This is a genomic window from Stenotrophomonas sp. GD04024 (assembly GCF_029837545.1).
Lineage (GTDB): Bacteria > Pseudomonadota > Gammaproteobacteria > Xanthomonadales > Xanthomonadaceae > Stenotrophomonas > Stenotrophomonas forensis.
Genome location: NZ_JAOEDV010000016.1, coordinates 1 through 56,324 on the forward strand (window position 1 = coordinate 1; position 56,324 = coordinate 56,324).

52 protein-coding genes, 4 tRNA genes and 1 pseudogene (1 of these 57 running past the window's edge) are annotated in these 56,324 nt (G+C 67.2%); 26 read left to right on the forward strand and 31 right to left on the reverse strand.

The window, feature by feature from the left end; genetic code table 11:
* The 10 genes from N7590_RS07495 to N7590_RS07540 form a co-directional block, all read right to left on the reverse strand.
* Positions 1-449: DUF6491 family protein (locus N7590_RS07495; RefSeq protein ID WP_006433036.1), on the reverse strand; the 449-nt coding region annotated here is incomplete at its 3' end.
* Positions 450-670: 221 nt separating this feature from the next.
* Positions 671-1,384 (reverse strand): lipoprotein-releasing ABC transporter ATP-binding protein LolD, encoded by a 714-nt coding sequence (lolD, locus tag N7590_RS07500; RefSeq protein ID WP_053511427.1) that lies wholly within the window; start codon positions 1,382-1,384, stop codon positions 671-673.
* Entirely contained in the window at positions 1,377-2,618 is a 1,242-nt protein-coding gene (locus tag N7590_RS07505) for a lipoprotein-releasing ABC transporter permease subunit (RefSeq protein WP_006433034.1), read from the reverse strand. Before N7590_RS07505 ends, lolD begins: the two co-directional genes overlap by 8 nt.
* Positions 2,619-2,641: 23 nt before the next feature.
* The gene (locus N7590_RS07510; RefSeq protein ID WP_053511426.1) at positions 2,642-3,091 is read right to left on the reverse strand and encodes a hypothetical protein; all 450 of its coding nucleotides are present in this window, start codon (positions 3,089-3,091) and stop codon (positions 2,642-2,644) included.
* Complete coding sequence (locus tag N7590_RS07515; protein WP_005409080.1) at positions 3,042-3,290, reverse strand: succinate dehydrogenase assembly factor 2; 249 nt, start codon at positions 3,288-3,290, stop codon at positions 3,042-3,044. Before N7590_RS07515 ends, N7590_RS07510 begins: the two co-directional genes overlap by 50 nt.
* Before the next feature lie 73 nt (positions 3,291-3,363).
* Complete coding sequence (locus N7590_RS07520; RefSeq protein WP_005409079.1) at positions 3,364-4,149, reverse strand: succinate dehydrogenase iron-sulfur subunit; 786 nt, start codon at positions 4,147-4,149, stop codon at positions 3,364-3,366.
* Positions 4,150-4,215: 66 nt separating this feature from the next.
* Complete coding sequence (gene sdhA / locus N7590_RS07525; RefSeq protein WP_053449391.1) at positions 4,216-6,006, reverse strand: succinate dehydrogenase flavoprotein subunit; 1,791 nt, start codon at positions 6,004-6,006, stop codon at positions 4,216-4,218.
* A 31-nt stretch (positions 6,007-6,037) separates the two neighbouring features.
* Positions 6,038-6,424: a succinate dehydrogenase, hydrophobic membrane anchor protein gene (gene sdhD, locus N7590_RS07530; RefSeq protein WP_006432981.1), complete on the reverse strand. Its 387-nt coding sequence runs from the start codon at positions 6,422-6,424 to the stop codon at positions 6,038-6,040.
* Entirely contained in the window at positions 6,421-6,813 is a 393-nt protein-coding gene (gene sdhC, locus N7590_RS07535) for a succinate dehydrogenase, cytochrome b556 subunit (protein WP_005409076.1), read from the reverse strand. The genes sdhD and sdhC overlap by 4 nt, the downstream gene beginning before the upstream one ends.
* Positions 6,814-6,869: 56 nt before the next feature.
* Positions 6,870-7,040 carry a DUF1674 domain-containing protein gene (locus N7590_RS07540; protein WP_005409075.1) on the reverse strand — a complete coding sequence of 57 codons (171 nt, stop codon included), beginning with the start codon at positions 7,038-7,040 and terminating at the stop codon, positions 6,870-6,872.
* Positions 7,041-7,079: 39 nt separating this feature from the next.
* Between N7590_RS07540 and N7590_RS07545 the strand changes: the two genes are divergently transcribed.
* Complete coding sequence (locus tag N7590_RS07545; protein ID WP_164241882.1) at positions 7,080-7,955, forward strand: folate-binding protein YgfZ; 876 nt, start codon at positions 7,080-7,082, stop codon at positions 7,953-7,955.
* A 127-nt stretch (positions 7,956-8,082) separates the two neighbouring features.
* Here N7590_RS07545 and ugpC read toward each other — a convergent pair whose 3' ends face one another.
* On the reverse strand, positions 8,083-9,165 hold the full coding sequence (ugpC, locus tag N7590_RS07550) for a sn-glycerol-3-phosphate ABC transporter ATP-binding protein UgpC (RefSeq protein WP_053511424.1): 1,083 nt from the start codon (positions 9,163-9,165) through the stop codon (positions 8,083-8,085).
* 353 nt (positions 9,166-9,518) lie between these two features.
* Here ugpC and zwf point away from each other — a divergent pair, with 353 nt between their 5' ends.
* From zwf to eda, 5 genes are all read left to right on the forward strand, one after another.
* Entirely contained in the window at positions 9,519-10,955 is a 1,437-nt protein-coding gene (gene zwf / locus N7590_RS07555) for a glucose-6-phosphate dehydrogenase (protein ID WP_053511423.1), read from the forward strand.
* Positions 10,952-11,959: a glucokinase gene (gene glk / locus N7590_RS07560; protein ID WP_006432897.1), complete on the forward strand. Its 1,008-nt coding sequence runs from the start codon at positions 10,952-10,954 to the stop codon at positions 11,957-11,959. Before zwf ends, glk begins: the two co-directional genes overlap by 4 nt.
* Entirely contained in the window at positions 11,956-12,678 is a 723-nt protein-coding gene (gene pgl / locus N7590_RS07565) for a 6-phosphogluconolactonase (RefSeq protein WP_053511422.1), read from the forward strand. Before glk ends, pgl begins: the two co-directional genes overlap by 4 nt.
* Before the next feature lie 58 nt (positions 12,679-12,736).
* Positions 12,737-14,653, forward strand: coding sequence for a phosphogluconate dehydratase (edd, locus tag N7590_RS07570; RefSeq protein WP_053449386.1), 1,917 nt, complete (start codon positions 12,737-12,739; stop codon positions 14,651-14,653).
* Between the two features lie 238 nt (positions 14,654-14,891).
* Positions 14,892-15,551, forward strand: a complete 660-nt coding sequence (eda, locus tag N7590_RS07575; protein WP_053449385.1) for a bifunctional 4-hydroxy-2-oxoglutarate aldolase/2-dehydro-3-deoxy-phosphogluconate aldolase — start codon at positions 14,892-14,894, stop codon at positions 15,549-15,551.
* Between the two features lie 332 nt (positions 15,552-15,883).
* Here the strand turns inward: eda and N7590_RS07580 are convergent, their stop codons facing one another.
* The 3 genes from N7590_RS07580 to ispG form a co-directional block, all read right to left on the reverse strand.
* Entirely contained in the window at positions 15,884-16,531 is a 648-nt protein-coding gene (locus tag N7590_RS07580) for a response regulator (protein ID WP_006432784.1), read from the reverse strand.
* Between the two features lie 200 nt (positions 16,532-16,731).
* Entirely contained in the window at positions 16,732-17,481 is a 750-nt protein-coding gene (locus tag N7590_RS07585; protein WP_053449384.1) for a phosphatase PAP2 family protein, read from the reverse strand.
* Positions 17,462-18,727: a flavodoxin-dependent (E)-4-hydroxy-3-methylbut-2-enyl-diphosphate synthase gene (gene ispG / locus N7590_RS07590; RefSeq protein ID WP_164241884.1), complete on the reverse strand. Its 1,266-nt coding sequence runs from the start codon at positions 18,725-18,727 to the stop codon at positions 17,462-17,464. The genes N7590_RS07585 and ispG overlap by 20 nt, the downstream gene beginning before the upstream one ends.
* 114 nt (positions 18,728-18,841) lie before the next feature.
* Between ispG and N7590_RS07595 the strand changes: the two genes are divergently transcribed.
* Both N7590_RS07595 and N7590_RS07600 read left to right on the forward strand, forming a co-directional pair.
* Complete coding sequence (locus N7590_RS07595) at positions 18,842-20,068, forward strand: ATP-binding protein (RefSeq protein WP_053449382.1); 1,227 nt, start codon at positions 18,842-18,844, stop codon at positions 20,066-20,068.
* On the forward strand, positions 20,065-20,634 hold the full coding sequence (locus tag N7590_RS07600; RefSeq protein WP_008265983.1) for a response regulator transcription factor: 570 nt from the start codon (positions 20,065-20,067) through the stop codon (positions 20,632-20,634). The genes N7590_RS07595 and N7590_RS07600 overlap by 4 nt, the downstream gene beginning before the upstream one ends.
* 21 nt (positions 20,635-20,655) lie before the next feature.
* Here N7590_RS07600 and N7590_RS07605 read toward each other — a convergent pair whose 3' ends face one another.
* The 9 genes and pseudogenes from N7590_RS07605 to pcnB form a co-directional block, all read right to left on the reverse strand.
* Complete coding sequence (locus N7590_RS07605; RefSeq protein WP_164241885.1) at positions 20,656-23,556, reverse strand: type 2 lanthipeptide synthetase LanM family protein; 2,901 nt, start codon at positions 23,554-23,556, stop codon at positions 20,656-20,658.
* 80 nt (positions 23,557-23,636) lie between these two features.
* Positions 23,637-23,843 (reverse strand): DUF6229 family protein, encoded by a 207-nt coding sequence (locus tag N7590_RS07610; protein WP_049423517.1) that lies wholly within the window; start codon positions 23,841-23,843, stop codon positions 23,637-23,639.
* Between the two features lie 281 nt (positions 23,844-24,124).
* Positions 24,125-25,639: a glucose-6-phosphate isomerase gene (gene pgi, locus N7590_RS07615; RefSeq protein WP_279935292.1), complete on the reverse strand. Its 1,515-nt coding sequence runs from the start codon at positions 25,637-25,639 to the stop codon at positions 24,125-24,127.
* A complete protein-coding gene (gene panD / locus N7590_RS07620) occupies positions 25,636-26,016 on the reverse strand; it encodes an aspartate 1-decarboxylase (protein ID WP_008268179.1) in 381 nt (126 codons plus the stop codon). The genes pgi and panD overlap by 4 nt, the downstream gene beginning before the upstream one ends.
* An 87-nt stretch (positions 26,017-26,103) precedes the next feature.
* Positions 26,104-26,603, reverse strand: a pseudogene (locus tag N7590_RS07625) (hypothetical protein).
* Positions 26,604-26,669: 66 nt separating this feature from the next.
* A complete protein-coding gene (gene panC / locus N7590_RS07630; protein WP_164241887.1) occupies positions 26,670-27,509 on the reverse strand; it encodes a pantoate--beta-alanine ligase in 840 nt (279 codons plus the stop codon).
* Positions 27,506-28,321 (reverse strand): 3-methyl-2-oxobutanoate hydroxymethyltransferase, encoded by an 816-nt coding sequence (panB, locus tag N7590_RS07635; RefSeq protein ID WP_004153072.1) that lies wholly within the window; start codon positions 28,319-28,321, stop codon positions 27,506-27,508. Before panB ends, panC begins: the two co-directional genes overlap by 4 nt.
* A 34-nt stretch (positions 28,322-28,355) precedes the next feature.
* Positions 28,356-28,841 (reverse strand): 2-amino-4-hydroxy-6-hydroxymethyldihydropteridine diphosphokinase, encoded by a 486-nt coding sequence (gene folK / locus N7590_RS07640; protein ID WP_279935294.1) that lies wholly within the window; start codon positions 28,839-28,841, stop codon positions 28,356-28,358.
* 3 nt (positions 28,842-28,844) lie between these two features.
* Positions 28,845-30,224 (reverse strand): polynucleotide adenylyltransferase PcnB, encoded by a 1,380-nt coding sequence (gene pcnB / locus N7590_RS07645; protein WP_053511257.1) that lies wholly within the window; start codon positions 30,222-30,224, stop codon positions 28,845-28,847.
* A 52-nt stretch (positions 30,225-30,276) separates the two neighbouring features.
* On the opposite strand from pcnB, the gene N7590_RS07650 reads away from it, so the two are divergent.
* A tRNA-Glu gene (locus tag N7590_RS07650) sits at positions 30,277-30,351 on the forward strand.
* A gap of 526 nt (positions 30,352-30,877) precedes the next feature.
* Here the strand turns inward: N7590_RS07650 and N7590_RS07655 are convergent.
* Positions 30,878-32,302: a sugar porter family MFS transporter gene (locus N7590_RS07655; RefSeq protein WP_164241889.1), complete on the reverse strand. Its 1,425-nt coding sequence runs from the start codon at positions 32,300-32,302 to the stop codon at positions 30,878-30,880.
* A gap of 191 nt (positions 32,303-32,493) precedes the next feature.
* On the opposite strand from N7590_RS07655, the gene fdxA reads away from it, so the two are divergent.
* Complete coding sequence (fdxA, locus tag N7590_RS07660) at positions 32,494-32,817, forward strand: ferredoxin FdxA (protein ID WP_005409054.1); 324 nt, start codon at positions 32,494-32,496, stop codon at positions 32,815-32,817.
* 174 nt (positions 32,818-32,991) lie between these two features.
* Here fdxA and N7590_RS07665 read toward each other — a convergent pair whose 3' ends face one another.
* Together N7590_RS07665 and dapA are read right to left on the reverse strand one after the other, a co-directional pair.
* On the reverse strand, positions 32,992-33,507 hold the full coding sequence (locus N7590_RS07665) for a hypothetical protein (protein WP_006432432.1): 516 nt from the start codon (positions 33,505-33,507) through the stop codon (positions 32,992-32,994).
* A gap of 32 nt (positions 33,508-33,539) precedes the next feature.
* Positions 33,540-34,433 carry a 4-hydroxy-tetrahydrodipicolinate synthase gene (dapA, locus tag N7590_RS07670; protein ID WP_133934368.1) on the reverse strand — a complete coding sequence of 298 codons (894 nt, stop codon included), beginning with the start codon at positions 34,431-34,433 and terminating at the stop codon, positions 33,540-33,542.
* Positions 34,434-34,597: 164 nt separating this feature from the next.
* Here dapA and N7590_RS07675 point away from each other — a divergent pair, with 164 nt between their 5' ends.
* The 10 genes from N7590_RS07675 to N7590_RS07720 all read left to right on the forward strand — a co-directional run bounded on the left by N7590_RS07675 (position 34,598) and on the right by N7590_RS07720 (position 40,517).
* Complete coding sequence (locus tag N7590_RS07675) at positions 34,598-35,158, forward strand: glycine cleavage system protein R (protein ID WP_005409051.1); 561 nt, start codon at positions 34,598-34,600, stop codon at positions 35,156-35,158.
* 91 nt (positions 35,159-35,249) lie between these two features.
* Entirely contained in the window at positions 35,250-35,729 is a 480-nt protein-coding gene (locus N7590_RS07680; RefSeq protein ID WP_164241890.1) for a peroxiredoxin, read from the forward strand.
* 84 nt (positions 35,730-35,813) lie between these two features.
* A complete protein-coding gene (locus N7590_RS07685; RefSeq protein WP_164241891.1) occupies positions 35,814-37,214 on the forward strand; it encodes a PhoH family protein in 1,401 nt (466 codons plus the stop codon).
* The gene (locus N7590_RS07690; RefSeq protein ID WP_164241892.1) at positions 37,211-37,717 is read left to right on the forward strand and encodes a hypothetical protein; all 507 of its coding nucleotides are present in this window, start codon (positions 37,211-37,213) and stop codon (positions 37,715-37,717) included. Before N7590_RS07685 ends, N7590_RS07690 begins: the two co-directional genes overlap by 4 nt.
* A 12-nt stretch (positions 37,718-37,729) precedes the next feature.
* Complete coding sequence (locus N7590_RS07695) at positions 37,730-38,398, forward strand: YoaK family protein (protein WP_164241893.1); 669 nt, start codon at positions 37,730-37,732, stop codon at positions 38,396-38,398.
* A gap of 64 nt (positions 38,399-38,462) precedes the next feature.
* The gene (gene thiD / locus N7590_RS07700) at positions 38,463-39,272 is read left to right on the forward strand and encodes a bifunctional hydroxymethylpyrimidine kinase/phosphomethylpyrimidine kinase (RefSeq protein WP_008264936.1); all 810 of its coding nucleotides are present in this window, start codon (positions 38,463-38,465) and stop codon (positions 39,270-39,272) included.
* Positions 39,269-40,195: an alpha/beta fold hydrolase gene (locus N7590_RS07705; protein WP_164241894.1), complete on the forward strand. Its 927-nt coding sequence runs from the start codon at positions 39,269-39,271 to the stop codon at positions 40,193-40,195. Before thiD ends, N7590_RS07705 begins: the two co-directional genes overlap by 4 nt.
* A tRNA-Arg gene (locus N7590_RS07710) sits at positions 40,186-40,262 on the forward strand. The genes N7590_RS07705 and N7590_RS07710 overlap by 10 nt, the downstream gene beginning before the upstream one ends.
* 69 nt (positions 40,263-40,331) lie before the next feature.
* Positions 40,332-40,408 (forward strand) — tRNA-Arg (locus N7590_RS07715).
* 32 nt (positions 40,409-40,440) lie between these two features.
* Positions 40,441-40,517: transfer RNA gene (locus N7590_RS07720), tRNA-Arg, on the forward strand.
* 635 nt (positions 40,518-41,152) lie between these two features.
* Here the strand turns inward: N7590_RS07720 and N7590_RS07725 are convergent.
* A complete protein-coding gene (locus N7590_RS07725) occupies positions 41,153-42,073 on the reverse strand; it encodes a LysR family transcriptional regulator (RefSeq protein WP_053449370.1) in 921 nt (306 codons plus the stop codon).
* Between the two features lie 140 nt (positions 42,074-42,213).
* Here N7590_RS07725 and N7590_RS07730 point away from each other — a divergent pair, with 140 nt between their 5' ends.
* Positions 42,214-42,915 carry a pirin family protein gene (locus tag N7590_RS07730; RefSeq protein ID WP_049457850.1) on the forward strand — a complete coding sequence of 234 codons (702 nt, stop codon included), beginning with the start codon at positions 42,214-42,216 and terminating at the stop codon, positions 42,913-42,915.
* Between the two features lie 54 nt (positions 42,916-42,969).
* Here the strand turns inward: N7590_RS07730 and N7590_RS07735 are convergent, their stop codons facing one another.
* Together N7590_RS07735 and N7590_RS07740 are read right to left on the reverse strand one after the other, a co-directional pair.
* A complete protein-coding gene (locus tag N7590_RS07735; RefSeq protein ID WP_164242199.1) occupies positions 42,970-45,174 on the reverse strand; it encodes a TonB-dependent siderophore receptor in 2,205 nt (734 codons plus the stop codon).
* A 145-nt stretch (positions 45,175-45,319) separates the two neighbouring features.
* Positions 45,320-46,015 carry an alpha/beta hydrolase gene (locus tag N7590_RS07740; RefSeq protein WP_053510112.1) on the reverse strand — a complete coding sequence of 232 codons (696 nt, stop codon included), beginning with the start codon at positions 46,013-46,015 and terminating at the stop codon, positions 45,320-45,322.
* 184 nt (positions 46,016-46,199) lie between these two features.
* Here N7590_RS07740 and N7590_RS07745 point away from each other — a divergent pair, with 184 nt between their 5' ends.
* Positions 46,200-47,339: an MFS transporter gene (locus N7590_RS07745; protein WP_053510138.1), complete on the forward strand. Its 1,140-nt coding sequence runs from the start codon at positions 46,200-46,202 to the stop codon at positions 47,337-47,339.
* A gap of 83 nt (positions 47,340-47,422) precedes the next feature.
* Here the strand turns inward: N7590_RS07745 and N7590_RS07750 are convergent, their stop codons facing one another.
* Positions 47,423-48,577, reverse strand: a complete 1,155-nt coding sequence (locus tag N7590_RS07750; protein ID WP_164242197.1) for an alpha/beta fold hydrolase — start codon at positions 48,575-48,577, stop codon at positions 47,423-47,425.
* A gap of 185 nt (positions 48,578-48,762) precedes the next feature.
* On the opposite strand from N7590_RS07750, the gene N7590_RS07755 reads away from it, so the two are divergent.
* Positions 48,763-50,109 carry a cytochrome c gene (locus tag N7590_RS07755; protein WP_164242195.1) on the forward strand — a complete coding sequence of 449 codons (1,347 nt, stop codon included), beginning with the start codon at positions 48,763-48,765 and terminating at the stop codon, positions 50,107-50,109.
* Positions 50,106-51,032 carry a c-type cytochrome gene (locus tag N7590_RS07760; protein WP_164242193.1) on the forward strand — a complete coding sequence of 309 codons (927 nt, stop codon included), beginning with the start codon at positions 50,106-50,108 and terminating at the stop codon, positions 51,030-51,032. The genes N7590_RS07755 and N7590_RS07760 overlap by 4 nt, the downstream gene beginning before the upstream one ends.
* 12 nt (positions 51,033-51,044) lie before the next feature.
* On the opposite strand, the gene N7590_RS07765 is transcribed toward N7590_RS07760, so the two are convergent.
* Complete coding sequence (locus N7590_RS07765; protein WP_239544386.1) at positions 51,045-52,664, reverse strand: OmpA family protein; 1,620 nt, start codon at positions 52,662-52,664, stop codon at positions 51,045-51,047.
* Positions 52,665-52,724: 60 nt separating this feature from the next.
* On the opposite strand from N7590_RS07765, the gene N7590_RS07770 reads away from it, so the two are divergent.
* Both N7590_RS07770 and N7590_RS07775 read left to right on the forward strand, forming a co-directional pair.
* Positions 52,725-55,103 (forward strand): TonB-dependent receptor, encoded by a 2,379-nt coding sequence (locus N7590_RS07770; protein ID WP_279935295.1) that lies wholly within the window; start codon positions 52,725-52,727, stop codon positions 55,101-55,103.
* An 8-nt stretch (positions 55,104-55,111) separates the two neighbouring features.
* Positions 55,112-56,324: the 5' portion of a phospholipase C, phosphocholine-specific gene (locus tag N7590_RS07775; protein ID WP_164242189.1), read on the forward strand. Its footprint extends 896 nt past the window's final position; only the first 1,213 of its 2,109 coding nucleotides appear in the window; it begins with the start codon at positions 55,112-55,114; its stop codon lies off the right edge, out of view.

Consider the following 56,324-nt stretch of genomic DNA (forward strand, 5'->3'; position numbering starts at 1 on the left):
TTCTTCGTGTCTTCCTCGCGCTCCTGCACCTGGGCCTGGCGCAGCTCCTGCTCGGACGCACGCAACGCCTTGACGTCCAGCTTGCGGATGCTCTTGATGAAGCACGGCATGCGTGGGCCGCCCGTGGGGTCGCGCACCAGCACCTTGTCGAAGCGCGTCGAAACGCGATTCATCTGGCTGGTCAGGCCGATGGCGGTGGCAAACGTCAGGTCCTGGCAGGGGCCGTTCAACTCCAGCAGATAGGCTTCGCTGGGGCGGGTCCATACCGCCAGCGCGCTGTCTCCCAGTTCGGTCCAGCCATTGAGGCTGCCGAAGAACTGCATGTCGTTCTGCGGCGCACCGGCATGCGCACGGTACAGGTCCAGCTTCTCGGCGCTGCTGAGCCGGCCGGTGGTCGCACAGGCGGCCAGGGCCAGGCAGAGGCCGGCCATCAGGATCGGGGTCTTCATGGCGATCTCCTCGGGGTACTGTCGCCATCATGCGCCTGCCAGAGTGGCGCCCGTGCGACGACCGGGAGCCCCATTCAGGCGGCGGTCGGCGGTCGACCAAGGTCGACCTCCACCAAGGCAGGCCCAGGACTCCGGAATCCGGTAGTCGCCAACCTTGGTTGGCGCTTGCCCCGCAGGAGCAGCCAACCAAGGTCGGCTTCCACCCAGGCGGGACCAGCGGCTCAGACGTCAGCGTGGGCCAATGCGTGCAGCCGCCCTTCGCGCAGTTCCAGCACCCGATCAAGGCGACGCGCCAGGCTGCGGTCGTGGGTGACCAGCACCAGGCTGGTGTGGCGGGCGCGGTTGAGTTCCAGCATCAGCTCGAACACGGTGCCTGCGGTGCGGTCATCCAGGTTGCCGGTCGGCTCGTCGCCAAGCACGCAGGCCGGGTGGTTGACCAGTGCACGCGCCACGGCGGCACGCTGGCGTTCGCCACCGGACAGCTCGCCCGGCTTGTGGTCCAGGCGATGGCCGAGACCGACCGCCTCCAGCAGGGCCGTTGCGCGGCTGGACGCCTCGGCCACGGCGGTATCAGCCAGCAGCACCGGCATCATCACGTTTTCCAGCGCGGTGAATTCCGGCAGCAGGTGATGGAACTGGTAGACAAAGCCCAGCGCCTGGTTGCGCAGCAGGCCGCGCGCGGTATCCGACAGCGCCGACATGCGCTGGCCGGTCACATAGACTTCGCCGGCGGTTGGAACATCCAACCCACCCAGCAGGTGCAGCAGCGTGCTCTTGCCGGCGCCGGACGCACCGATGATCGCCACCGTCTCGCCAGCGGTCACGGTCAGGTCCAGGCCATCGAACACCGGGGTCTGCATGCGCCCTTCGGCGTAGGTCTTGCCCAGTGCTTCGGCGCGGATCACTTCATCGCCGCGGTTGAAGACCTTATTCATAGCGCAGGGCCTCCGCCGGCTGGGTGCGTGCTGCCCGCCAGGCGGGATACAGGGTGGCCAGGAAGCTCATCAGCAGCGCGACCACGGTGATCGCCACCACGTCGCCGGTCTGCATGTCGGTCGGCAGGCCGGTGATGTAGTACACGTCCTCAGGCATCAGCTTGACGTTGAACACCGCCTCGATGGCACCGAGGATGCGTTCGAGGTTGAGGGTCAGGGTGATGCCGCCGATCAGCCCGGCCAGGGTGCCGAAGATGCCGATCAGCGAACCCTGCACCATGAACACCTGCATCACCCCGCCCGGGGTCAGGCCAAGGGTGCGCAGGATCGCGATATCGGCCTGCTTGTCGGTGACCAGCATCACCTGCGAAGACACCAGGTTGAACGCACCCATCGCGATGATCAGCGACAGCAGGATGCCCATCACCACCTTCTCCATGCGCAGCGAGTGGTAGAGGTTGGCGTTCTGCTGGGTCCAGTCACTCACGCGGTAGGCGCCGCCGAGGCTCTGCGCCAGGTCCACGCCCACCTCCAGCGAGCGGTCCATGTCGTGCAGCTTCAGCCGCACGCCGGTGGCACCGTCACTGCGCAGCACGCGCTCCAGGTCCTGCATGTTGGCGAAGCCGACGCCACGGTCGACCTCGTTATAGCCGGCCTCGAAGATGCCGCTGACGGTGAAGCGCTTCATCCGCGGCACTGCACCGGCAGGCGTGCCCTGCACTTCGGCGAAGGTCACCAGTACCTGGTCGCCGACGTCCACGCCCAGCCAGATCGCCAGCTCCTTGCCCAGCAGCAGGTTGAAGCTGCCCGGCTTGAGGCTGTCATAGCTGCCCTTGGTGACCTTCTTGTCGATCACCGACACCTTCGGCTCCAGCGCCGGGTCGATGCCCTGGATGATCGCGCCCTGGACGCGCGGGCCACTGATCATCGACTGGATCTCGATGTACGGCGCGGCACCCGCCACGCGCGGGTCCTTGCTGGCGATGTCGACCACACGCATCCAGTCCGGCATCGGCTCGCCGTCGCGACTGATGGTGGTGTGCGCGGTCATCTGCAGCAGGCGGCTGCGGATTTCCTTCTGGAAACCGCTCATTACCGCCAGCGTGGTGATCAGCACCGTGACGCCGAGCGCGATGCCCAGGATCGATGCCATCGAGATGAAGGAGATGAAGCCGTTGCGGCGCTTGGCGCGCAGATAGCGCAGGCCGATCGCCACGGGGATGGGTTTGAACATGCAGGCACGCCAGTCAATTCAGCTTATGGTGCCATCGTACGCGGCCGACGGGAAACGGCACGTGCGGCCACGGCCAGTCGCAGTTCACGTCGCTGCCCGGAATCGAGCACATCCGGCCAGAACAACAGGTGCCGGCGGCGTCGGCCCTCACGCCAGGACAACAACAGCCAGGCACCACGCACCACCAGCCGTGGCACATCAATGTCCTGCCCAGCCACCTGCAGCGGCTCGGGAAGCGGCGGCAGCCGCACCCGCAGGCGCGGCCTGCGCAGCCGCCAGGCCAGCTCGGCCAGGCCAAGGCCCCAGGCCAGCAGCACGGCAGGGATCAGCAGGCGCGGCGGCAGCTCCGAGGCGCGCAGCAGCCAGGGCGCGGCCAGCAGCACCGCCAGCTGGGCGGCGGCCTGCAGCCGCGAGGGACGCCACTCAAGGCTTGAGGGCGAGGATCTTCTGCATGAGAGGGATCGCGTGCGCATGCGGGCAGGCCTCATAGCCCATGAACCAGCGCCACAACTTATCGTCCTCGCAATCGAGCAGGAACAGGAAAACCTCGCGCTCTTCGGTCGGCGCAGTGCTCCATTCGTGGTCCAGGTAACGGCCGAACAACTGGTCCAGTTCGCGCATGCCGCGGCGGCAACGCCAGCGCAGCTTCTTCAGCAGAACATCTTCTTCCATCGTGCTTCTCCAGATACAGCAAAGCCACGCATGGCGTGGCTCTGCTGGGGTCATGCAACTACCCGGCGCCGTATCAGGCGCGGCGTTCCATCATCAGCTTCTTGATCTCGGCGATCGCCAGCGCCGGGTTCAGGCCCTTCGGGCAGGTCCGGGCGCAGTTCATGATGGTGTGGCAGCGGTACAGCTTGAACGGATCTTCCAGATCGTCCAGGCGCGCACCGGTGTCCTCATCGCGCGAGTCGATGATCCAGCGGTAGGCCTGCAGCAGGATCGCCGGGCCCAGGTAGCGCTCGCCGTTCCACCAGTAGCTCGGGCAGCTGGTCGAGCAGCAGGCGCACAGGATGCACTCGTACAGGCCATCCAGCTTCTTGCGGTCTTCCGGCGACTGCAGGCGCTCACGGTCCGGCGGTGCCGGGGTCTGGGTGCGGATCCACGGCTTGATCGAGGCGTACTGCGCGTAGAAGTGGGTCAGGTCCGGAACCAGATCCTTGACCACGTTCATGTGCGGCAGCGGATAGATCGGCACTTCCTTCTTGCCGCAGTCCGAGATGGCTCGGGTGCAGGCCAGGGTGTTGGTGCCGTCGATGTTCATCGCGCACGAGCCACAGATACCTTCGCGGCAGGAGCGGCGGAAGGTCAGGGTCGGGTCGATCTCGTTCTTGATCTTGATCAGGGCGTCCAGGACCATCGGGCCACAGGCGTCCAGATCAACTTCATAGGTATCGGTGCGCGGGTTGCTGTCGTCGTCCGGACTCCAGCGGTAGATCTTGAAGGTGCGCACGTTCTTGCCGCCGTTCTTGACGGGGAAGTGCTTGCCCTTCGTGATCTTGGAATTCTTGGGGAGTGAAAACTCGGCCATGGCTGCTCTCGTTGGCTCAGGCGGCCCGCGCCCGTGGGCGCGGATTGCATGGTAGGCGGGGTCGGATCAGTACACGCGCGGCTTCGGCGGCACTACGGACACGTCGTCGGTCAACGTGTACATGTGCACCGGACGGTAGTCGAAGCTGCACTTGCCCTTCTCGTCGACGCTGACCAGGGTGTGCTTCTGCCAGTTGACGTCGTCGCGGTCCGGGAAGTCCTCGTGCGCATGCGCGCCGCGGCTTTCCTTGCGCTGTTCGGCCGAGTTGATCGTCGCCACCGCGTTGAGCAGCAGGTTGTTCAGCTCGTAGGTCTCGATCAGGTCCGAGTTCCACACCAGCGAACGGTCGGAGACCTTCACGTCCTGGAACGAGTCGAAGATCTTGTCCATCTTCTCGCAGCCTTCCTTCAGCGTCTGGCTGGTGCGGAAGACGGCCGCGTCGGCCTGCATGGTGCGCTGCATGCGATCGCGGATGACCGAGGTCGGGGTATCGCCGTTGGCGTGGCGCAGCTTGTCCAGCAGGCCCAGCGCCTTGTCGCAGGCATCGGCCGGCAGCGGCTTGTGCGATGCGCCCGGCTTGATGGTCTCGGCGCAGCGGTTGGCCACCGCACGACCGAACACCACCAGGTCCAGCAGCGAGTTCGAGCCCAGGCGGTTGGCGCCATGCACGGACACGCAAGCCGCTTCGCCGATGGCGTACAGGCCCGGCACCACCGCATCGGGGTTGTCGCCGACCTTGCGCACGACTTCGCCGTGGTAGTTGGTCGGGATGCCGCCCATGTTGTAGTGCACGGTCGGGATGACCGGGATCGGCTGCTTGTGCACGTCGACGCCGGCGAAGATGCGGGCGCTCTCGGCAATACCCGGCAGCTTCTCGTCGATCACGCCCGGGCCGAGGTGGGTCAGGTCGAGCAGGATGTGGTCCTTGTGCTCGCCGACGCCGCGGCCTTCGCGGATCTCGATGGTCATCGAACGGCTGACCACGTCGCGCGAGGCCAGGTCCTTGTAGTGCGGTGCGTAGCGCTCCATGAAGCGCTCGCCGCTGCTGTTGCGCAGGATGCCGCCTTCACCGCGGACACCCTCGGTGATCAGGCAGCCGGCGCCGTAGATGCCGGTCGGATGGAACTGCACGAACTCCATGTCCTGCATGGCGATGCCGGCACGCATGGCCAGGCCGCCACCGTCGCCGGTGCAGGTGTGCGCCGAGGTGGCGCTGAAGTAGGCACGGCCGTAACCGCCGGTGGCCAGCACCACGCCCTGGGCGCGGAACAGGTGCAGGGTGCCGTCGGACATGTCCAGGGCCAGCACACCGCGGCAGGCGCCTTCTTCATCGAAGATCAGGTCGAGCGCGAAGTACTCGATCATGAAGCGCGCGTCGTGCTTCAGCGACTGCTGGTACAGGGTGTGCAGCATCGCGTGGCCGGTACGGTCGGCCGCCGCGCAGGTACGCTGCGCCGCCGGGCCTTCGCCGTACTTGGTGGTCATGCCACCGAACGGACGCTGGTAGATCTTGCCTTCGGCGGTGCGCGAGAACGGCACACCGTAGTGTTCGAGCTCGATGATGGCCGGGATGGCCTCACGGCACATGTATTCGATGGCGTCCTGGTCGCCCAGCCAGTCCGAACCCTTGATGGTGTCGAAGAAGTGGTAGCGCCAGTCGTCCTCGCCCATGTTGGCGAGTGCGGCCGAAATACCGCCCTGGGCGGCAACGGTGTGCGAACGGGTCGGGAAGACCTTGGTCAGGCACACGGTCTGCAGGCCCTTGGCGGCCAGGCCGAACGTGGCGCGCAGGCCGGCGCCGCCGGCGCCGACCACGACCATGTCGTACTTGTGTTCGGTGATCTTGTAAGCGGACATCTAATCTGGATTCCTGTGTTGGTGCCTGGGCTCAGGCAACGCCGAGGGCGATGCGGCCCACCGCAAACACACTGACGATCATGCCGAGCACGGCGACGAACTTCACCGCGGTCTGCAGCACCAGGGCCAGCAGCGATTCGTGGATGTAATCTTCCAGCACGACCTGCATGCCGAGCTGCGCGTGCCAGAACATGGCGATCAGCAGGCCGATCAGCGGCACGGCATTCCACGGCTTGGCCACGGCGGCGGCGGCGGTCGCGTAATCCGAACCCAGCAGGCTCAGCACGAAGACCAGGAACCAGATGCCCAGCACCACCAGGGCGGCGGCGGTCAGGCGCTGGTGCACGAAGTGTTCGGTGCCGGTCTTGGCCGAACCAAGGCCGCGCACGCTCTTCAACGGGGTACGGAACCTGCTCACGCGGCACCTCCGAACATCACATAGGCCCACACCAGCAGGGTGATCACCAGGCTGCCGGTGACCGACAGCCAGCTGCTGCGGATGAAGGCGGGAATGCTGAAGCCGATGGCGAAGTCCTGCACCACATGGCGGATGCCATTGCACAGGTGATAGGCGAACGACCATGTCCACGCGAACAGGAACACGCGGCCATACCAGGCCCCGGCATGGCCGGTGAAGCAGTTCCAGGACTCGGGCCCCATCATCAGGGCCAGCAGGCCCGCGGCGATGATGAGGGCACCAACAGACAGAAAGACGCCAGTGGCTCGATGCAGGATCGAGGTGGCCATCTGAATCTGCCAGCGATACACCTGAAGGTGCGGGGAAAGTGGGCGTTGTCTGGTCGCCATTCGCTGGGCTCGTTGTCTCGGCTGGGCGGCACGCGGCCGCGTTGGCTCAATGCTGATCAGAAATCGATGCAGCGTCCGTTTTTCTCCCAATCGCCGTACCGCACCGGATCAAGTCCGCCGCGGCCGCCGAATTCCTCTGCTTTTTCCTGTTCCACGGGCACGGGTGCCGCGGGGACCAGCGGGGCTTCAGATTCGTCGTCGGGAGTGGGGGTTGTTTGGCCTATCATGTTCGGTCTCGCAACGCACAAATTTTAGACCTCGTTCACGTGCCTGACAACCTGCCCCCTGCTTTCGTCGGATATCCGCGCCTTCCCGGCCACCAGCTGCTGAGCCTGCAGGGTGTCGATGCGGCCGTTTTCGCCCACGCCCAGTTCAGCAGCGATGTCACTGCCCTGCCCCTGCTGCACTGGCAGTGGAGTGCCTGGCTGAGTGCCAAGGGCCGCACCCTGGCGGTGTTCCAGCTGCTCCGGCTGGCCGAAGACCATGTGATGCTGGTGCTGGCCGACGGCGATGCCGATGCGATTGCGTCGCAACTGCAGCGCTTCGTGTTCCGCCGCAAGGTGAAGGTGCTGGTGCGCAGCGATCTGGCGGTGGCCGGCGCCTTCACCGCGCCCGAGGCCGCCAGTGGCGCCGCCATTGCGCACGCCGCAGGTGACGGCTGGGAACTGGACCTTGGCAGCGATGCCCTGCCGCGCACCCTGCGCATCGGCGCTACCGACGCCTTCGCCGCCGGCAGCGAAGCCGATGAGGCGGCCTTCGCCCTGGCCTGGCGCCAGGCCGACCTGCGCTACGGCCTGCCCCGGCTTGAGGAAAGCCAGCGCGAGGTGTGGACTCCGCAGCAACTGGGGCTGGATCGCCTGAACGGCTACAGCGTGAAGAAGGGCTGCTACCCGGGCCAGGAGATCGTCGCCCGCACCCACTTCCTCGGCAAGGCCAAGCGCGCGGTGCAGCTGCTGCATACCGCGGCGCCGGCGCAGGCCGGTGATGGCGTGCAACAGGACGGCGCGGCGCTGGGCACGATCGCCAGCGTAGCCGGCGACCTGGCGCTGGCGGTGTTGCCGTTGGAGGCCAGTGACGCCGATCTGCAGGTCGGCGATGCCGTCGCGCAGCGCATGCCGTTGCTGGACGGATTGGCGCGCTGAATCCACCCGACGCTTCGGTGGGTGCGGACCGTTGGTCCGCACGCCTTCGGCGAATGAATGGTAGTGCCGGCCGCTGGCCGGCAACCACGCCTGGTTGAGGTTGCCGGCCAGCGGCCGGCTCTACCCGTTACAGGCGCTCGCCGGTTTCCGGGTTGAAGAAATGCAGCCCCTGCGGGTGGATCGCCACGCGGATCTGCTCACCCACCGCCGGCAGTACCTGCGGCGCTACGCGCATGGTCAGCGCATGCTGGCCACTGCTCAGGTTGACGAAGATCTCGTTGCCGACCGGTTCGATGCCTTCGATGCGCGCGTTGAACGCATGCGCATCGTCGGCGGTCGCCGGCTGCAGGTGCTCGGGGCGCACGCCCACCGCGATCGGCTTCTGCAGCCACGCCGGATCGATCGTGGCCTGGCCCAGCGGCGCGCGCCATTCGCCGTCAACCACGGTCACGCCACCGGCATCGCCCTGCAGCGTGCCACGCAGCACGTTCATCGCCGGGCTGCCGAGGAAGCCGGCCACGAACAGATTGGCCGGGCGGTCGTACAGCGCCATCGGCGTGTCGATCTGCTGGATGACGCCGTCCTTCAGCACCACGATGCGCTGGCCCAGGGTCATCGCTTCGACCTGGTCATGGGTCACGTAGATCATGGTGGTGCCCAGCTTGCGGTGCAGCTGCGCGATCTCGGTGCGCACGCTGTGGCGCAGCTTGGCATCGAGGTTGGACAGCGGCTCGTCGAGCAGGAACACCGCCGGCTCGCGCACCAGCGCGCGGCCAAGCGCAACACGCTGGCGCTGGCCGCCGGACATCGCCTTGGGCAGCTTGTCCATCATCTCGGTCAGGCCCAGCGTCTGCGCCGCCTCGGCGATGCGCCTGTCGATCGTCGCCTTGTCATGGCCGCGCAGCTTCAGGCCGAAGGCCAGGTTCTCGGCCACGGTCATGTGCGGGTACAGCGCGTAGCTCTGGAACACCATCGCGATGTCGCGATCCTTCGGCGCCACGTCGTTGACCACGCGATCGCCGATGGTCAGCGTGCCGCCGCTGATCTCTTCCAGCCCAGCCACCATCCGCAGCAGGGTCGACTTGCCACAGCCGGACGGGCCGACCAGCACCATCAGCTCGCCATCGGCGACCTCGAAGCTGGCGTCCTTCACCGCGACCTGGCCGTTGTCATAGACCTTGCGCACACCCTGCAACTGCACTTTTGCCATATCACCTAATCCGGTCCGCCCGAAGCCGGGCTGTCTTTTGGGACTGCCTCGGCCCTCCCGATGGCAGTGATGATTGCGCGCCCACCGCATGGCGGCGAGCACTGCAATCGAATACAGTTGCCCATTCTGCCATGTAAACGTTTTCACGTGGCACTATCCGATGATCGGTGCGCACCGATCTGCGTCGGCGATTGAACGAAGGTTCCGCCGAGGTAGTGGTTTCGATTGGAACGGTCTTCCGGAGCCCCGGGAAACCCGCCCGACGAACCTCGGACAGGCAGTTGCGCGGATGTCCCCCGAACCCAGCCATGAAGCGATTGACAACGATGTCACCCGGATCTGAAACTCGAGCGATGCACGACACCCTCTTCCTGTTCGGTGCCACAGGTGATCTGGCCCAGCGCTACCTGTTCCCTTCGCTGCTTCGCCTGCTCGGCGACGGCCTGCTGCCGGAGGACTTCCGCATCCGCGCACTGGCCCTGTCCGGGCATGACACCGAAGCCTTCCATGACATCCTGCGGCCGCGCCTGCAGCAGGCCATGCCGATGGCTACGCAGGACGACATCGCCGGGCTGCTGCGCCGCATCGACTACCGCTCGGTGGACCTGCGCGACGTCGACTCGGTCGCCGCCGCGGTCTCCGACCTGGTGCACCGCAAGTGCGTCAGCTACCTGGCCATCCCGCCGGGCCTGTACATCTCCACCTGCGAAGGCCTGGCCAAGGGCGGCGCCCTCGCCGCGCCGGCACGGCTGATGCTGGAGAAGCCGATCGGCAGCGACAGCGAAAGCGCTGAAGAGATCATCTCCACCATCGGCCAGTGGATCGACGAGGACCGCGTGTTCCGCCTCGACCACTACCTGGGCAAGGCGGCGGTGCAGAACCTGATCGCGCTGCGCTTCGGCAACACGCTGCTGGAAGCGGTGTGGAACCGCAATTACATTGAATCGGTGCACATCCTGGTCGCCGAAAGCGAAGGCGTGGATGGCCGCGACGCCTACTACGCCCGTTCCGGTGCGCTGCGTGACATGGTCCAGAGCCACATCCTGCAGCTGCTGTGCATGGTGGCGATGGAGCCGCCGGCCTCGCTGGAAGCCGACCGCATCCGCGACGAGAAGGTCAAGGTGCTGCGCGCCCTGCGCCCGCTCGATGCCAAGCACGCCGCGCGTGACAGCATCCGTGGCCGCTACACCGCCGGCACCATCAACGGCCAGCCGGCCCAGGCCTACCAGCCGCCGGAAGGCAGCGACGTGGAAACCTTCGCCGGCGTCACCGCGCATATCGACAACTGGCGCTGGAGCGGCGTGCCGTTCCACCTGGTCACCGGCAAGCGCCTGCCCGAGCGCACCACCCGCGTGGTGGTCACGCTGAAGCCGGTCACCCACTGGCTGTTCGAGCGCCCGCAGCGTGCGCAGGCCGCACCGAACCGCCTGGTGTTCCAGCTGCAGCCGCAGGAGAACATCGAGCTGGGCCTGATGAGCAGCCTGGCCGGCCCGGAATGGGGCGCGCTGGAACTGCATCCGCTGGAACTGGAACTGTCGGTGCCGACCGGCCTGCACCGCCGCATCGCCTACGAACGCCTGTTCCTGGATGCCTTCAACGGCAACCACACGCTGTTCGTGCGCGACGACGAAGTCCGCGCGGCCTGGGCATGGATCGACAGCGTCGCCGATGCCTGGAAGGAAGCCAGGCTGCCGCTGGAACCCTACCCCGCCGGCCAGTGGGGCCCGGGCAACGCAACGGAGTTCCTGCCGCAGGGCGTGGATGCGCCGGACAGTGGAGCCTCGGCATGAGTGTCGGCTCGCAGCCGGTGCTGGTCGCCGACATCGGGGGCACCAATGCCCGTTTCGCACTGGCCGATACCTCGCTGGACGCGCCGCTGCTGAAGGACAGCATCCGCGAATACGCAGTGGCGGAGTTCCCATCGCTGGGCGACGCCGCACGTCATCACCTCGAACAGATCGGTGCCAGCGCGGGCCGTGGCGTGTTCGCGGTGGCGGGCCGTGTCGATGGTGACGAGGCACGCATCACCAACCACCCGTGGGTGATCTCGCGCAGCCGCACCGCGGCGATGCTCGGCTTCGACGAACTGCACCTGATCAACGACTTCGCCGCACAGGCGATGGCAATCTCGCTGCTGCAGCCGGAAGACGTGATCCAGGTCGGTGGCGCGGCATGGGTACCAGGCAAACCCGGACAGCCGCGCAACTACGCGGTGATCGGACCCGGCACCGGACTCGGCGTCGGCGGCCTGATCCTTCGCCATGGCCGCTGCTATCCGCTGGAAACCGAAGGCGGCCATGTCAGTTTCCCTCCGGGAACGCCGGAGGAGATCCGCATCCTGGAGATCCTGTCCGAGCAGTTTGGGCGCGTCTCCAACGAACGGCTGATCTGCGGCCCTGGCCTGGTCAACATCCATCGCGCCGTGTGCGAGATGGCCGGCATCGATCCGGGCCAGCTGCAGCCGGTGGACGTGACCGCACGTGCGCTGCATGGCGACCCGCAGGCGATGCGCACCGTGGACGTGTTCTGCGCCGTGTTCGGCGCGATCGCCGGTGACCTGGTGCTGACCCAGGGCGCCTGGGACGGCGTGTTCCTGACCGGCGGCCTGACCCCGAAGATGCTTGATTCGCTGCAGCACTCCGGGTTCCGCCAGCGCTTCGAGCACAAGGGCCGCTTCTCTTCGATCATGGCGCGGGTGCCGTCGCTGGCGGTGATGCATCCCCACGCTGGGCTGCTGGGCGCCGCCGCCTATGCCGCCGACGCCGAACGTGACGCACCAGGAGTTGCCGCATGAGCCCCACCTTCCACGACGACCGCATCGAGTTCATCCAGCACGGCGACGCCGATGGCTGGATCGAGGCGGTCGCCGCCGAGATGGCACAGACCCTCAACCACGACATCAACGAAGTGGGCCGCGCCCGCATCCTGCTGTCTGGCGGTACCACGCCGGCGCCGGTCTACCAGGCACTGGCCGAGCTGGACGTGCACTGGGACCGGGTTGAAGTCAGCCTGGCCGACGAGCGCTGGCTGTCGCCGCAGGATCGTGACAGCAACGCCTGGTTGGTGCGCGAGCACCTGCTCAAGCGCGCCGAGGGTGCGCATTTCGACCCGCTGGTGCGCGTCGGCAAGCCGCTGCCGGAATGCGTCTACACCGCCAACCTGCAGGCCCAGCACAGCCAGCCGCCGAGCCTGGTGGCGCTGGGCATGGGCAATGACGGCCACACCGCCTCGCTGTTCCCGGGCTCGAAGGACCTCGCCCGCGCGCTGGAAAGCACCCTGCCCTATGCGGCGCTGGATGCCACCGGCTGCCCCGGTGCCAACCAGTGGCCGCTGCGCATCACGCTGACCCCGCACGGCCTGCGCCAGTGCCGCCAGCGCCTGCTGCTGCTGCGCGGCAAGCAGAAGCTGCAGGTGCTGCGCCAGGCCCTGGACAGCAACGACGCCCAGCAGTACCCGATCCTCAACGCGATCAACCTGGAAGGCGCGCGCCTGCGCGTCCACTGGGCTGATTGAAGTCGGCGGCGGCGCGCTGCCGCCGCTTGCCTCTCGCCACCACGAACGCCGGTAGCCAATGAGCCTCCATCCGCAACTGCACGCCATCACTGAGCGCGTCATCCGCCGCAGCGCCGCCTCGCGCGCCGCCTACCTGGCCGCGATCGACGCCGCCCTGCGCGATGGCCCCTTCCGCAGCCGCCTGAGCTGCGGCAACCTCGCCCATGGCTTCGCCGCCTGCGGCGGTACTGACAAGAGCCGGCTGCGCGGCGGCGTGACGCCGAACCTCGGCATCATCACCGCCTACAACGACATGCTGTCGGCGCACCAGCCGTTCGAGACCTACCCCGAACAGATCCGGAAGATCGCCCGCGAGCTGGGCGCCACCGCACAGGTGGCTGGCGCGGTGCCGGCAATGTGTGACGGCGTGACCCAGGGCCGTGGCGGCATGGAACTGTCGCTGTTCTCGCGCGATGTGATCGCCCAGGCGACGGCCATCGGCCTCAGCCATGACATGTTCGACACCACCGTCCACCTTGGTGTGTGCGACAAGATCGTGCCGGGCCTGCTGATCGGTGCGCTGGCCTTCGGCCACCTGCCGGCGGTGTTCGTGCCGGCCGGCCCGATGACCCCGGGCATTCCGAACAAGCAGAAGGCCGAAGTGCGCGAGCGCTACGCCGCCGGTGAAGCCACCCGCGAGGAGCTGCTGGAGGCCGAGTCCGCCTCGTACCATGGCGCCGGCACCTGCACCTTCTATGGCACCGCCAATTCCAACCAGGTGTTGCTGGAAGCGATGGGCGTACAGCTGCCGGGTGCGTCGTTCGTCAACCCGGACACCGCCCTGCGCGATGCACTGACCCGCGAAGCCACCGAGCGCGCACTGGACATCACCGCGCTGGGCGACGATTTCCGCCCGCTGGGCCGGATCATCGACGAGCGTGCGATCATCAACGCGGTCATCGCGCTGATGGCCACGGGCGGCTCGACCAACCACACCATCCACTGGATCGCGGTGGCGCGGGCCGCCGGCATCGTGCTGACCTGGGATGATTTCGACGAACTCTCGCAGCTGATTCCGCTGCTGGCCCGTGTGTACCCGAACGGCGAAGCCGACGTGAACCGCTTCGCCGCCGCCGGTGGCCCGGCATTCGTGTTCGGCGAACTGATCAAGGCCGGCCTGATGCACGGCGATCTGGTCAGCGTGGCGCGTGGCGGCATGGCCGACTACGCCCGCGAGCCGCAGCTGCGCGAGGGCAAGCTGGTCTACCTGCCGGGCCTGGAACGCAGTGCCGATGAAGAGGTGGTGCGCAGCGTCGACAACCCGTTCGAAAGCCAGGGTGGCCTGCGCCTGCTGCGCGGCAACCTGGGCAAGTCACTGATCAAGCTGTCGGCGGTGAAGCCGCAGTACCGCAGCATCGAGGCACCGGCGGTGGTGGTCGATGCGCCGCAGGTGCTGAACAAGCTGCACGCCGGCGGTTTGCTGCCCGAGCATTTCGTGGCGGTGGTGCGTTACCAGGGCCCGCGTGCGAACGGCATGCCGGAACTGCATTCGCTGGCGCCGCTGCTGGGCCTGCTGCAGAACCAGGGCCGGCGCGTGGCGCTGGTCACCGACGGCCGCCTGTCCGGCGCCTCGGGCAAGATTCCGGCGGCCATCCACGTGACGCCGGAAGCGGCGCGCGGTGGCCCGCTGGCGAAGGTCCGCGAGGGCGACATGATCCGCCTGGATGGTGAAGCCGGCACGCTGGAAGTGCTGGTGGACGCCGCCGAATGGGCGGCGCGGTCGTTGGCGCCGAACACGGCTCCGGCAGCGCATGACCTGGGCCGCAATCTGTTCGCGATCAACCGTCGCGTGGTGGGCCCGGCCGACCAGGGCGCGATTTCGATTTCGTGCGGGCCGGCAGCGGCGGATGGTGGGCCGTGGGATTACGACGCCGAGTATGAGCTGGGGCACGATGCGGCGGCAGCGGCGGCGCCGCATGAGGCGAAGGACGCCTGAGGGTTGAAGAGCGTTGCGGGTTTGTTGCGGCGGTGAGTTTGCTGGCGGCGGCAGAGGGCAGCCCGTCGCCAGGACACGCCGTGAATACGTCCCTGTAGGCTCGGTCGCGCCATCCATGGCGCGAACGGTCCTGGCGACGGGCTGCCCTCCGCCGCATCACAGTTTCCGGCGCCGATACGCCGCGAAGTGATCACTGAAAATCAAATTCAAACGCAGAAGCAAAGGCAGAAGCAGAGCTATGGGTATCGAACAACATCAGGTGAAGGCGGCGGAGCTGTTGCATGCGGCGGGCATCCTGCCGGTGGTGACGATTCATACGCTGGACCAGGCGCGTGCGGTGAGTGCGGCGCTGCTGGAAGGGGGCTTGCCGGCGATCGAGCTGACCCTGCGTACGCCGGTGGCGATGGAAGCGCTGGCGATGCTCAAGCGCGAGCTGCCCGATGTGGTGGTGGGCGCGGGCACGGTGCTGACCGTGCAGCAGATGCAGCAGTCCATCGATGCGGGTGCGGATTTCCTGGTGACCCCGGGTACGCCGCCGGCACTGGCCGATGCGCTGGCCGCCGCCCCGCTGCCGGTGGTGCCGGGTGCCGCGACGCCGACCGAGCTGCTGTCGCTGTATGCGCGCGGCTTCCGCGTGTGCAAGCTGTTCCCGGCCACGGCCGTGGGCGGGCTGGCGATGATCAAGGGCCTGGCCGGCCCGGTCGCCGATCTCAAGCTGTGCCCGACCGGTGGCATCACCGAGAACACCGCCGCCGAATACCTCGAGCAGAAGAACGTGGTCTGCATCGGTGGTTCGTGGATGGTACCGGGCAACTGGATCGCCGACGGCGAATGGGACAAGGTCCGCGCCAGCGCCGCCGACGCGGCGAAGATCATCAAGCGCGTGCGCGGCCACTGAGCCCGACAAAGGTGTAGAGCCGAGCCCACGCTCGGCTCCGGCATCATCAGGGGTCAGAGCCCTTTCCCACCGGGAAAGGGATCCGACCCCGGGCGACGAGCGCGCACAGCGCGCGACCCGCTCCTGCTCTTCCTTCTTCATTCCGCGGTGGACGCGCACGGAACCTGTCCGTGGCCGGGCGGATGGGTTGTGCAGGGGCGTGAGCCGCATGGATGCGGCGACCGAGCTTACAGGGACGTACTTGCAGCGCCCCCTGCACAGCCCATCCGCCCGGCCCCTCAGAATTCAACCGCACCGCACACCGCGAGGGGCTCAGCCGTTGGCCGAAACCCTCACAACGGCCGTGCCGGATCCACCAGCCCGTACTGGCTCGCCATGCGCGCCAGCGCGATGTTGTCGTGGATCCCCATCTTCTCGAACAACCGCGCCTTGTGCGTGTTCACCGTCTTCGCGCTCAGGCTCAGGCGCCGCGCGATGTCTTCCTGGCGCAGGCCCTGGGTCAGCAGCAGCGCCACTTCCAGCTCGCGCGGCGACAGGCTGTCGAACGGCGAGCCGTTGCCCTCCACCGTCGACAGCGCCAGGTTCTGCGCGATGCTGGTGCCCAGGTAGCGACGACCGGCCGCCACGTCGCGCACCGCACGCAGCAGCTCCTGCGCATCGCAGCCCTTTCCGATGTAGCCGGCGGCACCGGCTTCAAGCAGGCGCTTCGGCAGCGGGCCGTCTTCCAGCACCGACACGATCACTACGCGGGTATTGCGGTGGCTGCGGACAATGCGCTCGGTCACTTCCATGCCACTGACACCCGGCAGGTGCAGATCGCACAGCACCACGTCCGGCAGCAGCTGGCGCACTTCACGCAGCGCGTCTTCGCCGGTCTCGGCTTCGCCCACCACCTCGATGTCGGTTTCCCCCGACAGAATCATCTTCATCCCGGTGCGGACCAGTGCGTGGTCATCCACCAGGTAGACTCGAATCGTCATTCACGTACCTCTTCGAATGCGGCCATTGCAGGTCAAGCTAGGCAGGGTGCCGTAACCCTGCAAGCGCGTTCGTAATGCGGCAATGGCAATCTGCCTTGCGCATCACAGTACCGCGCCTGGTGCTTGCCCCCTGTCTTGCAGAACCTGCTGCAACGAAACAACTGATCTATCACGTAGACGTCCCCGAAGGGTCATCCACGTCAAACCCCCTGTGATGATGCTTCGCTGGCCTTCGCTGGCGGCGAGCCGTGACGTCGCCATGGGTGCCGGCGACTGAACATGACCAGATAGCACCCTACCACCCAAACCAGCGCGGCACACCATCCGGCCAGGATATCGGAGGGGTAATGCACCCCCAGATAGACCCGGGACACGCTGACCAGCAGGCTGAACGCCGGGGCCAGCAGCAGCACCGGCCAGCGCCAGCGGGTGTTCCAGGCCAGCAGTACCAGGGTCACCGCCAGGGTCATCGACCCCATCGCATGGCCACTGGGGAAACTGAACGTCGATTCCGGCGCGATCGATTCCCACAGGCTGGGGCGCTGGCGCTGGAAGAAGTGCTTGCTGCCCATGTTCAGCAGCGCCGAGCCGACGAAGCTGACGCCGACGAAGGTGGCCTCGCGCCAGCGCCGGTAGCCCAGCAGCACGCCGATGATCAGCACATCGGCCGGGATCAGGAACCACTCGTAGCCCAGCCTGGAGATGAGCACGAAGAAGCGGTCCAGCAGCGGCGAATGCAGGCCATGCATCTGCCACAGCAGGGGGGCATCGAAATGGAACGATTCAAATTCGTGCACTTCATCGGCCAGCGCGACGAAACCGGCCAACGGCAGCAGCACGCCACCGAACAGCAGCAGCAGGCGCCAGGCGTTGCGCGCCATCCAGTGGCGGAAACCGGAGGCTGACTCCGGTGCAGCGAGGATCGCAGGCTTATCCGGCGCTTCGGACATAGTTGTGTTCGACGTAATCGTCGATCAGGGCGACGAACTCCTGGGCAATGTTGTCGCCACGCAGGGTCACCTTCTTCTCGCCATCGACGAAGACCGGCGCCGCCGGCGTCTCACCGGTACCCGGCAGGGAGATGCCGATGTTGGCGTGGCGCGACTCACCGGGCCCGTTGACGATGCAGCCCATCACCGCCAGGGTCATGTTCTCCGCCCCCGGGTGGTGGATCTTCCACAGCGGCATCTTCTCGCGCACGTGGTTCTGCACCACCTTGGCCAGTTCCTGGAAGAATTCGGACGTGGTGCGACCGCAGCCCGGGCAGGCCGTGACCAGCGGGGTGAAGGCGCGCTGGCCGGTGGTCTGCAGCAGTTCCTGGGCGACGATCACTTCCTGCGTACGCGACTGGCCCGGTTCCGGGGTCAGCGAAATGCGGATGGTGTCACCGATACCTTCCTGCAGCAGCACGCCCAGCGCCGCCGACGACGCGACGATGCCCTTGCTGCCGATGCCGGCCTCGGTCAGGCCCAGGTGCAGGGCGAAGTCGGAACGCTGGGCCAGGTCGCGGTACACCGCGATCAGCTCCTGCACGCCACTGACCTTGGCCGACAACACGATGCGATCGCGCGGCAGGCCGAGTTCCACCGCCTGCTCGGCCGAATCCAGCGCCGAACGGATCAGCGCCTCGCGCAGCACGCGGCCGGCATCCCAGGGCTGTTCGCGCAGGTTGTTCTCGTCCATCAGCTTCGCCGCCAGGGCCTGGTCCAGCGAGCCCCAGTTGGCGCCGATGCGCACCGGCTTGTTGTAGCGGATCGCAAACTCGATCAGCTGGGCGAACTGCAGGTCCTTCTTCTTGCCGAAGCCGACGTTGCCCGGGTTGATACGGTACTTGGCCAGTGCTTCGGCACAGGCGGGCTCGGCAGTCAGCAGCTGGTGGCCGTTGTAATGGAAGTCACCGATCAGCGGTACGTCGATGCCCATCATCGCCAGCTTGTCGACGATGCGCGGAATCGCCGCAGCGGCTTCAACGGTGTTGACGGTCAACCGCACCATTTCCGAACCGGCACGCCACAACTCGGCCACCTGCTTGACGCTGGAGGCCACGTCGGCAGTGTCGGTGTTGGTCATCGACTGCACCACCACTGGCTTGCCTCCGCCTACGGTGACCCCGCCGATCTGCACGGCATGGGTCTGGCGGCGCGGCCAGGAGGTGGCATCGGAGGGCGGAGTCGGGCGGGTGACGGCGTCGTGCATGGGCGCATTCTACCGCCCGCCCCCGCATTCCGGGTGACTCGCATTCAGCCGGCGGCACGGCTGCGGCCTATTGTCGCAGGCACGCCCGCCCGCGAACGCATACGATGGGCATGAATGACCGGTCCCGACGCTCCGTTTCTCCGTACCCTGTGCAGCCTGCGCTGGCTTGCCGTGGGCGGCCAGGCCGCGACCATCCTGGTGGCCACCTGGGTGCTGGGCCTGCCGTTGCCGCAGCTGCCGTTGTGGGCCGGCGTGGCGGTGCTGGCCCTGTTCAACGTCTACACCCAGTTGCGCCCGGAGGCAGCTGACACCGCGCCGCTGACCGCCTTCGGCCACATCCTGGTGGACGTGATCATCCTGACCTGGATGGTGGGCTGGAGCGGCGGCATGGCCAACCCGTTCAGCTCGCTGTTCCTGATCCTGATCGCACTGGCCGCATTCGCCCTTCCCCTGCGCTGGGCGCTGGCGGTCGCACTGGCCTGCCTGCTCGGCTACGCCAGCAGCGGCATCTTCGGGCAGCCCCTGCCGGACGGCTACTTCCGCGCACAGGACCTCAACCGCTGGGGCGTGGTGGCCAACTTCCTGATCTCCGCCGCGGTGGTGCTGGCGTTCTCGACCCGGCTGGCATTGGCACTGCGCCAGCGCGAGCTGGAGCTGTCGGCGCTGCGCGAGCGCTTCGCGCGCAACGAAGGCATCGTCGCGCTGGCCACCCATGCCGCCTCGGTGGCGCATGAACTGAATACCCCGTTGGCGACGATGACCCTGCTCGCCGACGACGTCGCCGAGCGCAGCGAAGAGCCGGAAGTACGCGAGGACATGGAAACCCTGCGCGAGCTGCTGGTGCAGTGCCGTGAGCGGGTGCTGGCACTGGCCGCACCAGCGTCGGCCGACGCGCCGGGCCGCAGTCACTCCAGCGCCCAGCAGGTGCTGGAGCAATGGCGACTGGTGCGGCCGACCATCGACCTGCACCGCAACGACGATGCGCCACTGCGGCTGCCGCTGGACCCGGGCGTGGGCCACCTGCTGATGGTCCTGCTCAACAACGCCGCCGATGCCGGCGAGAAGGCCGGCCGGCCGCGCGTGGACCTGGACCTGCGCATCGAAGGCGACGACCTGATCGGCGAAGTCCGCGACTACGGCCACGGCTTCGATGCCCGCGCCGCCGTGCTGCCGGGCAAGCTGTTCGGCAGCAGCAAGAGCGAGGGCATGGGCGTCGGCCTGGCCCTGTCCCATGCCACCATCGAACGCCTCGACGGCGAGATGTGGATGCGCCCGGCCCAGGGGGCCGGCAGCCGCGTCGGCTTCCGCCTGCCGCTGGCCCCACGCGAGGACACCCCATGAGCCTTCACCACTCCACCCTGGGCCTGCTGGTCGACGACGACGAGCTGTACCTGCGCACCCTGCAGCGCAGCCTGGCCCGCAAGGGGCTTGAAACGCAGACCGCACAGGATGCCGCCAGCGCGCTGGCACTGGCCCGCCAGCATCCGCCAGCGTTCGCGCTGATCGACCTGAAGCTGGGCAGCGATTCGGGCCTGGCCCTGATCCAGCCGCTGCGCGCCCTGCGTGCCGACATGCGGATCCTGCTGGTGACCGGCTACGCCAGCATCGCTACCGCGGTGGAAGCCATCAAGCTCGGTGCCGACGACTACCTGCCCAAGCCGGCGACCGTACCGATGATCCTGCGCGCATTGGGCGAGGAAGACGACGGCCCGGCCGACGATGGCGAAATGGAAGTGCCCGACGCGATGACGCCGATCAGCCGCCTGCAGTGGGAACACATCCAGCAGGCGATGCACGAGACCGGTGGCAATGTCTCGGCAGCCGCGCGCCTGCTCGGCATGCACCGGCGCTCGCTGCAGCGCAAGCTGGCCAAGCGGCCGAGCCCGGAACGCGACCCGACCCGTTGACCGCCGCGGGACGTTCCCGGCTCAGGCCTCCGCCAGCGCCGCCGGCACGGCCTGCCCGCTGCTGAATCGTGGCTCCATTGCGCCCGCCCGCGCCGACGCCGTCTCCTGCAGCAGCGGCGACGGCAGCACGCAGGCCGGATGCATGCGCAGGAATCCATAGATCGCGCCGGCCAGCCCGATCATCAGGCCCGGGGTGAAGGCCGCACGGGTCAACCCGCCGACCATGCCCTGGTGCTCCTCGATCGAAGACACGATCTCGATGGCTGCATCATCCCGCGCATAGGGGCAGCCCTCCGGGTCCAGCGCGGCGGCCAGCACCAGCAGCTCGCGGGTCGACACGTCGCCGTGGCACAGGGTATGGCTGAAACCCCATTTGCCGCGTGCATCGGCCACCGCCCGGCGCATGTCGCGCAACTGCGCCGGGTCGCCGGTACGCGCATACAGGTCGGCGGCCGCCAGTCCGATGCCGACGCTGCCATGGCACCAGGTGGGGAAGTTCTTCTGCCCGTCCTGCAGATGGATGTCGCGCCAGTGCCCGGTATGCGGCTCGAACAATGCCGCCTGGAACGCGAAGGCCTCTTCTGCCAGTTGCCGCCAGGCGGCGCGCTCTGCCGCACTGCCCGCCTGCGAACGTGCCAGCCGTGCCAGCGCCCACCCCATGCCCATCGCACCATGGCCGAAGCCACCGATCGGCTCCCGGAACTGCGGCGTCGGCCAGCGCGCACCGTCGGCATCGACGATCGCCGCATCCTGCATCCGTCGTCCCGCTGCAGCCGCCAGATCCAGCCAGCGCGCGCTGCCGGTGGCCTCGGCCAGCGCCAGCAGCGGCAGGATCATGCCGGACACGCCATCAATCAGTTCGAACTTCACCGGCCCCTGGAAACCACGGCGTTCGGCGGCTTCCGCACAGTGCTCTGCCAGCGCCAGCAGTGCCGGCCGCTGCAACAGATCGTGCAACGCCAGCAGGGTCCAGATCTGCGAACCGGTGCCGACGAATCCACCGTCGATCTCGGCAGGATGGCGCTCGCACATGGTCTGGAACACCGCAATGGCGCCGTCGATGGCCGGTTCCAGGCCGGCCACCGGATCTGCACGCCCCTGCGCCACTTCACGGCGGTAAGCCGCCAGCGCGAAGGCAATGCCACCCAGGCCGAAGTACAGGTCGGGCTGCACTGGTTGAACCGTCCAGCCGCTGCGGGTCACCTCGGGCGTGATCCAGGTCATCGAGCCGTCTTCACCGTGCACGGCCAGTCGCAGCAGGTTCTCCACCGCGCGCGCTGCGAGTGCGCGTCGACGCGCATCCAGTTCGTCGGCGTGCGGCTGCCGTGCCGCGTAGCTGTAGCCGGAGCGGGCCTCTGCACGTGCCAGCGCATGCTGGTTCAGGTCGGTGGCCACCAGCGTGCTGCGGATGGTCACTTCTTCCAGATCGATGCGCATCGCGCGCCAGTTGGCAACGATCGAATGGATGCGTGGCGCATCCAGCAGCGATGCGAAGATCGGAATGTCTCCGTAGCGCAGGTCATCCACCTCGCCGCGCACGGTGTCCAGATCCGAAGGTGCAGCCGGCGATACCGCCGCGTTCCTCACCAGCAGGTCGACGGCACGTTCGACTGCCTGGGCTTCATTGTGCAGGGACGCCGGATGCCAGAGCATCCGCCCGAGCTCGGCATAGGCCATGGTCGGCCGCCGCACGTCCCGCACCTGGCACCCTTCGAACCCCGCCAGCAACGGCATCAGCTCGCCCTTCGCATCCAGCGCGCGCAGGCGCCCACTGGCATCGACGAAACCCTCGCTGATGTGGTCCCAGTACAACGAGACATCCGGCTGCGGGCTCGGATGGTTCTGTGCGATGGCGACTTCCGCCTCGACCAGGCCCAGCCGCGCCGACGCGGTCCCGTCTTCGATGATCACCGGCACTTGCACCCGTGGCTGCTCGCCCGGCAGCGCGCCGGCGGCGGACAGGTCCACTCCTTCCATGCCGAGGCCGGTGGTGCGGAACGGCACGATACCGGTGCGCAGCACGGAATTGCGCATCAGTTTGACGGCCGTGTCGTAGGCATCGCCCAAGCCTGAGGGTTCGACGTCGATGACGCGCGAAAACACACTTTCGGCGTCGACCACCACCGGCACCGGCCCGACTGCAATCAGGTTCTCAAGATGGATGTCGGTACCCCCGACCAGGCGCAGGATCGCCAGCCAGTGACCGAGGCCGCGGTAATAGGCACGCAGCTCTTCGTCACCGGAACAATAGCGGTGCGCCGCGAATGCGGCCCAGCCGTGGCTGCCACGATCAACCACGCGGGGCACGCGTACCCGGTCCGCGCCTTCGCCGAAGACTGCGGCAAGCAGGCCATCGAGCGTGGCATCGATGCGCAGCGAGCGTGGCTTGTACATCAGCGTGCCGCCGTCGAACTGCAGCCGCGCCACTGTGCGGCCGCCGCCATGCAGGTCACCCCGCCCCAGCGAGACGGCACGCAACGCTCCTGCCGGCCGGTCGAGCAGCTCCGTCAGCAGCGCGCGATCACTGCCGATGCGCGCGGCCAGCTCCACCACGGCCGCGCATTGCCCTTCGAGCATGCGCGACAGCCGCGGCAACAGCACCGGGTAGCGTCGCTGCAGATGCTCCTGGAAGCCCTCGCTGGTGGCGAGGGCCATGAATTCGTCCAGCGCACCGGCGCTGTCAAGCGGGCCGATGTCACCGCCGCGCGCGGCGGCATGCAGTTCAAGCAGCAGCACGCGATTGAGCTTGAGCTGGGCATGCTCACGAAGCGCCGCATCGCCCTGCCCGTGCAGCAGCTTGCGTTCGTCCGGATGCAGGTCGATAGCGGGGTCATGCAGGCCAGCGGCCAACGCGGCGCGCGCATCGGCAAGAAAATGTTCGGTGATGCGCGCAAACGCGGCCGCAGCCGGAGAAGCGGTCATTACGCCCCCTGCAAAGTGTCCAGAGTCTGTTCCAGTGGCCGGCACGCAGCGCAAACCGCTGCGTACCGGCTCGGGCTACATCAACAGCACAGGCAGTGATTGACCACCGACATCGTGGTGGTGCACTCGGTACCACCACCGGTGATCAGGGTGTCGGAGGCCGACGTGAGCGCGGACTCGGTGGCCGCAGCGCCATAGATGAACAGCGAACCGGCGGGGTTGGCGCACCCATCCACATCGTCCGAGCCGTTGAGCCAGCCGGACACAACATCGTCATTCAGATCCATTCGCAATCTCCTGTCATTCACAACATGAGGCGTTGAGAACGTGGATCGATTCCACGTTCCTTCGGATACGGCCAGTCCCTGGCATCAACTTCATGCTGCGAGCGATACTGGATGACAGGTACTGCCGCCCGTGCACACTGCATCGGCATTCGATGCGGCGTCAAGCTGCGCTGCGGCAGGCACGCGGATGCACGGCACGCGCAACACGGAAGGGCGCGTGCATGGCCGGGATGTGAGATGCGGGGATGGCCGGCCGGTGGCCGGCACCTCCAGGGACAGGCTCAGCGCTTCAGCTGCGCAAGAATCTCGCGGGTCATCGGATCGGCGATCGCCACGTCCTCACCCTGCAACGCCGGCAGCAGGCCACTGGCCAGCTGCTTGCCCAGCTCGACACCGAACTGGTCGAAGGCATTGATGTTCCAGATCACCGATTGCACGTACACGGCGTGCTCGTACATCGAGATCAGCGCGCCCAATGCCTGCGGGGTGAGTGCATCAAGCAGGATCAGCGTGCTCGGGCGGCCGCCCGGATAATCGCGGTGCGGATCGTCGCTGCTCTGGCCATTGGCCAGCGCCTCGGTCTGTGCCAGCAGGTTGGCCAGCAGGGCCTGATGATTGATCGTGTAGGGATCATCGTTGTGCACGCAGCCGATGAAATCGGCCGGCACGATGCTGGTGCCCTGGTGCAGCGCCTGGAAGAAGCTGTGCTGCGCATCGGTGCCCGCCCCGCCCCACCACACCGGCACGGTGTCGGTGGTGACCGGCTGGCCATCACGCTGCACGCGCTTGCCCAGGCTCTCCATCACCAGCTGCTGCAGGTAGGCCGGCAGCAGCGCCAGGCGCTGGTCGTAGGTCATCACCGCATGCGTGGCACAGCCCAGCAGGTTGCGGTTCCAGATGTCGGTCAGGCCGTGCAGCACCGGCAGGTTGCGCTCCAGCGGTGCGTCCAGCGCATGCGCATCCATCTGCGCCGCGCCTTCCAGCAGCTGCTCGAAACGCTCGAAGCCGATCGCCAGCGCGATCGGGAAACCGACCGCCGACCACAGCGAATAACGGCCCCCCACCCAGTCCCACATCGGCAGCACGCGCTCGGCGGCAATCGCGAAGGCCTTGGCGGCGCGCTCCGGATTGGCGCTGACCGCGTACAGGCGCTCGCTGCCACCGAGCCAGTCGTGCAGGATCTGGCCGTTGAGCAGGGTTTCCTGGGTACCGAAGGTTTTGGAGATCAGGATGCCGGCGGTCTTTGCCGGATCCAGCGTGGCCAGCGTGCGCTGCATGGCGGCGCCGTCCACGTTCGACACGAAATGCACGCGCAGGCGCGCGCCGCTGACCGGGCGCAGCGCATCGGCCACCAGGCGCGGGCCGAGATCGGAACCGCCGATGCCGACGCTGACCACGTCGGTCACGCCGCTGTCTTCCAGCGCGCGCACCAGCACGCCCATGCGCTGGCGGATTCCGCGCGCAGTGGCATAGGCCTCGGCCGCCACCGGCGCATCGACCACATCGCCACGCAGTGCGGTATGCAGCGCAGCGCGGCCTTCGGTCAGGTTGACCTGTTCGCCGCGGAACAGGCGATTGATGGCCCCGCCGACATCACGCTCGGCGGCCAGTGCCAGCAACGCCTGCAGCGCCGCGGCATCGTACTTCTGCCGGGCAAAGTTGACGTACAACGGACCGACCCGCAGCGCCAGGTCCTGGACGCGGCCGGGTTCGGCGGCGAGCAGGCTGGGAATGCTTGCGCCCTTCAGGCGCTGGGCGTGGGAATGCAGCGAGTCGAATCCGTTGTTCGTTGTCATGCGGCCTGGGTCGGGATCGTGTCGTTGGTGTGGGTGATCTGGTTGCTGCCATCAACGTACACCAGCTTCGGCTTGAAGCTGTCGGCTTCCTGCTCGGTCATGCTGGCGAACGCGGCGATGATGATGATGTCACCGACCTGCACGTGGCGCGCGGCGCCACCGTTGAGCGAGACAACGCCGCTGCCTGCTTCGGCGCGGATGGCATAGGTCGAGAAGCGCGCACCGTTGGTCACGTCCCAGATGTGCACCTGCTCGAACTCGCGGATGCCGGTGGCAGCCAGCAGGTTGTCGTCGATGGCGATCGAGCCTTCGTAGTTCAGCTCGGAATGGGTGACGGTGGCGCGGTGGATCTTGGTCTTGAGCAGGGACAGGTGCATGGGGGCGCTGCGACGGCAAAGGAAAGAGCGGATTCTAGCACCCGCTTGGGCGTGGTCAGGGGCCTGCCGCAGGACGCTGAAGGCCGTTCAGGCGTCCTCGCCCGGCGGGGCTGCCGGGATCGCGCACTGGCGGTGCCGCCCGTGGACAGGCGGAACACGGTGTGGAAGACCAGCCCGGCGACCCCGCCGAAGCCCTCTGCAGCCAGCACCAGCAGGCCATAGCCAACCACATCGAAGGTGTCGACGTAACACAGGCGCTGCAGCAGCGGACCGCTGTCCTCACCCGGCCAGGTACAGATGGCCATGACCAGCGCCGCCAGCCCGAAGCCGACCCACACGAAGCGGCCCCGGCGCAGGCGATGCTGAGACTGCTGGAACAGCGCCATCGGCAGCAGCACGGCAATGGCACCGCAGGCGGCCAGCACGAACATCAGTCCGCCGCCGTTGAGCGCCGGTAGCGGTGTGCGCCTGAATTCGAGTGCGAACAACAGGCCGCCCACCAGCTGGGCCGGCAGCATGCCGGCAGCCAGCACCGCCAGGATCGAGGCCTGGGCAAGGCGGCCGGTGTCAGTGGCAGGGGTCTTCATGTCCTGTCTCCCATCCGTGGGAAGGTGGGAGGCGCCCGTTGCGGGCGCCCCGGAGCCGCATGCGGCTCAGAATTCCAGGTTGTCGATCAGCCGGGTACTGCCCAGGCGCGCGGCAATCAGCGCCACGCGGCCACCGCCGTCGAAAGTCGGCTCGGCCAGCTCCGGGGTGCGCAGCACCGCGTAGTCGACCTGGAAACCGGCCGCCTGCAGCGCGGCCGTCGCATCGGCCTCGATCTGCGTGCGCGACTGGCCAGCCACATAGCCTTCGCGCATGCCCAGCAGGGTGCGGTGAAGGGCAATCGCGACCGGACGCTGTTCGGCGCTCAGGTACTGGTTGCGCGAACTCTTGGCCAGGCCATCCTCGTCGCGCACGATCTCCGCACCGACGATCTGGATCGGGAACGACAACTCGGCCACCATCTGCCTGATCACGGCCAGCTGCTGGTAGTCCTTGCGGCCGAACACCGCCACATCCGGCTGCACCTGCAGGAACAGGCGCGCCACCACCGTGCACACGCCGTCGAAGTGGCCCGGGCGGCTGGCGCCCTCCAGCACTTCGCTCACGCCCGGGGCGTGCATCTGCGTGGTCTTGTCCACGCCCAGCGGGTACATCGCCTCCACGCTGGGCAGCCACACGGCATCGCAGCCGACCTGCTCCAGCCCGGCCACATCGGCCTCGGGCGTACGCGGGTAGCGACTGAAGTCTTCATTGGGTCCGAACTGGGTCGGGTTGACGAAGATGCTCGCCACCACCTTGTCGGCGTACTGGCGCGCCAGGGTCACCAGCGAATGATGGCCGCCATGCAGGTTGCCCATGGTCGGCACCAATGCCACGCGCAGGCCTTCGCGCTTCCACTGGCCGATCTGCTCGCGCAGTGCGCCGAGCTCGTTGAAGGTCTGGATCATTGGGCGTAGGCGTGCTGTTCGTCAGGGAAGCTGCCGTCGCGCACGGCGTCGGCATAGGCGCGGGTGGCACCGGCCACCGAACCGCCTTCGGCAAGGAAATCCTTGACGAACTTCGGGCGGCGATGACCGCTGTCCAGGCCGAGGAAATCATGCAGCACCAGCACCTGGCCATCGCACTGCGGGCCGGCGCCGATGCCGATGGTCGGCACGTCCACCGCCGCCGTGACTTCGGCAGCGACCGGGGTCGGCACGCATTCGAGCACCATGATGCTGGCACCTGCGGCGGCCACGGCCCTGGCATCTTCCACCAGCTGGCGCGCGGCATCGCCACGGCCCTGGATCTTGAAGCCACCCAGGCGCAGCACCGACTGCGGGGTCAGGCCCAGATGCGCGCAGACCGGGATCTCGCGCTCGACCAGATAGCGGATGATGTCGACCTTGAAGCCGGCACCTTCGATCTTGACCATCTCGGCACCGGCCTGCAGCAGCTGCAGCGAGGCATCCAGCGCGCGTTCGGGCGTAGCGTCGGCGCCAAACGGCAGGTCGGCCACCAGCAGCGCACGCTGCAGTACGCGGGCCACGGCGCGGGTGTGGTAGACCATGTCGGCCACGGTCACCGGCAGGGTCGAATCATGGCCCTGCACGACCATCCCCAGCGAATCGCCGATCAGGATCAGGTCAACGCCGTTTGCGTCAAAAGTGCGGGCAAAGCCGGCGTCGTAGGCGGTCAACATGACCAGCTTCTGGCCATTGCGCTTGGCCTCGGCCAGGGCGGGAACGGTCCAGGGCTTGCTGTCTGCGTGGGTGCTCATGTGCTGATAACCGGGGGAGATAACCCGGGCATTATCACTCTATCGGCGCGATCCCGCAGGCATCCACCCGCATCACTGCATCCCGCACGCGTCCATGGCCGGGAATGGCCAGATCCGGTGCGATTTCGGCCAGTGGCACCAATACGAAGGCACGCTCGTGCAGGTACGGGTGCGGCACCTGCAGCCCGGGCTGGTCGAGTTCCTGCGCGCCGTACAGCAGCAGGTCCAGGTCCAGCGCGCGCGGGCCCCAGTGCACCGCCGGATCACGGACGCGGCCGAAGCGCTGCTCCAGTGCCAGCATCGCCTGCAGCAGCTCATCGGCTGGCAGCGCGGTATCGACCGCGGCCACCGCATTGACGAACGGCGGCTGGTCCTGGTTGCCCCAGGCCGGCGTGGCATACAGGCGCGAGGCCTGCTGCAGGCGGGTCCCGGGCAGCCCGTCCAGCGCGGCAATTGCCGTGCCGACGGTCTCAGCCGCGTCGCCGAGGTTGGCGCCGAGGCCGATCCAGGCAAGGGTCATCGCTTACTCGCCCGCCGCACCGGCCGGGGCACCCGGGCGACGACGACGGCGGCGACGCTTGCGCGGTGCTCCGCTTTCGTCATCTCCCTCTTCGCTGTGCATCGCATCCAACGACGACTCCAGTTCGCGCCCGGACTGCGCCTGCGCCTCGCGCCAGAACTCGACATCGGCGGCGTGCTCGGCCGAAGCCACCTGGCGCAGGCTGAGGAAATCGAACGCAGCACGGAAGCGCGGATGGGTCAGGGTGCGGAACACGCGCTTGCGCTGGCGCGAGCCGAAACGCGACTGCAGCAGCCAGATCTCCTGCATCGGCAGCGAGAAGCGGCGCGGCAGCGCGATGGTGCTCAGCTGCTGCACGGTCACACGGTCGGCGGCACGCCGCTGTGCCTCTTCCGGTGCCACGCCCTGCTTGAGCAGGGTCGCCTGCGCGCGGCAGTAGGCCGGCCACAGCAGCAGCGCGAACAGGAACGCCGGCGAGACCGGCTCGTCATTGGCAACGCGCGCATCGGTGTTGGCCAGGCCCTCGACCAGCATGCGGCGCAGCGCGCCGGTGCGGTTGGACTTGAGCGCCTTGGCACTTTCCGGGAACAGCACATCCAGCAGGCCGTAGCGCTCCAGGCCTTCGAAGCTGGCCACGCCATGCCCGGACAGGAACAGCTTGAGCACTTCCTCGAACAGGCGCGCCGGCGCGGCTTCGTTGAGCAGGCCAGCCAGATGCGGAATCGGCGCGGCGGTGCCCTCTTCGATCTGGAAACCGAGCTTGGCCGCCAGGCGCACCGCGCGCAGCATGCGTACCGGGTCCTCGCGGTAGCGCTGCTCGGGGTCGCCGATCAGTTTCATCAAGCGCGCCTGCACGTCTTCAAAGCCGCCGGTGTAGTCACGCACCGAGAAGTCCTCGATGGCGTAATACAGGGCGTTGCAGGTGAAGTCGCGGCGGACGGCGTCGTCTTCGATGGTGCCGTACACGTTGTCGCGCACGAGCATGCCGTTTTCCATCTCGCGGTCGCCGCTGCCGTCATCGCTGTTGGCACGGAAGGTGGCGACTTCGATGATCTCGCGGCCGAATACCACGTGGGCCAGGCGGAAGCGGCGGCCGATCAGGCGGCAGTTGCGGAACAGCTGCTTGACCTGTTCGGGCGTGGCGTCGGTGGCCACGTCGAAATCCTTGGGTTGGCCATTGACCAGCAGGTCACGCACCGCGCCGCCGACAAGATAGGCGCCGAAGCCGGCATCGCGCAGGCGATAAAGCACGCGCAGGGCGTTCGGGCTGATGTCCTTGCGGGAGATCGTGTGCTGGTCGCGCGGGATGACGCGCAGGCTGAACGGTGATGTAGCAGAGGAAATGATGTTGGCGCTTCCGGTTGAAGTTTCGGGATTGCCCAATGGCATCGAGGTGCATATACTAGCGCTCCTGCCTCGGCAGCGACACAGTTACGCTCCCTTCGTCTAGTGGTTAGGACGTGGCCCTCTCAAGGCTAAAACAGGGGTTCGAGTCCCCTAGGGAGCGCCAGTCGCCGCAGCAGGAACCGAAAAAGCCCGCCTCGTGCGGGCTTTTCTGTTTTCCGGGATTGCCGATGGTTGTGGTCGGGTTGGTCGCGTTGGCGCCTCCCTGTTCCTGCGCGGGAGGGGGCGGGCCACCCTTTTCTGGACACGCAAAAGCCCATCCATGGTGCTCGATGGCGCCTTGCTCGAGTGCGCCATCCTGCGCACTCGGCAAGACCGGGGCTGGGCGTCCTGCCCAGCCCGTCCGGCGCATGCGCCGAACCCATGGCGCCAACGGTCCTGCCCTGGGTGACCCCACCGACTCTGGACGGTTTCCCGCGAACTGCGGCAACAACCGACCAGCGCTTCGCCCCATCCGCACGCACCATGAAACTGTCAGGAGGGGGCAGGCCGCCCTCTCCAGGACCGTTGGCGCCATGGATGGCGCCATCGAGCACCATGGATGGGCTCTTGCGTGTCCTGGAGAGGGCGGCCTGCCCCCTCACACTCTGGACAAGCAGGCGCCAACGGAACGCAACCGAAGCCAGTCGCCGTCAGCCTTCCATCTGCTCCAGTTCCTTGCCCTTGGTCTCGCGAACATGGCGGACGACGAAGAAGATCGAGAGGATCGCTGCGACCGTATAGATGCCGTAGGCCCCGGCCAGGCCGATACCGGCCAGCAGCATCGGGAAGGTCACGGTGATCGCGAAGTTCGAGGTCCACTGCGCCGCGCCGGCCACCGCCAGTGCCGGGCCGCGGATCTGGTTCGGGAACATCTCGCCCAGCATCACCCACATCACCGGGCCCCAGGACATGTTGAAGAACACCACGTAGACGTTGGCCGCGACCAACGCGAGCCGGCCCATGCCATCGGACAGCTGCAGGCGGCCCTCGGCCAGGCTGCCACTGGCAAAGGCCACCACCATCAGCACCAGCGCCACCGACATACCGACTGAACCGACCCACAGCAGCGGCTTGCGGCCGATGCGGTCGATCAGCAGCACGGTCAGCAGGCAGGCCCCGATGCTCAGTGCACCCGACAGCACGTTGATCAGCAGCGCATCGCTTTCCGAGAAACCGACCGCCTGCCACAGCACTGCCCCGTAGTAGAACACCACGTTGATGCCGACCAGCTGCTGGAACATGGCCAGACCGATGCCGACCCAGAGGATCGGGCGCAGCCGGCCGGTGGCCCTGTCGAGCAGATCACTGAAACGCGGCTTGTGCTGATCCTGCGCCAGGCTGGCTTCGATCTCGGCCTGCTTGGCCGCCGCCGCGCCGTCGCCGTACAGCCGCGACAGCACCGCCCTCGCCTGCGCCTGCCGCCCCTTCAGCACCAGGAAGCGCGGGCTTTCCGGAATCACCAGCAACAGCAGCAGGAACAGCGCCGACGGCAACGCCTGCATCCAGAACATCCAGCGCCAGGCTTCGTGGCCCAGCCACAGCGGCTCGGTTGACGCTCCCGCTGCGCGGGCCAGCAGGTAGTTGCTGAGAAAGGCCGCGAACAGACCACAGATGATGGCCATCTGCTGCACCGTGGCCAGGCGACCGCGATAGCGCGCCGAGGCCACTTCGGCGATGTAGGCTGGTGACATCACGCTGGCCGCGCCTACGGCGAAGCCGCCGAGCACGCGCGCGGCGATGAACAGCCAGGAGGCATGGGCGGCGCCGGCGCCCAGCGCCGAGACCAGGAACATCAATGCCGAGACGATCAGTACGCCGCGGCGCCCCAGGCGATCCCCCAGCCAGCCGGCCAGGAAGGCGCCGATCGCGCAGCCCAGCAGCATCGAAGCAACTTCGAAACCCAGTGCCGCTTCGCTGGAGTTGAAGGCCTGGCGCAGGCCATCGACCGTGCCATTGATGACACCACTGTCGAAACCGAACAGGAATCCACCGAGGGTGGCCACGCAACTGATCAGGACGATGAACGCGGTGTTCTCACCGCCGTGCGGGGCGGTGCCGGTCTGGGTTTGGGACATGGACGATCCTGCTGGAAAGGGAATTCGGCCACCCCTGCGGCCGATGGCCCGCAGCGTCGCACAGGCCTGGCCGTGCCGCCAATGGGCGCAGTGGTCGCGCCTGCCAGACGCCCGTTTTCCGCCCCGCGCCGACACCGGGGGCCAACCTGTTCTAGAATTGTCAGGTTCAGGAATCGATCCACCCCCAGCCCATGCCCTTTGTCGTCACCGAAAACTGCATCAAGTGCAAACACACCGATTGCGTGGAAGTGTGCCCCGTGGATTGCTTCCACGAAGGCCCGAACTTCCTGGTGATCGACCCGGATGAGTGCATCGACTGCACCCTCTGCGAGCCGGAGTGCCCGGTCAACGCGATCTTCCCGGAGGACGATGTCCCCGCCGGGCAGGAAGGCTTCGTCGCCCTCAATGCCGAACTGGCAAAGGAGTGGCCGGTGCTGACCGTGCGCAAGGACCCGCCCGCCGACGCCGGCGAATGGGACGGCAAGCCGGACAAGCTGAAGCTGCTGGAGCGCTGAGAAGCGCCCGCTGCGGCAACGAAAAAGGGCGCCACGGGCGCCCTTTTTCGTTCTCGGCAGGTGCCAACCGCGTGATCCGGTAGGTGCCAACCTTGGTTGGCACAGAAGCGCCGACCAAGGTCGGCCTCTACCCGGGCACGTGCGGACCTGGGCCCACACCCACCCGACCGGCTCTTACTGGGCCAGCTTCGCCTTCAGTGCGGCAATCAGCTTGACCGGCGCTTCGGCAGTGGCCGGCAGGCCACGCGGGTCGACCGCGGAGATGTAGGCGCCAGCATCGACCGCAACCACGCGGACCAGGAAGTTGCTGCCTTCGTAGGCCACGTCGTACGAGCCCAGCAGCTGCGCGCGGCTGGCGATGGTCACGCCTTCCACGCCTTCCAGCGCGGTGCCGACCTTGGCGAAAGCCTCGTCCTTGCCGCCGGCGATGGTGAAACCGGTGTTGCCCACGGCCGGGGCCGCAGCCACCGGCGCCGCCGGCTTGGTCGCCGAAGCCAGCGTCGGCACCTTGTTGTCGGAGGTGGCGTTGGGCAGGTTCAGGTCCGGCGGCACTTCCAGCGGACGCATTTCCGGGGCCAGGGCGTAGTCGCCCTTGACGCCACGCTTGAAGCAACCGGTGGTGCCGGCCGCGACAGCTACAGCAAGCAGGGCGTAGGACAGCACGCGGACGGTGGAAACGGATTGACGCATGTGAATCTCCTGGGTCAGACCAAGACGGAAGGTCAGTGGCTGGAAAGGGCTTCGAGGGCGGCGATGTCGCCGGCAAGATGGTCGGCAGCCGCATGATGCGCCGCCGACAGCGGCAGCAGCGGCAGGCGCAGGTCGTGGCCGATGCCGATGCGGCGCAGCAGCGCCTTGACCGGAATCGGGTTCGGCTCGACACCGCAGAAGTCGTGGAATGGCTGCAGGCGCGCATCCCACGACCCGGTGGCTTCGTGGTCATGGGCGGCGGCCAGCTCGCACATGCGGCGATAGGCGCCGGGCAGCACGTTGGAACCGACCGAAACCAGGCCGTCGATACCGGCCTGGATCGATCGTGCGGCCGTGCCGTCATCGCCACTGAGCACCGCGAACTGCGGGCTGCGCAGCGCCAGCAGCGCCTGCACCCGGCCGGTGTCGCCCACCGCTTCCTTGATGCCGACGATATTGGGATGGCCGGCCAGTTCGGCCACGGTCTCCGGCTGCATGTCGCAACCGGTGCGGCCGGGCACGTTGTACAGCACGACCGGCAGCCCGCCCTGGTCGGCAACCGCGCGGTAGTGCGCGATCAGGCCGGCCTGGGTCGGCCGCACGTACGGCGGGGTCACCACCAGCGCATGGCTGGCACCCAGCGCGGCGGCGCGGCGGGTCTGTTCGATGGTTTTGGCCGTACCCGACAGGCCGGTACCGGCCATGACCGGGATGCGGCCGCCGATGCGCTCGACCGCGCTGGCCAGCAGCAGGTCGTACTCGGCATCGGTGAGGGTCGCCGCTTCGCCGGTCGAGCCGGCTACGACAACGCCATGGACGCCACCTTCCAGTTGCAGATGCAGCAGGCGCTGCCAACCGTCGGGATCGAGGGCGCCGTCGGCCCGGAACGGGGTCGCCAGCGCGGTGATGAGGCCGGAAAGGGACAAGGACGTGCTGCTCTTGGCTGGGAAGGGAAAACGCCCGCCACGAAAGGCCGGGGGCGACCTGAATGTTACTTGCGGCGCGAAAGCACGGGCAAGTATGCTGGACACCGGTGGATCCCCGCCTCTGGCGGGCATTCAGACTAACGCATGCATTACCCGGAATCGCCTTGACCGACACCACCCCGCGCCCTGCGCCGAGCGAAAACCACCTCCTGATCAACGCCTATACGACGCATCCGGAGTCTCCCCTGCTGTCCGTCACCCGCCGCATCGCCGACAGCGGCTGCAATCTGGTGGACGCGCGCCTGGCCACGGTCGGCCGCGATGTCTCGGTCACCGCCCTGGCCACCGGCTCCTGGGACTCGGTGGCCAAGCTGGAAGCGATGCTGACCCGGCTGGAGCGCGAGGAAGGCCTGAAGCTGGTCTGGTACCGCACCGCTGCCAAGCAGGCGCAGTCCAACCTGCTGCCGTACATCGTCGAAGTGATCGCCGCCGACAAGCCGGGCATCCTGTTCCAGCTGGCCGATTTCTTCGACCGCCAGGGCATCACCATCGAGAACCTGCAGAGCACGCGCTACCGCGCCATGCAGACCGGTGCGGAAATGTTCAGCGCGCAGGTCACCATCGGCGTGCCGGCCAACATGCACATCGCCGCGCTGCGCGACGATTTCCTTGAATTCTGCGACCACCTGAACCTGGACGCGATCATGGACCCGATGAAGTTCTGAATGAATTCCTGATTTTTCGCGCGTCCCTCACGGGCGCGTGGCGTTTCATGCAATTGTCGTAGAAAGAACCCAGGCTCGACAGAAGGACCTCATGAACAACGGCGACACCCTGGACAGCACCACCCTCTCCCTGCCGCTGGCCCTGTCCGGTGGCGACCAGGCCACTCTCGGCGATTACGCCGGCCACTGGCTGGTGCTGTACTTCTATCCCAAGGACAGCACCCCCGGCTGCACCACCGAAGGCATCGACTTCAACGCGCTGCTGCCGAAGTTCCGCAAGGCCGGTGCGGTCGTGCTCGGTGTCTCCCGCGATTCGGTGAAGTCGCACGACAACTTCTGCGCCAAGCAGGGCTTCAACTTCCCGCTGGTCAGTGATGGCGACGAAGCACTATGCAGCGCCTTCGACGTGATCAAGATGAAGAACATGTACGGCAAGCAGGTATGTGGCATCGAACGCAGCACCTTCCTGATTTCCCCCGACAGCCGCATCGTGCAGTCCTGGCGCAAGGTCAAGGTTGCCGGCCATGCCGATGCCGTTCTCGCCGAACTGAAGGCCTCCCAGTCCAAGTGAGTCCCACTGCCTACTGTGTCTGCCATCACCCTGCCCTGCGGCAGGCCGTGATGGTTTTTCCCTGTCCGTAACCAGGAATCGACGATGACCCGAGGCAAGCGCATCTACGTGCTGGATACCAACGTGCTGATGCACGATCCCACCGCGCTGTTCAAATTCGAGGAGCACGACGTTTACCTGCCCATGCAGGTGATCGAGGAGCTGGACAACGGCAAGAAGGGCACATCCGAAGCGAGCCGCAATGCCCGCCAGGTGAGCCGCTTCCTCAACGAGCTGGTGCAGGCGTCCGGCCTGGACAACCTGGCCGACGGCATTCCGCTGCAGCGCCCCAATGGGCTGCAGCTGCGCGGCAAGCAGAGCGCCGGCAAGCTGCGCTTCCAGACCAGCCATTTCGACGCCGGGAAGAGCTTCGGCCAGGTGATCCCGGACAACGCCATTCTCGGCGCGATCCTGGCCCTGAAGGAAGAAACCCCGGACCTGCCGGTGGTGTTCGTTTCCAAGGACATCAACCTGCGGATCAAGGCGGCGATCGCCGGCATCGTGTCCGAGGACTACGAGAACGATCGCGCGCTGGACGATTTCAGCCTGCTCTACACCGGCGCCACCGAGCTGCCGGAAGACTTCTGGAAGCGCCACGGCGAAGACCTGCGCAGCTGGAGCGACAAGGGCCGTACCCATTACGAAATCCAGGCACTGGACGGCGAAGAGTGGTATCCGAACCAGTACATCTACCTGCCCGGCGAAGATGAAGTCGAGCTGCGCGTCAGCCGCGTGGTCGGCGACGGCAAGGTGGTGCTGTCGCTGGTCGACGATTTCCGCCATGGCAGCCATGCCGTGTGGGGCATCAGCGCACGCAACCGCGAGCAGAACTTCGCGCTCAACGCGCTGATGGATCCGGAGATCGACTTCGTCACCCTGCTCGGCACCGCCGGCACCGGCAAGACCCTGCTGGCACTGGCTGCAGGCCTGGCGCAGACGATGGACCAGCAGCGCTACCGCGAGATCATCATGACCCGCGCCACGGTCAGCGTCGGCGAGGACATCGGTTTCCTGCCCGGCACCGAGGAAGAGAAGATGACGCCGTGGATGGGCGCGCTGACCGACAACCTGGAAGTGCTGACGCACAACCAGGAAGGCGGCACTTGGGGCCGCCAGGCGACCAACGACCTGCTCGCCAGCCGCATCAAGATCCGCTCGATGAACTTCATGCGCGGCCGCACCTTCCTGTCGCGCTACCTGATCCTGGACGAGGCGCAGAACCTCACCCCGAAGCAGATGAAGACCTTGATCACCCGTGCCGGCCCCGGCACCAAGATCGTCTGCCTGGGCAACGTCGAGCAGATCGACACCCCGTACCTGACCGAGACCACCTCGGGCCTGACCTACGCGGTGGATCGCTTCAAGAACTGGCCGCACAGCGCGCACATCACCCTGCGCCGTGGCGAGCGTTCGCGCCTGGCCGACTACGCTTCGGAGGTATTGTGAGCCGCTGCACCCGACTGCTGCTGCCCACGGCTGCGATCGCCCTCGCAGCCGCGCTGGGTGCCTGCACCACCACGCGCGGCCCGGCCAGCGTGCCGACCGCCGAGCGTACCGGACAGTCCTGGGTGGTCACCCGCCCGATCATCGCCGCGCAGGTGCTCGACACCTGCTCGCGACCCAGCCCCGGCCGCGAGGCCGGGCGGGTCAGCGGCTACTGGGCGCCCAGCCGGCAACAGGTCGACCAGCTGGAAGCGAAGCTGTCCTCGCTGGAGGCGCAGGTGCCGAAGGTGCTGGACTTCGATCGCCAGTACGTCGGCATCGAAAGTGCCGGCAAGCGGCTGATCTACATCAACGCCTTCCACCTGCCCGCCGACAGCGGCGTCAATCCGGCCCGTGAAGCGATCCGCGTCTGCGATGGCGGTGCACAGTTCTGGGGCGCCGTGTTCGACCCGGCCAGCAACACCTTCAGCGAGCTGCAGTTCAACGGCGGCTTCGGCGGGCCCTGAGGGGCCCTGCCGATGGGAATACGCCTGCCCACCTGGGTCTGGATCGGTGCGGTTGCGCTCTCGTGCGTGGCCGGCATGGTCAACGTGGTCGGTTTTCTGGGTTTCGAGCACCAGGCGGTCAGCCACATGACCGGCAGCACCAGCCAGCTGGGCATGGCGCTGGCCCAGGGCGACTGGCGTGCGGTCGGGCATCTGTGGGGCCTGCTGATCGCCTTCTCGCTGGGCGCGATGCTCAGCGGCCTGTTGATCCAGGACAGCGCCCTGCAGCTGGGGCGTCATTACGGCGTTGCGCTGGCGCTGGAATCGGCGCTGCTGCTGGTGGCCATTCCGCTGTTCGAACAGCACCAGATCTGGGGCGCACTGGCCGCCGCCATGGCCTGCGGCCTGCAGAATGCGATGGCCACCACCTTCAGCGGCGCAGTGGTGCGCACCACCCACCTCAGCGGCATGTTCACCGACCTCGGCATCGGCCTGGGGCACCTGCTGCGTGGGCTGCCGCTGCAGGTTCGCCGACTGACCCTCAGCGGGCTGATCATCAGCGGCTTCCTCGCCGGTGGCATCCTCGGCGCCTGGTTGTTCGTGCGCTGGCAATACGATGCCCTGCTCGCCCCCGCCCTGCTGACCGGCCTGACCGGGCTGGGCTATGTGCTGTACCAGCAGTGGGCGCGCTGGCGGCATTGAGTCAAGGACATCCACGCATGGCGCGGAGCTACCTTCCCCAGCGGGACCACGGCACAATCGCTGGATGAGCCCGACCACTCCCGTATCCGCCCTCACCATCGCCGGCTCCGACTCCGGCGGTGGTGCTGGAATCCAGGCCGACCTGAAGGCGTTCGCCGCACATCGCGTGCATGGCCTGTCGGCGATCGCCGCGCTGACCGCACAGAACACCCGCGGCGTGACCGCCGTGCACGTGCCGCCGGTCGACTTCCTGCGTGCGCAGCTGGAGGCCTGTTTCGATGATTTCGATATCCACGCGGTGAAGCTCGGCATGCTGGCCAACGCCGAGGTGATCAACGTCGTTGCCGACACACTGCAGCGCCATCGCCCACCGCACGTGGTGCTGGACCCGGTGATGGTCGCCACCAGTGGCGCACGCCTGCTGGAAGACAGCGCCCTGCAGGCGATGCGTGAGCGCCTGATTCCCCTTGCCACGCTGATCACCCCGAACACACCGGAAGCAGAACTGCTGGTCGGGCGGAACATCGGCAACGGTAACGATGCCGAGCAGGCCGCCTCCGCCCTGCTCGACCTCGGTGCCGGTGCCGTTCTGCTCAAGGGTGGCCATCTGCATGAGGGCAACCGCGTGATCGACCGCTACTTCGACGGCGTCAGCAGCGAAGAATTCATCCACGCCCGCCTGCCGCTGGATGCGCACGGCACCGGCTGCACGCTGGCCTCTGCCATTGCCGCGCAGCTGTGCAACGGCCTGAGCCTGGCCAATGCCTGCGAGGCCGGCATCGACTATGTCGCGCGCGGGCTGCAGAGGGGCTACGCCCCCGGCCGCAGCGAGGTGCTGGTGCTCGATCACTTCGGCGCGGCACCGCACGCATGAGCCTGACGCCGGACACGCTTGCCGTGCAGTGCGAGGATGGCCATCGCTACGAGGTGATGGCCTGCGTGCCTGCGCAGCCCATCGCGCGCCTGCTGTGGCTGCCGGCGCTGGGCGTGGCCGCGCGCCACTACCTGCCGCTGGCACAGGCACTGGCCGCCAGGGGGGTGGTGGTCTACCTGCATGAGTGGCGCGGCAACGGCAGCAGTTCGCTGCGCCCGTCACGCACGCAGGACTGGGGCTATCGCGAGTTACTCGAACAGGATCTGCCGGCCAGCCAGGCCGTGCTGGCCGCCGCAGATGATGAAACTGGCCCGCTGCCCTGGATCATCGGTGGCCACAGCCTGGGCGGACAGCTGGCCTGCGTGCATGCCGGCCGCGCTCCGCAACACTTCAACCGGCTATGGCTGGCGGCCAGTGGCTCGCCGTTCTGGCGCGGCTTCCCCCCACCGCGCGGCTGGCTGCTGCCGTTGGTCTACCGCTTCCTGCCATGGATCGCGCAGCGCCAGGGCGTGCTGCATGGCCGTCGCCTCGGCTTCGGTGGCACCGAGGCACGCGGACTGATCGCCGACTGGGCGCGCGTCGGCCTGAACAACCACTACGCCGCCTTCGGCATGAGCGAAGACCTCGATGCGCAGATGGCGCGGGTGCACGGCAGTGCGCAGGCGGTGCTGATGGAACACGACTGGCTGGCGCCGGCCGGCTCGATGCGCACGCTGCTGGCGAAGCTGCCGAATGTGGACGCGCAGCTGCGCGTGCTGTCCGCGCAGGAACTGGGCACGCGTGCCGATCATTTCGCCTGGCTGAAAGCTCCGGACGCCGTGGCTGACTGCTTTTTCATTCAGTTGGGTGAAAATTTTCACAAAACTGTTGACGGTGCGCGCCGACATCCGCATAATTCCGCTCCTGTCGCAGGGCGCCCGTAGCTCAGTTGGATAGAGTACCTGGCTACGAACCAGGCGGTCGGGAGTTCGAATCTCTCCGGGCGCACCACTCGACAGGTTTCCAGCATCCGCCGCTGGAAATGCAGTAAAATTTGGAAGTAAGTTGATTGTGTACCGCGCGCCCGTAGCTCAGTTGGATAGAGTACCTGGCTACGAACCAGGCGGTCGGGAGTTCGAATCTCTCCGGGCGCACCATACACAGTCAGCACAACAAGTTTATGTAATTGGCGCCCGTAGCTCAGTTGGATAGAGTACCTGGCTACGAACCAGGCGGTCGGGAGTTCGAATCTCTCCGGGCGCACCATTACACCGAAACAGCAGGCCTCGGCCTGCTGTTTTTTTATGTGTGTTTTTCGGCAGGGCTGCGCCCTGCACCTGCAGATGCTTCAAGCCAAGGCAAGCCAAGCCAAGGCAACGGCAACGGCAACGGCAACAGCAACAGCAAAAGCTGGCATTCCGCGGGTTGGCGGGGCGGTGTCGGAGTGCGGGGACGCCGTGAACCCATCCCTGGGGGCTTGGCTGCGGCATCCATGCCGCGGACACCCCGCACTCCGACACCGCCCCACCTCTGACAGATTCCCGCGATCTGATGGATCCACGCCATGCGTGGATGAATCTCCATCGAATTCGAATATTTCGACAATTGATCGAACAGCATCCACGCATGGCGTGGATCTACCGTGTCGACCAAGGTCGACACCCACCAACCGCACCAGCACCGACAGATCGCCGGAAACTGTCGAAGGCGGGGTGGGTCCGGTTGCGGGAGTGTCCGCGGCATGGATGCCGCGGCCAAGCCCCCACGGACGGGTTTACGGCGTCTCCCGCAACCGGACCCACCCCGCCATCCATCAGGAAACCTGCTTTTGCTTTTGCTGTTGAGGTTGCCGGCCAGCGGCCGGCACTACCAGGGGTGCAGGGCGCAGCCCTGCCAAACCCCTACCCCCTGGCCATGGCCTGCCACCACTGCGACAGCAGCTCCGGCCTGCGCAGGCGCTCGCGCCACCAGCGCAGTGCCGCGCCATCCTCACCCGTGCGCCAGGCCAGCCAGAAGGTCTCTTCCGGCTTGTGTTCCTCCACCTCGCGGATCACCAGCTGCCCGCGTGCCACGGCAGCGCGCGCGCACGGCTCGGGCAGGAAACCGAAGCCCACGCCTTCGCATTGCAGCTTCAGCTTGCTGGCCATGTCCGGCACCGTCAGCATCTCCTGCCCCATCAACAGGCCGACCGTGCGCGGCAGCAGCCGCCGCGCCGAATCGGAAACGGCGATCGCGCAATGCTCGACCAGTTGCTCGCGACCCAGCACGCCCTCCACCGCGGCCAAGGGATGGTTGGGCGCAACCGCGAACACGAACTCCACCGTGCCCAGCGGCTCGACCACATACCCACCGCCACTGGGGCCCTCGCCCGGTGCGCCCACCAGCAGGTCGGCACGTCTGTCGAGCAGCGCTTCCCAGGTGCCGGACAGTGCCTCGCCGATCAGCCGCAGCCGGGTCGGCGCCTCGGCCTCACGGAATGCAGCGATGTCAGGGCCCAGCAGCCAGGTCGGGAACACCGAATCCACCGCCAGGGTCAGCTCGGTCTCCCAGCCCGATGCCACCCGGCGCACCCGCAGCTCCAGCTCCCGGGCCGCGCGCAGCAGGTGCCGGCCCTCGTCCAGCAGGGCGCGGCCGGCCTCGGTCGGCTCGGCGCGCGGCCCGACCCGGTCGAACAGCTGCACGCCCAGGTCTTCCTCCAGCTTGGCCACGGTGTAGGAAATGGTCGAGGGCACCTTGTGCAGGGCCTTGCCGGCACCGGCAAACGAGCCGCGGCGGTCGATGGCATCCAGGATCTGCAGGGCATCGAGGCTGAGCTTGAGCATTCGAATTTTTCGATGATGGCTGTCAAAACTATCCGTTTTTCAAACCCCGGGCGCAAGCGGATACTTCTCTCCAACGGGGAAACACGGCGGCTACCGCCCCACCCCGCCCCATCGAAACCATCGAACAAGGAGATTCCATCATGCTGCAGATCCGCAAGAGCGCTACCCGTGGCCTGGCCGAGCATGGCTGGCTGTCCTCGCGCCATACCTTCTCCTTCGCCAACTACTACGACCCCCGCTACGTCAGCTTCGGCCCGCTGCGGGTGATCAACGAAGACAAGGTGATTGGCGGCCAGGGCTTCGGCACCCACAGCCACAGCAACATGGAGATCGTTTCCTACGTGCTGGGCGGCGCGCTGGAGCACAAGGACTCGATGGGCACCGGCTCGGTGCTGCGCTACGGCGACGTGCAGCGCATGAGCGCCGGCAGCGGTGTCAGCCACAGCGAGTTCAACCACTCGGCCGACGAGACCGTGCACTTCCTGCAGATCTGGATCTTCCCGGATGCGGAGAACATCACCCCGTCCTACGAGGAGACCCACTTCACACCGGACAGCAAGCGCGGCCAGCTGCGCCTGATCGCTTCGCCGGACGGTGCCGACGGTTCGCTGCGCATCCACCAGGATGCCCGCATCTTCGCCACCATCCTCGATGGCGGCCAGAAGCTGCACCATGCGCTCGGCAACGGTCGTGGCGCCTACGTGCAGGTGGCCCGTGGCCAGTTGCAGGTGAACGGCATCACCCTTGAAGCCGGTGACGCGCTGCAGGTCAGCGACGAAGCGCAGCTGACCCTGGAAAACGGCAACGACGCCGAAGTGCTGGTGTTCGACCTGCCGCTGTAACGGCAACGCCCGCGATGCTGGATGGCATCGCGGGCACATTGCTGTAGATCCGCGTCAGAACCTGTAGTTCAAGGTCAGCCGCACGTTGCGCGGCTCGCCCCAGGTGTAGGTGCTGTACCAGCTGAAGATGGTGTAGTAACGCTTGTCGAGCAGGTTGTTGACGTTGAGCGTGGCCGACAGGCGATCGTTGAATTCATAGCGCGCCATCGCATCGAGCAGCCAGTAAGGCTGGGTGCGATGCACCACCTTGGCCTGCGTGGCCGGATTGGTGATCTCGCCGAAGGTCGAATCCTGCCAGCGCGCACCACCGCCCAGCGTCAGTCCCTGCCAGGCACCGCGCAGGCGGTAGCTGGAGTGCAGGCTGAACTGGTTCTCCGGTTCCAGCGTGGTCACCTTGGTGCCCGCCTGGCGCGCGATCTTGTGCGAGAACCCACCCTGCACCTGCCAGCCCTCGGCCAACTGGCCCGACATTTCCAGCTCGTAGCCCTTGGTCCGCACGCCCATCAGGGCGCGATAGGCATCCTGCCCATCCGGTGTCTTGCCACCGGTGGGCTGGGCGAAGTTGTCCTGGTCAAGCTGGAACAGCGCTGCACTGGCGTTGAAGCGGCCATCGAGGAACTCGGCCTTCAGGCCCATTTCGTAGCTGCGGCCTTCCAGCGGATCCAGCGCCTTGCCCTGCTCGTCACGCTCGCCCTGCGGCTTGAAGATGGTGCTGTAGCTGGCGTACACCGAATAGTGCTCGCCGAGGTCGTAGACCACGCCGGCGTACGGCACGAACACGCCGGTCTCGCGCGTCTGCGGCGAGCGGTAGCTGGCCAGGCGGCTGCCAACGATCACCTTCAGCGGATCGGCCAGGTCAAAACGGCCGACCACGTACAGGCCGTTCTCACGGGTCACTTCGTTGTTGTCGTAGCTGCGCTGCCATTGCGGCTCGGCGATGTCGCCGTCCCAGCGGCGATAGTCCGGCACTGTATCGGGGAAACCATCCTGTGGGCCGTAGCCGGTATTGGTCCAGCGCTTGCGCGAGGCACTGCCGCCGATCACCAGCTCATGCGCGCGGCCGAACAGGCCGAAATGCCCGCTCACATAGAAGTCGGCGGCGTTGCTGACCGTCTTTCCGACGTACTTGCCGAGCCACAGGCTGACGCCTTCTCCGGTCAACGGATCGGGATTGCCCGCGGCGGCACCGGCCAGCGCAGCGTCGTAACCGTTGACCTGGTGGTTGAGCTGCAGCTTGGCCACCCAGTCGTTGGAGAACGTATGCTCCAGCGTGGCAAAACCAGTGCGCACATACTGACGCCAGCCGGCCCAGCGTGCGCCGTTGTTGAACGAGCGCGGCATGCGGTTGAAGTTGCCGGCACTGTCCAGCAGCGGAATACCGCCCCACGTCGAACCCTTCGGATCGCTGTCCATCGCATCGCCACCCACGGTCAGCAGCGTGCGCTCGCCCAAATCGGCTTCCAGCACTGCGTAGCCGACCTTGCTGGTGCGCTGGTAGTGGTCGAGGTTGGAATGCTTGTCTTCCCATGCCCCCACCGCGCGGCCGCGTACGCGGCCATCGGCAGTCAGCGGGCCACCGACATCGAGCTCGGCACGGTAGTCGTCCCAGCGGCCGACACCCAGCGAGGCGCTGCCAGCGAACTCCCTGCCCGGCTTCTTGCGCACCAGGTTGATGGTCGCGCCGGGATCGCCCATGCCGGTCAACAGGCCGGTGGCGCCCTTGAGCACTTCGATGCGGTCGTAGATGGCGGTATCGCTGAGCGTGTTGCCGGCGGAGTAGGCCGAATCGCGCGACATCGGAATACCGTCGTACTGGAAGTTCTGCACGGCGAAACCACGTGCGTAGTACTCGGTGCGCTCGCTGTCGTAGGTGACGATGCTGATGCCCGGGGTCACCCGCATCACGTCATCGATACCGTGCAGGCCAAAGTCATCCATCTCCGCACGGGTGATCACGCTGATGGTCTGCGGTGTCTGCCGTGGCGTCAGCACCAGGCGGGTGGCGGTCGCGATGGTGCCAGGTGTGTAGGCGCCGCTGCCTTCGGTGATGGTACCCAGCTGGTTGGCGATGACCTGCACGGTCTGCAAGGTCTGCGAGGCGGGCGTCTGCGTGGCCTTGTCGCCGTCATCGGTGGACTGCGCGGCGGCGATGCCACTGCTGGCCAGTGCGGCGATCAGCAGGCTCTGCGCGAGCGCCTGCGGTAGCAGGCGGGGACGCAGAAATGAGGACGGAAGACGGACAACGGGCACGTACAGCACGACAGGACCTCCACGATCGGGTGGGATCCTCTGGCGACGGCTGGAGGGAATGGGGACTCGGCCAGGTGGCCGCAGGCGCAGGAGTGTACTCCCCTGCGCCCCGGCTGTCGTGCGATGTGCTGTCGTGCGGCGCGCTGCGGCAGGCTCAGCCGCCGATGGCGGCGCAGGCCTCCAGAATTAGCGCGGTTACTTCCTTCGGCTGCGAGGCCAGCGAGGCATGGCTGGCATCCAGCTCCAGCAGTCGCTTGGGCTGCATCCTGCCAGCCATGGCCTTCTGGTTCTCCGGCGCGATCATGCGGTCATGGCGGGACAACTGGTACCAGCTGGGCCGGTGCTTCCACGCCGGGTCACTGACCGCATCGCCGAAGGTGCTGGCCAGCGGCGCCTTCTGGGTCACTGCCATCACCCGGCCTTCGTCGTCGCTCAGGTCCTGGCAGAAACTCTCATGGAACTTGTCTGCGCGCAGCCACAGGTAGCCGTCGCTGTCCGGTGCCAGATTCGGCGCCGCCTCCGGCAGATGCTGCTGGGTGATGCCGCCCGGGCTCTCGCCGGCATCCGGGGCAAAGGCCGCGATATAGACCAGCCCCTTCACGTTGGCCTCGTTGCCGGCCTGGCTGATCACTGCGCCACCATAGGAATGGCCGACCAGCAGCACCGGCCCGTCGATCTGCCGGATCATCTTCTGGGTGCGTCCTGCATCGTCGGCCAGCGAGGTGAGTGGCAGTTCCACCGCCTGCACGCGGTCATGGCCGTTGCGATGCAGTTCCAGGATCACCTTGGCCCAGTGTGCGGCCCCGCCCCAGAATCCATGGACGAGGAGGATGGTCGGTGTCGTGCTCATGAACGGATCTCCGGCAGCGGCCGGCGGAATGCCGACCGTGCAGCCACTGTCCGTGGGCGGCGTTAACCACTGGTGACGCATTCGGGTCACTGCAATCGTATGCGTCGTCCAATGTCATGCAGGGCACTTGCCGATCCCGCCTGAAAACGTTTCCATGGAGATCCCCTGGAGCTTCGCACCGCGCATGACGCCTTCATCCCCGCTTGCCCAGCAGCACGCGACCCGTGCCGCCTTCTTCATTCCCGGATTCGCCACCGCCGCGTGGGCGCCGATGGTGCCCTACGCCAAGGCCAAGGCCGGGCTGTCTGACGCCAGCCTTGGCGCGGTGCTGCTGTGCCTGGGCCTGGGCTCGCTGCTGGCGATGCCATTGGCGGGCGCACTGACCGGGCGGCTGGGCTGCCGTCGGGTGATGGTCATCACCTGCGCGATGATGTTGTGCGCGCTGCCCCTGCTGGTACTGGCCCCTTCACCCATGGCACTGGGCGCGGCGCTGTTCGTGTTCGGCGCCGGCGTAGGGGCACTGGACTGTGCGATGAACATGCAGGCGGTGGCCGTCGAGCGCGATGCCGGGCGCGCGATGATGTCCGGCTTCCACGCCTTCTACAGCATCGGCGGCTTCGTCGGTGCCGGCTGCATGACCGGCCTGCTGATCCTGGGGACGCCGCTGTGGCTGGCCGCGCTGGTGTCGGTTGCCGCCCTGCTGCTGGTCGCAGTCCTGTCGGCGCCGCACTGGCGACCGCAGCGCATCCTGCATGAAGGCCCCCTGCTGGCACTGCCGCATGGCGTGGTGCTGTTCATCGGCGTGCTGGCGTTCGTGGTGTTCCTCGCCGAGGGCTCGATGCTGGACTGGAGCGCGGTGTTCCTGGCGGAAGTGCGGCAGGTGCCGCGCGACCAGGCGGGAGCCGGCTTCGCATTGTTCACGCTGGCGATGACCGCGATGCGCCTGTTCGGCGACGGCATCGTCGAGCGCCTCGGGCGAACGCGCACGATTGTCATCGGTGGCATCACCGCGGCCGCCGGTTTCGGCCTGGCCACGCTGGTAGCGTCGTTCCCGGTGGCGCTGGCCGGCTACGTCCTGGTCGGGCTGGGCTGCGCCAACATCGTGCCGGCGCTGTTCTCGATGGCCGGCCAGCAGCGGGTGATGCCGGAGAGCATCGCAATCACGGCGGTGACCACGCTGGGCTACGCCGGCATCCTCGCCGGTCCGGCCGCGATCGGCGCGCTCGCGCACGTGACCAGCCTCGGCTTCGCCTTCCTGTGCGTGGCCGCGTTGCTGCTCGGCGTGGCCGCGTCCGCACGCTCACTGGCACGCCGCCTGCCCTGACAGAAAAAGGGGACGGAGGGGATTAAGTCGTATCTGCCTCGGGTGTGCTGCAAACGACTTAATCCCCTCCGTCCCCTTTTTGTTCAACCGCGCGTCGGGGCCTTAACCGGCATATCCGCAGCGTCGTGCACCAGCCACTCGGCCTGGGCCGGCAGCTGCGGGGCCGGGCACGCGCTCTTCGGGTGGTGCTCGTCACGAGCCATCCAGTCATCGACCACGCCGGCCAGCAGGTCCAGCCGCAGCGGCAAGGTGATGTGGTCCTCGCCACGCATCTCGATGTAGTGCGCGCGCGGATTGGCCAGGGCCAGCTCGCGGCCCTGGCTGACCGGAATATGCTGGTCGCCCTGCCCGTGCAGCAGCAGCACGCAGGCGCGGGTATCAGCCAGCGCGCGTGCCACGTCCACCCGATCCAGATCGACATCGATGCGGCGGCTGGCGGCGGCGATCACCTGGTTGATGTCCTGGCCGCCGTAGCGCCAGCGCGCGTAGGACGCCACCGCCTGCGCCTTCAGGCCTTCCGGTTGCAACCCCATCAGGTGCGGGATCATCGTGCGGATCGCCACGCCGGCGTTGGCGAACGACTCCATCGCCACCACGCCAGCCACCTGGTCACCCAGCTTGTCGGCGGTGAACACCGCAGTGGCGGCGCCGTAGGAGACTCCGAACAGGTACAGCGGTCCAGTGATCTCGCCGCGCGCGCGCAGTTCACCGATCACATCGACAACGTCGTCGGATTCATAGGTACCATAGCCGGACGGGCCTGCACCGGACTGGCCGTGGTTGCGCAGATCCAAGGTGACCACGCGGTAGCCCGATTCGGCCAGCTGCAGCGACCACGGCAGCATCGAATCGCCGTTCATCATCCAGCCGTGCAGCAGCACCACGGTGCCGCGCGGCGCCTGCGCACGGAATGGCTGCGGCACGGCCAGGCTCAGTCCGGTGTCCAGCGGCAGGCCGTTCTCGTGGCGCTGCGGCAGGTAGTGATAGCGCGCACCATAGTCACCCGGATCGAACACGCGCCAGAAGATCGGCACGCCATCACGGCCCGGTGCGAAGCCGTGGCGGTTGGGCAGTTCGGCGATGGCCGCGGCGATGCGCGGGCGATCGAGCAGGGTCGACACGCCACCTGGCGCGATCAGCCTGTCGGCGAGCGAGGTGGATGAGGCATTGATCGAGGAAGAGCATGCAGCCAGCCACAGGCCGGCGCACGCCAGCAACAGCAGCAGCAGGCGCTTCATATCACGTCATAGGGGCAAATCAGACAGGCTGCGACGTTAACGCCTCAATCGCCCTTCCATCTATCGCGCACAGATGACGGCTTGATGACAACGCAGGAACGATTCAGCTTGGTGCACAAGCTGTATCCGTTCAGTCATTGATCCGGATCAATGAACGCGCCCGCAGGATTGAACACAGTGCCTCCATGCGCACCTCGCTCAAGCTCGCCATTGCCCTGGCCGCCACAGTGGCCGCCGCCTACGGCATCGCCCGCACCACGCCCTACTGGTTCGCACCGCGACAGACGGCGCAGGTCGACATCCACGACCCGGCGCTGATCGCGCAGGGACACTACCTGTCGCGCGCTGCGGACTGCGCGGCCTGCCACACCGCGCCGGGCGGCAAGCCGTTCGCCGGTGGCCTCGGCATGCAAACGCCGATGGGCACGATCTACTCGACCAACATCACGCCGGATCCGGATACCGGCATCGGCGCCTACGACTATGCCGACTTCGAGCGTGCGGTCCGCCGCGGCGTCCGCCACGATGGCCAGCCGCTGTATCCGGCGATGCCGTATGCCTCGTACGTGATCGCCAGCGACGCCGAGATCAAGGCGCTGTACGCCTATTTTATGGGCTCGGTGCAGCCGGTGAGGCAGGACAACGCCGACAGCACGATTCCGTGGCCGGCCAACATGCGCTGGCCGCTGGCGTGGTGGCAGCTGCTGTTCGCGCGCCCGCGCAGTTTCAACCCGGACCCGTCGCTGGATGCCGGCCAGCAGCGCGGTGCCGAACTGGTGGAAGGCCTGGCCCACTGCGGCGCCTGCCACACGCCACGCGGCCTGGCGTTCCAGGAAAAGGCGATGGCCGACGATGGCAGCCGCCAGTTCCTGTCCGGCTCGGTGCTGGAAGGCTGGTATGCGAAGAACCTGCGCAACGAGTCGACCGGCCTGGCCAGCTGGAGCGAAGGTGAGATCGTCGACTTCCTGCGCACCGGCCGCACAGATCGCTCGGCGGCCTTCGGCGGCATGGCCGACGTGGTCGAACACAGCACGCAGTACCTGTCCGACGCCGACCTGCTGGCGACGGCGCGCTATCTGAAACAGCTGCCGGCGCGCGAGGGCCGCAGCGCGCAGTGGTCGGCCGGTACCGACACCACTACCGCAGCGCTGCGCAATGGCGACTACCGCGTGGCCGGCTCGCTGGCCTATGCCGAGCACTGCCAGGCCTGCCACCGCGCCGATGGCCGCGGCATGCCGCGCGTATACCCGGCGCTGGCCGGCAACTCGATCGTATTCGCCGATGATCCGAGCTCGCTGGTGCAGGTGACCCTGATCGGCGGCCGCACGCCGCACACCCCGCACGACCGCATGGCATTCACCATGCCGGGCTTCGAGCAGCTGCCGAACGCGCAACTGGCACAGATCCTGACCTTCATCCGCAGCAGCTGGGGCAACCAGGCCAGCGCAGTCAGCGAGGTCGACGTGGCGCGGATGCGCCGGGTGGTGCGCGACAAGCCGGTGCACTACGTTCCGCAGGAGGCCGCACGATGAAGCACTCGCGCAAGCATTCCCGCCTGCTGTTCGGCAGTGCGATCGCCGCCCTGGTGCTGGCCGGTGCCGGCACCCTTGCCTATCACCATCTCTACCCGGACCTGGATGCCGCCGCGGCCAGCACGATCGACATGCTCGATGCACAGGGCAAGGTCGTGGGGCATTACCAGCCGCCCAGCGCCGAAGAGATCGCCGCGCTCGGCAACGCCGAGTCGGTGATGCTCGGACGCCGCCTTCTCAATGAGACCGCGCGGCTGCTGCCGGACAATGTCGGCAACGATCTGAACTGCAACTCGTGCCACATGGCCGAGGGCAAGCGGCCCTTCGGCAACCACTACTTCAATACCGGTGGCGGTGCCTATCCGCGCTACATGCCGCGCCCGGGCAAGGTGATCGGGCTGACCGAGCGCATCAACGGCTGCCTGCAGCGTTCGATGAACGGCAAGCCGCTACCGAAAAACGCGCCGCAGATGCGCGCGATGCTCGACTACATGGCATGGCTGAGCAGTCCGGTGCCCGAGGGCGCCCGCGTGTCTGCGCCCAGTGAAGGGCCGATCGACAGCACGCTGACCCCGGACCCCATCCGCGGCCAGGCGCTGTACGCCGCCCAGTGTGCGGCCTGCCATGGCGACAACGGCGAAGGCCGGCGTGATGCCAGCGGTGACATCGCCTTCCCGCCGCTGTGGGGTGAGCACAGCTTCAACATCGGCGCTGGCATGGCCCGGCTGTACAAGGCCGCCGGCTTCGTCAAGCACAACATGCCACCGGCGGTAACCCGCGAGCCGCCGCTGGGGCAGCAGGTGATGCCAGACCAGGACGCGGTGGACATCGCCAGCTACTTCATCAACCAGCCGCGGCCGGACTTTGCCAACAAGAGCAAGGACTGGCCGCGCGACCCGAAACCCAAGGACGCGCGGTACTGAGCAGGCGCCCGCTCAGCGCTTGACCAGCTCCACGCGGCGATTGCGTGCCTTGCCTTCCTCGCTGCCATTGTCGGCCACCGGCTTGTCGGCACCGAAGCCGGCCGCCTGCAGGCGATCGGCGGTGATGCCCTTGGCGGTCAGCGCGGCCACCACCGACCGTGCGCGATCCTCTGACAGGCTGCGGTTATGCGCCACGGCGCCGCTGTTGTCGGTGTGGCCTTCGATCGACAGCTTCAACGCAGGATCACCCTGCAGGAGCTGCAGCACCTGCGCCAGCTGCGGTTCGGAGGCCGGCAGGATCTGCGCCTTGTCGGTGGCGAAGTTGACCTGGATCGCCACCCGACCGTCGCTGTCCAGCTTCTTCTTCAACGCATCGGCCGGCAGCAGCGCCGCGGTCTGGGTGAAGCCCTTGCGTTCGGCCACCACCCAGCCGGCACTGAGGTATTCCAGCCGCGCGTGCACCCACACCTGGCGGCCATCGGCCAGATCGACGCGGTAGACCACGCTGTCGTAGTTGTTCCAGTTGAAGCTGGCTGCATTGCTGTAGGCCGACTGCACCGGCTTCGGCACCCCCTCGGCCGCCTCGCGCGGGATGCGCCCCTCGAACACCTTGGTGCCGTTGACCTGGGCCATCATCGCTTCCAGGTTGCGGCGCACTTCGTGCATCGAGTACTCGCGCTCCCCCTTGTCGAAATCGGCGGCGAAAGTACGACCCTCGACCTGCTCGAAGTGATCGCCGGTCCAGAACGGGAACGCATCGAAATCACGTTGCTGGGCCTTGTTGCGGTCGCCATAGCCGGCCGGCAGGGACAAGTGCGGGAAACTGTCCGACCACTGCGCAGTGGCCTTGAACGGCACTTCATCCACCACCACCAGGCCTGCGCTGTTGCTGTCCACCGCCAGCTGCAGCCAGACGGTTCGGTTGGCCTGGCGCAGCACGTAGACCGTGGTGGGCGCGTCCTGTTCGCCGTTCACCGCATCGATGAAGCCGCCACCGATCTCGCCTTCCAGCTGCGGGCCATAGTAGATATCGCGCAGCAGCGCCCCTTCAAACACCTTGCGCCCACCGGCGGCCGTGATCACACCATCGAAATTGCGCTGCACTTCCAGTGCGGAGAACGCCTTGCCGGGTGCCGCTTCACTGTCGGCCACGATGCGTGCCGACCAGCTCGGGCCTTCCACCCAATGCACGCCCTCGCCCATGCGGAACGGAAAGCGTGCCCACGCGCGCGGGTGCGGTGCGTTCTGCGGCGCATAGCCATGCGGCAGGCTGAAGAACGGCAGTTCGCCCAGCGCGTCCGTGCTCAGCGGCACGCTGCCGGTGTCGAACGGCACCAGCGGCACCGGCTTGCCATCGCGGTCGGTAAGTGCGGCGCCATCGGCCGCAGTGGAGGAAGCCGGCGGCGCTGCCTCGGGTGCGGCGTTCTCACCGGCGGTGGGCGGCGGCTGTGCGCCCGCCTGTTCGCCTGAAGGCGCCCGGTTGCACGCTGCCAGCAGCACCAGTGCTGCGCCCCCCAGCCAGATCTTCGACCGCTTCCGCATCGCCAGCACCTCAGCTCCATTGAAGCGCCGAGCATACCCGAAGGCCGTGACCGGCCCCACAGTGCCATCGTAGTTGCGTGGCCACGTCATGCCGATGTCATTGGCGCTGCCGACACTCCGGGGCTTCCCTCCCTTGCAGGTCCGGTTTCGATGCGAACGATTGCGCGCTTTCCCCGTATTTCGCTGCTTGCCCTGCTGATCGCCCCCGCACTGGACGCCCTGGCCGAAGCACCGCAGGGCGAGACGGCCGAAGCGCGCAGCAGCGACGCCCGTACGCTGGACCAGGTGCAGGTGATCGGCCAGGCCACCAGCTACGCCAAGACCTCGGTACGCGCAGAGACGCTGAACCGGCAGACGGTGATGAGCAGTGTCAACGACGCGCTCAATGAAGTGCCGGGCGTGGTGGTCAGCGAGGCCGACGCCACCGGCTCGTCGGTGTGGGGTACGCAGATCAGCATGCGTGGCTTCGTCACCAACCGCGACACCCAGCAGATCGGCACCACCATCGACGGCCTGCCCAATGGTGGCTCCGGCTACGGTGGCGGTTCGCTGGCCAACCGCTACATCGACACCCTCGATCTGGAAACGGTGGAAGTCAGCCAGGGCACCGCCGACATCTCCTCGCGCTCGAACGAGGCGCTGGGCGGTACGCTGAACTTCCTCACCAGCGACCCGCTGCAGGACAGCCGCCTGCGCTTCGTGATCGGCGCCGGTGACAACGACGCACGCAAGTACTACGTGCGCTATGACACCGGCCTGCTCGGCGGCCACACCCGCGCCTGGGTCAGCGCTTCCTCGTCCAAGGTGCACGATTGGATCGATGGCACCGGCCACGCCAGCAACGACCATATCGCCGGCAAGTTCATCACCGAACTGGACCGCTGGACGCTGACCGGCTACCTGTCCTACAACGATGCTGACGAGCCCGAGTACACCAGTGTCTCGCCCGCCGGTTTCGCCACCAACCCGGACCGTGACAACCTGGTGGGCACGCTCACCGGCATTCCGTACCTGGACCAGAACTACCGCTCCGGCTCGCGCGCGCTGCGCGAAAACACCTTCGGCTACCTGCGCGCCGCCTTCGATGGCGGCAACGGCTTCAAGGCCTCGGTGGCGGCCTACGGGCACCGGATGGAAGGGCGCGGCGACTGGCTGCCGCCGTACCTGGCGCAGGTCAGCGATGATGGCGCCGGTCGCCCGGAGTCGGAATACATCGGCGGCAGGACGGTCTACGGCGGCAGCAATCGCGGCCAGATCTTCTTCGTCAATCCCGATGGCAGCGCCGCGCAGCGCCTGGCCAGCTGCACCCCGCGGCTGGGCTTCACCGCCGAGTACGACCCGAACTGCTACGCCGGCAACGTACTGGGCGCGCAGTCCTACCGCCACACCCACTACGACAACGACCGCATGGGCGTGACCGCCGACGTTGAATGGCGGCAGAGCTTCGGCGCGGTCGACAACACGATCCGCGGCGGCCTGTGGGTGGAGAAGCTGGACCGTTCGGCGCGCCGCGACTGGCACCGCCTGCTCAATGTCGGCCAGAGCATCGCCTTCGATCACCAGCCCTACTGGGTGCAGTTCGAGGACAAGTACAAGGTTGACGAGCAGATGTACTACGTCGAGGACGTCGCGCGCTTCGGCCCGTTCAGTGCGCGCCTGGGCGTGAAGCAGTTCTTCGTCGACCAGTCACGCCGTCGCGTGATCGGTGCCAGCGAGCACGTGAAATCCGATTCCAAGTCCGACCCGCTGCTGTCCACCGGCTTCACCTGGGCGCCGGGCGTGGAAGGCATGGAGCTGTTCGCCGGCTTCTCGCAGAACTTCGCCGCCATCCCCTCCGGCGTGCTGGGCGAGACCGACCCGCAGCGCTTCCGCAACGTCGAGCCGGAAACCGCCGACAACATCGAAGTGGGCATGCGCATCAGCCGCTGGCCGCTGACCGCCTCGGTCACCCTGTACAACATCAAGTTCGACAACCGCATCGTCTACCTGCCGGCCGGCTTCGTCAGCGGCATCGACTACCTGGGTGAGACCGACGGCGTCTACGAGAACTTCGGCGGCGTGGAAAGCAACGGCCTGGAAGCGGCGTTCGGCTATGGCTGGGACAACGGCTGGCGGATCAATGCGGCCTACACCTACAACCGCTCCAAGTACCTGGGCAGCGGCAACGCCGCGCGCGACACCCAGCTGGGCATCGTCGACGGCGCCAAGGTGATCGGCCAGCCGGAGAACACCCTAGTGCTGTCGGCCGACTGGCAGGGTGCGAACTGGAACTTCGGCCTGTCCGGCCGCTACCTGGGCACCCGCTACCTGGACGCCTCCAACGTCAACAAGCTGCCGTCGGCCACCGTGTTCAACGCCAACATCGGCTTCGACCTGCAGGGCCTGTCCCCGCACCTGAAGGGCATGGGCGCCAACCTGGTGGTGAGCAATCTGACCGACAAGCGGTATCTTGCAGGGGTGGACGGCCGCGACAACGCCTTCATCGGCGCCCCGCGCACCGTCGGCATCTCCTTCCGTGTGGACCTGTGAGTGAGCCCGTGACCGATATCGGCCGACGCCGGTTGTTGCAGGCCGGCGTTGCCGCCGGCCTTTCCCCGCTGCTGCCCAGCATCGCCCGGGCCGCAGCGATCGCCCCTGCCACGCAGACGCGCAGCCTCGAAGACCTGCAGCACATCGTGGTGTTGATGCAGGAAAACCGCTCGTTCGACCACTACTTCGGCACGCTGCCGGGCGTGCGTGGCTTCGGCGATCGCTTCGTCGCGCCGGCCCCTGCACTGGAGGCCGGTGGCCGCACCCGCAGCCTGTGGCTGCAACCCGACGCCAGCGGCAAGCGCGCGATCGCGCCGTTCCCGCTGGATACCGCCGCGCACTTCGGCTACATGCGCGTGGAAGGCACCCCGCACACCTGGCCCGATGCGCAGCGCGCATGGGACCACGGCCGCATGGGGCAATGGCCGAAGGCCAAGCAGAATCACTCGATGGGCTACTTCCAGCGCAGCGACCTGCCGTTCCAGTTCGCGCTGGCCGACGCCTTCACGATCTGCGACGCCTACCACTGCGCGATGCAGGCCGGCACCAACCCGAACCGGGTGTTCCTGTGGACCGGGCACAACGATGCCGCCGCGCGCGCCGGTGGCCCTGTGATCGCCAACTCGCACGACAACTTCCCCGAATACGGCGGGCATCCGGCGTCATACCGCTGGACCAGCTATGTCGAACGCCTGCAGCAGGCGAGCGTGTCCTGGCAGATCTACCAGGACATGGCCGACAACTTCACCGACAACCCACTGGCCGGCTTTGAGGCGTTCCGTCGCGCCTACAGCGCTGCGCCCGGGCATGACCCACAGCTGCGCGCGCGCGGCGTCAGCACCCGTGGGCTGGCGCAGCTGCGCCAGGACGTGCTTGATGGGCGCCTGCCACAGGTCAGTTTCATCATCGCCGACGCCGCCGGCAGCGAGCATCCCGGCCCGTCCAGTCCCGCCCAGGGCGCGGCCTATACCGCGCGCGTGCTGGACGCGCTGACCGCCGACCCGGAGGTCTGGAGCCGTACGGCACTGCTGTTGATGTTCGACGAGAACGACGGCTTCTTCGACCACATGCCGCCACCGGCACCGCCTTCGCCCGTGGACGGCGGCTGGGCCGGCGCCTCATCGGTCAGTACCGACGGCGAGTATCACCGTCATCCGGCACCGGGTGATGAAAAATACGATGCCGCCGAGCTGCGCGGCCGCCCGTATGGGCTCGGCCCGC

What these genes read in the sequence shown, in the direction of transcription:
- N7590_RS07665 (WP_006432432.1), bottom strand. Translation starts at nt 33,507, where the DNA reads ATGCGTCAATCCGTTTCCACCGTCCGCGTGCTGTCCTACGCCCTGCTT.
- ugpC (WP_053511424.1), bottom strand. Translation starts at nt 9,165, where the DNA reads ATGGCAAAAGTGCAGTTGCAGGGTGTGCGCAAGGTCTATGACAACGGC.
- glk (WP_006432897.1), top strand. Translation starts at nt 10,952, where the DNA reads ATGAGTGTCGGCTCGCAGCCGGTGCTGGTCGCCGACATCGGGGGCACC.
- N7590_RS07730 (WP_049457850.1), top strand. Translation starts at nt 42,214, where the DNA reads ATGCTGCAGATCCGCAAGAGCGCTACCCGTGGCCTGGCCGAGCATGGC.
- pgi (WP_279935292.1), bottom strand. Translation starts at nt 25,639, where the DNA reads ATGACAACGAACAACGGATTCGACTCGCTGCATTCCCACGCCCAGCGC.
- N7590_RS07725 (WP_053449370.1), bottom strand. Translation starts at nt 42,073, where the DNA reads ATGCTCAAGCTCAGCCTCGATGCCCTGCAGATCCTGGATGCCATCGAC.
- N7590_RS07685 (WP_164241891.1), top strand. Translation starts at nt 35,814, where the DNA reads ATGACCCGAGGCAAGCGCATCTACGTGCTGGATACCAACGTGCTGATG.
- ispG (WP_164241884.1), bottom strand. Translation starts at nt 18,727, where the DNA reads ATGCACGACGCCGTCACCCGCCCGACTCCGCCCTCCGATGCCACCTCC.
- pgl (WP_053511422.1), top strand. Translation starts at nt 11,956, where the DNA reads ATGAGCCCCACCTTCCACGACGACCGCATCGAGTTCATCCAGCACGGC.
- lolD (WP_053511427.1), bottom strand. Translation starts at nt 1,384, where the DNA reads ATGAATAAGGTCTTCAACCGCGGCGATGAAGTGATCCGCGCCGAAGCA.
- N7590_RS07745 (WP_053510138.1), top strand. Translation starts at nt 46,200, where the DNA reads ATGACGCCTTCATCCCCGCTTGCCCAGCAGCACGCGACCCGTGCCGCC.
- zwf (WP_053511423.1), top strand. Translation starts at nt 9,519, where the DNA reads ATGCACGACACCCTCTTCCTGTTCGGTGCCACAGGTGATCTGGCCCAG.
- N7590_RS07520 (WP_005409079.1), bottom strand. Translation starts at nt 4,149, where the DNA reads ATGGCCGAGTTTTCACTCCCCAAGAATTCCAAGATCACGAAGGGCAAG.
- N7590_RS07540 (WP_005409075.1), bottom strand. Translation starts at nt 7,040, where the DNA reads ATGATAGGCCAAACAACCCCCACTCCCGACGACGAATCTGAAGCCCCG.
- N7590_RS07600 (WP_008265983.1), top strand. Translation starts at nt 20,065, where the DNA reads ATGAGCCTTCACCACTCCACCCTGGGCCTGCTGGTCGACGACGACGAG.
- edd (WP_053449386.1), top strand. Translation starts at nt 12,737, where the DNA reads ATGAGCCTCCATCCGCAACTGCACGCCATCACTGAGCGCGTCATCCGC.
- N7590_RS07595 (WP_053449382.1), top strand. Translation starts at nt 18,842, where the DNA reads ATGACCGGTCCCGACGCTCCGTTTCTCCGTACCCTGTGCAGCCTGCGC.
- N7590_RS07755 (WP_164242195.1), top strand. Translation starts at nt 48,763, where the DNA reads ATGCGCACCTCGCTCAAGCTCGCCATTGCCCTGGCCGCCACAGTGGCC.
- N7590_RS07505 (WP_006433034.1), bottom strand. Translation starts at nt 2,618, where the DNA reads ATGTTCAAACCCATCCCCGTGGCGATCGGCCTGCGCTATCTGCGCGCC.
- folK (WP_279935294.1), bottom strand. Translation starts at nt 28,841, where the DNA reads ATGACCCTTGCCTGGATCGGCCTCGGCGCCAACCTCGGCGACGCGGCT.
- panB (WP_004153072.1), bottom strand. Translation starts at nt 28,321, where the DNA reads ATGAGCACCCACGCAGACAGCAAGCCCTGGACCGTTCCCGCCCTGGCC.
- N7590_RS07760 (WP_164242193.1), top strand. Translation starts at nt 50,106, where the DNA reads ATGAAGCACTCGCGCAAGCATTCCCGCCTGCTGTTCGGCAGTGCGATC.
- panD (WP_008268179.1), bottom strand. Translation starts at nt 26,016, where the DNA reads ATGCACCTGTCCCTGCTCAAGACCAAGATCCACCGCGCCACCGTCACC.
- N7590_RS07750 (WP_164242197.1), bottom strand. Translation starts at nt 48,577, where the DNA reads ATGAAGCGCCTGCTGCTGCTGTTGCTGGCGTGCGCCGGCCTGTGGCTG.
- N7590_RS07740 (WP_053510112.1), bottom strand. Translation starts at nt 46,015, where the DNA reads ATGAGCACGACACCGACCATCCTCCTCGTCCATGGATTCTGGGGCGGG.
- sdhA (WP_053449391.1), bottom strand. Translation starts at nt 6,006, where the DNA reads ATGTCCGCTTACAAGATCACCGAACACAAGTACGACATGGTCGTGGTC.
- N7590_RS07515 (WP_005409080.1), bottom strand. Translation starts at nt 3,290, where the DNA reads ATGGAAGAAGATGTTCTGCTGAAGAAGCTGCGCTGGCGTTGCCGCCGC.
- panC (WP_164241887.1), bottom strand. Translation starts at nt 27,509, where the DNA reads ATGATCCAGACCTTCAACGAGCTCGGCGCACTGCGCGAGCAGATCGGC.
- thiD (WP_008264936.1), top strand. Translation starts at nt 38,463, where the DNA reads ATGAGCCCGACCACTCCCGTATCCGCCCTCACCATCGCCGGCTCCGAC.
- eda (WP_053449385.1), top strand. Translation starts at nt 14,892, where the DNA reads ATGGGTATCGAACAACATCAGGTGAAGGCGGCGGAGCTGTTGCATGCG.
- sdhC (WP_005409076.1), bottom strand. Translation starts at nt 6,813, where the DNA reads ATGGCGACCAGACAACGCCCACTTTCCCCGCACCTTCAGGTGTATCGC.
- N7590_RS07605 (WP_164241885.1), bottom strand. Translation starts at nt 23,556, where the DNA reads ATGACCGCTTCTCCGGCTGCGGCCGCGTTTGCGCGCATCACCGAACAT.
- N7590_RS07585 (WP_053449384.1), bottom strand. Translation starts at nt 17,481, where the DNA reads ATGTCCGAAGCGCCGGATAAGCCTGCGATCCTCGCTGCACCGGAGTCA.
- fdxA (WP_005409054.1), top strand. Translation starts at nt 32,494, where the DNA reads ATGCCCTTTGTCGTCACCGAAAACTGCATCAAGTGCAAACACACCGAT.
- N7590_RS07510 (WP_053511426.1), bottom strand. Translation starts at nt 3,091, where the DNA reads ATGCGCACGCGATCCCTCTCATGCAGAAGATCCTCGCCCTCAAGCCTT.
- N7590_RS07680 (WP_164241890.1), top strand. Translation starts at nt 35,250, where the DNA reads ATGAACAACGGCGACACCCTGGACAGCACCACCCTCTCCCTGCCGCTG.
- N7590_RS07580 (WP_006432784.1), bottom strand. Translation starts at nt 16,531, where the DNA reads ATGACGATTCGAGTCTACCTGGTGGATGACCACGCACTGGTCCGCACC.
- N7590_RS07695 (WP_164241893.1), top strand. Translation starts at nt 37,730, where the DNA reads ATGGGAATACGCCTGCCCACCTGGGTCTGGATCGGTGCGGTTGCGCTC.
- N7590_RS07655 (WP_164241889.1), bottom strand. Translation starts at nt 32,302, where the DNA reads ATGTCCCAAACCCAGACCGGCACCGCCCCGCACGGCGGTGAGAACACC.
- N7590_RS07610 (WP_049423517.1), bottom strand. Translation starts at nt 23,843, where the DNA reads ATGGATCTGAATGACGATGTTGTGTCCGGCTGGCTCAACGGCTCGGAC.
- N7590_RS07765 (WP_239544386.1), bottom strand. Translation starts at nt 52,664, where the DNA reads ATGACGTGGCCACGCAACTACGATGGCACTGTGGGGCCGGTCACGGCC.
- N7590_RS07705 (WP_164241894.1), top strand. Translation starts at nt 39,269, where the DNA reads ATGAGCCTGACGCCGGACACGCTTGCCGTGCAGTGCGAGGATGGCCAT.
- N7590_RS07770 (WP_279935295.1), top strand. Translation starts at nt 52,725, where the DNA reads ATGCGAACGATTGCGCGCTTTCCCCGTATTTCGCTGCTTGCCCTGCTG.